This is a genomic window from Streptomyces sp. AA1529 (assembly GCF_000280905.1).
In the GTDB taxonomy this organism is placed as follows: Bacteria; Actinomycetota; Actinomycetes; order Streptomycetales; family Streptomycetaceae; genus Streptomyces.
Genome location: NZ_ALAP01000020.1, coordinates 1 through 55,226, shown reverse-complemented (window position 1 = coordinate 55,226; position 55,226 = coordinate 1). Strand labels below are relative to the sequence as shown.

At 73.5% G+C, this 55,226-nt stretch carries 54 protein-coding genes and 1 riboswitch (1 of these 55 running past the window's edge); of the genes, 26 read left to right on the top strand and 28 right to left on the bottom strand.

Features of this window, described 5'->3' with window-relative positions; translation table 11 throughout:
• Together A949_RS0106380 and A949_RS0106375 are read right to left on the bottom strand one after the other, a co-directional pair.
• On the bottom strand, nt 1-199 hold the 5' portion of the coding sequence (locus A949_RS0106380; protein WP_019355169.1) for a Uma2 family endonuclease. 392 nt of this gene lie to the left of the window's left edge; 199 of the gene's 591 nt are visible here — the first part of the coding sequence; it begins with the start codon at nt 197-199; its stop codon lies off the left edge, out of view.
• Nucleotides 200-272: 73 nt separating this feature from the next.
• Nucleotides 273-1,226 carry a hypothetical protein gene (locus A949_RS0106375; RefSeq protein WP_019355168.1) on the bottom strand — a complete coding sequence of 318 codons (954 nt, stop codon included), beginning with the start codon at nt 1,224-1,226 and terminating at the stop codon, nt 273-275.
• Between the two features lie 442 nt (nt 1,227-1,668).
• Between A949_RS0106375 and A949_RS0106370 the strand changes: the two genes are divergently transcribed.
• The gene (locus A949_RS0106370; RefSeq protein WP_019355167.1) at nt 1,669-2,079 is read left to right on the top strand and encodes a hypothetical protein; all 411 of its coding nucleotides are present in this window, start codon (nt 1,669-1,671) and stop codon (nt 2,077-2,079) included.
• 45 nt (nt 2,080-2,124) lie between these two features.
• On the opposite strand, the gene A949_RS0106365 is transcribed toward A949_RS0106370, so the two are convergent.
• Both A949_RS0106365 and A949_RS0106360 read right to left on the bottom strand, forming a co-directional pair.
• Entirely contained in the window at nt 2,125-2,730 is a 606-nt protein-coding gene (locus tag A949_RS0106365; protein ID WP_192817123.1) for a DUF1062 domain-containing protein, read from the bottom strand.
• Between the two features lie 248 nt (nt 2,731-2,978).
• Nucleotides 2,979-3,185, bottom strand: coding sequence for a hypothetical protein (locus A949_RS0106360; RefSeq protein WP_019355165.1), 207 nt, complete (start codon nt 3,183-3,185; stop codon nt 2,979-2,981).
• A 420-nt stretch (nt 3,186-3,605) separates the two neighbouring features.
• Here A949_RS0106360 and A949_RS38900 point away from each other — a divergent pair, with 420 nt between their 5' ends.
• Together A949_RS38900 and A949_RS38895 are read left to right on the top strand one after the other, a co-directional pair.
• On the top strand, nt 3,606-4,025 hold the full coding sequence (locus A949_RS38900; protein WP_026004390.1) for a hypothetical protein: 420 nt from the start codon (nt 3,606-3,608) through the stop codon (nt 4,023-4,025).
• Nucleotides 4,026-4,030: 5 nt separating this feature from the next.
• Nucleotides 4,031-4,603: a hypothetical protein gene (locus A949_RS38895; RefSeq protein WP_237735759.1), complete on the top strand. Its 573-nt coding sequence runs from the start codon at nt 4,031-4,033 to the stop codon at nt 4,601-4,603.
• A 7-nt stretch (nt 4,604-4,610) separates the two neighbouring features.
• On the opposite strand, the gene A949_RS0106345 is transcribed toward A949_RS38895, so the two are convergent.
• The 4 genes from A949_RS0106345 to mltG all read right to left on the bottom strand — a co-directional run bounded on the left by A949_RS0106345 (nt 4,611) and on the right by mltG (nt 9,473).
• A complete protein-coding gene (locus A949_RS0106345; RefSeq protein WP_026004388.1) occupies nt 4,611-5,126 on the bottom strand; it encodes a hypothetical protein in 516 nt (171 codons plus the stop codon).
• A 453-nt stretch (nt 5,127-5,579) separates the two neighbouring features.
• Nucleotides 5,580-5,777, bottom strand: a complete 198-nt coding sequence (locus A949_RS0106340) for a hypothetical protein (RefSeq protein ID WP_019355163.1) — start codon at nt 5,775-5,777, stop codon at nt 5,580-5,582.
• A 459-nt stretch (nt 5,778-6,236) separates the two neighbouring features.
• Nucleotides 6,237-8,420, bottom strand: coding sequence for a TerD family protein (locus tag A949_RS0106335; RefSeq protein ID WP_019355162.1), 2,184 nt, complete (start codon nt 8,418-8,420; stop codon nt 6,237-6,239).
• Between the two features lie 255 nt (nt 8,421-8,675).
• Nucleotides 8,676-9,473: an endolytic transglycosylase MltG gene (gene mltG / locus A949_RS0106330; protein WP_027761534.1), complete on the bottom strand. Its 798-nt coding sequence runs from the start codon at nt 9,471-9,473 to the stop codon at nt 8,676-8,678.
• Nucleotides 9,474-9,688: 215 nt separating this feature from the next.
• Here mltG and A949_RS0106325 point away from each other — a divergent pair, with 215 nt between their 5' ends.
• Entirely contained in the window at nt 9,689-10,351 is a 663-nt protein-coding gene (locus A949_RS0106325; RefSeq protein WP_019355160.1) for a pentapeptide repeat-containing protein, read from the top strand.
• Nucleotides 10,352-10,389: 38 nt separating this feature from the next.
• Here the strand turns inward: A949_RS0106325 and A949_RS0106320 are convergent, their stop codons facing one another.
• Together A949_RS0106320 and A949_RS0106315 are read right to left on the bottom strand one after the other, a co-directional pair.
• Complete coding sequence (locus A949_RS0106320; protein WP_019355159.1) at nt 10,390-10,890, bottom strand: hypothetical protein; 501 nt, start codon at nt 10,888-10,890, stop codon at nt 10,390-10,392.
• A 307-nt stretch (nt 10,891-11,197) separates the two neighbouring features.
• The gene (locus A949_RS0106315; RefSeq protein WP_019355158.1) at nt 11,198-11,773 is read right to left on the bottom strand and encodes a TerD family protein; all 576 of its coding nucleotides are present in this window, start codon (nt 11,771-11,773) and stop codon (nt 11,198-11,200) included.
• 276 nt (nt 11,774-12,049) lie between these two features.
• Here A949_RS0106315 and arfB point away from each other — a divergent pair, with 276 nt between their 5' ends.
• Nucleotides 12,050-12,490 (top strand): alternative ribosome rescue aminoacyl-tRNA hydrolase ArfB, encoded by a 441-nt coding sequence (gene arfB / locus A949_RS0106310; RefSeq protein ID WP_026004387.1) that lies wholly within the window; start codon nt 12,050-12,052, stop codon nt 12,488-12,490.
• A 29-nt stretch (nt 12,491-12,519) separates the two neighbouring features.
• Here arfB and A949_RS0106305 read toward each other — a convergent pair whose 3' ends face one another.
• Nucleotides 12,520-13,038 (bottom strand): flavin reductase family protein, encoded by a 519-nt coding sequence (locus tag A949_RS0106305; RefSeq protein WP_051019399.1) that lies wholly within the window; start codon nt 13,036-13,038, stop codon nt 12,520-12,522.
• A 396-nt stretch (nt 13,039-13,434) separates the two neighbouring features.
• On the opposite strand from A949_RS0106305, the gene cdgB reads away from it, so the two are divergent.
• Both cdgB and A949_RS0106295 read left to right on the top strand, forming a co-directional pair.
• Entirely contained in the window at nt 13,435-15,234 is a 1,800-nt protein-coding gene (cdgB, locus tag A949_RS0106300; protein WP_019355155.1) for a diguanylate cyclase CdgB, read from the top strand.
• Between the two features lie 128 nt (nt 15,235-15,362).
• Nucleotides 15,363-16,415 (top strand): hypothetical protein, encoded by a 1,053-nt coding sequence (locus A949_RS0106295; RefSeq protein ID WP_019355154.1) that lies wholly within the window; start codon nt 15,363-15,365, stop codon nt 16,413-16,415.
• Nucleotides 16,416-16,538: 123 nt separating this feature from the next.
• On the opposite strand, the gene A949_RS0106290 is transcribed toward A949_RS0106295, so the two are convergent.
• The 3 genes from A949_RS0106290 to A949_RS0106280 form a co-directional block, all read right to left on the bottom strand.
• Nucleotides 16,539-17,543 (bottom strand): 1-phosphofructokinase family hexose kinase, encoded by a 1,005-nt coding sequence (locus tag A949_RS0106290; protein WP_019355153.1) that lies wholly within the window; start codon nt 17,541-17,543, stop codon nt 16,539-16,541.
• Nucleotides 17,544-17,740: 197 nt separating this feature from the next.
• Nucleotides 17,741-18,922, bottom strand: a complete 1,182-nt coding sequence (nagA, locus tag A949_RS0106285) for an N-acetylglucosamine-6-phosphate deacetylase (protein ID WP_019355152.1) — start codon at nt 18,920-18,922, stop codon at nt 17,741-17,743.
• The gene (locus tag A949_RS0106280; protein WP_019355151.1) at nt 18,919-19,878 is read right to left on the bottom strand and encodes an ROK family protein; all 960 of its coding nucleotides are present in this window, start codon (nt 19,876-19,878) and stop codon (nt 18,919-18,921) included. Before A949_RS0106280 ends, nagA begins: the two co-directional genes overlap by 4 nt.
• Before the next feature lie 400 nt (nt 19,879-20,278).
• On the opposite strand from A949_RS0106280, the gene A949_RS0106275 reads away from it, so the two are divergent.
• The 3 genes from A949_RS0106275 (at nt 20,279) to otsB (ending at nt 23,036) form a co-directional block, all read left to right on the top strand.
• Nucleotides 20,279-21,541 carry an extracellular solute-binding protein gene (locus A949_RS0106275; protein ID WP_019355150.1) on the top strand — a complete coding sequence of 421 codons (1,263 nt, stop codon included), beginning with the start codon at nt 20,279-20,281 and terminating at the stop codon, nt 21,539-21,541.
• 118 nt (nt 21,542-21,659) lie between these two features.
• Nucleotides 21,660-22,037: a DUF3263 domain-containing protein gene (locus A949_RS0106270; RefSeq protein ID WP_019355149.1), complete on the top strand. Its 378-nt coding sequence runs from the start codon at nt 21,660-21,662 to the stop codon at nt 22,035-22,037.
• Nucleotides 22,038-22,157: 120 nt separating this feature from the next.
• Nucleotides 22,158-23,036: a trehalose-phosphatase gene (otsB, locus tag A949_RS0106265; RefSeq protein WP_019355148.1), complete on the top strand. Its 879-nt coding sequence runs from the start codon at nt 22,158-22,160 to the stop codon at nt 23,034-23,036.
• Nucleotides 23,037-23,112: 76 nt separating this feature from the next.
• Here otsB and A949_RS0106260 read toward each other — a convergent pair whose 3' ends face one another.
• Nucleotides 23,113-24,750, bottom strand: a complete 1,638-nt coding sequence (locus A949_RS0106260) for an alpha,alpha-trehalose-phosphate synthase (UDP-forming) (RefSeq protein ID WP_078565350.1) — start codon at nt 24,748-24,750, stop codon at nt 23,113-23,115.
• A gap of 81 nt (nt 24,751-24,831) precedes the next feature.
• Nucleotides 24,832-25,833 carry a glucosyl-3-phosphoglycerate synthase gene (locus tag A949_RS0106255; RefSeq protein ID WP_019355146.1) on the bottom strand — a complete coding sequence of 334 codons (1,002 nt, stop codon included), beginning with the start codon at nt 25,831-25,833 and terminating at the stop codon, nt 24,832-24,834.
• Nucleotides 25,834-26,166: 333 nt separating this feature from the next.
• A riboswitch (SAM riboswitch) is annotated at nt 26,167-26,316 on the top strand.
• A gap of 17 nt (nt 26,317-26,333) precedes the next feature.
• Between A949_RS0106255 and thrC the strand changes: the two genes are divergently transcribed.
• The 4 genes from thrC to groL all read left to right on the top strand — a co-directional run bounded on the left by thrC (nt 26,334) and on the right by groL (nt 31,036).
• Nucleotides 26,334-27,647: a threonine synthase gene (gene thrC / locus A949_RS0106250; protein ID WP_019355145.1), complete on the top strand. Its 1,314-nt coding sequence runs from the start codon at nt 26,334-26,336 to the stop codon at nt 27,645-27,647.
• A 192-nt stretch (nt 27,648-27,839) separates the two neighbouring features.
• Complete coding sequence (locus tag A949_RS0106245) at nt 27,840-28,115, top strand: MoaD/ThiS family protein (protein ID WP_019355144.1); 276 nt, start codon at nt 27,840-27,842, stop codon at nt 28,113-28,115.
• Nucleotides 28,116-28,645: 530 nt separating this feature from the next.
• Complete coding sequence (locus tag A949_RS0106240; protein ID WP_016472377.1) at nt 28,646-28,849, top strand: cold-shock protein; 204 nt, start codon at nt 28,646-28,648, stop codon at nt 28,847-28,849.
• Nucleotides 28,850-29,407: 558 nt separating this feature from the next.
• A complete protein-coding gene (gene groL / locus A949_RS0106235; RefSeq protein WP_019355143.1) occupies nt 29,408-31,036 on the top strand; it encodes a chaperonin GroEL in 1,629 nt (542 codons plus the stop codon).
• Between the two features lie 123 nt (nt 31,037-31,159).
• On the opposite strand, the gene A949_RS0106230 is transcribed toward groL, so the two are convergent.
• Genes A949_RS0106230 through A949_RS0106220 form a run of 3 tightly spaced genes read right to left on the bottom strand, consistent with a single transcriptional unit; the run spans nt 31,160 to nt 33,247 of the window.
• Nucleotides 31,160-31,501 (bottom strand): DUF427 domain-containing protein, encoded by a 342-nt coding sequence (locus A949_RS0106230; protein WP_019355142.1) that lies wholly within the window; start codon nt 31,499-31,501, stop codon nt 31,160-31,162.
• Entirely contained in the window at nt 31,498-32,211 is a 714-nt protein-coding gene (locus tag A949_RS0106225; RefSeq protein WP_019355141.1) for a GNAT family N-acetyltransferase, read from the bottom strand. The genes A949_RS0106230 and A949_RS0106225 overlap by 4 nt, the downstream gene beginning before the upstream one ends.
• A gap of 40 nt (nt 32,212-32,251) precedes the next feature.
• Nucleotides 32,252-33,247, bottom strand: coding sequence for a TetR/AcrR family transcriptional regulator C-terminal domain-containing protein (locus A949_RS0106220; protein ID WP_019355140.1), 996 nt, complete (start codon nt 33,245-33,247; stop codon nt 32,252-32,254).
• Nucleotides 33,248-33,450: 203 nt separating this feature from the next.
• Here A949_RS0106220 and A949_RS0106215 point away from each other — a divergent pair, with 203 nt between their 5' ends.
• The 5 genes from A949_RS0106215 to A949_RS0106195 all read left to right on the top strand — a co-directional run bounded on the left by A949_RS0106215 (nt 33,451) and on the right by A949_RS0106195 (nt 37,908).
• Entirely contained in the window at nt 33,451-34,605 is a 1,155-nt protein-coding gene (locus tag A949_RS0106215; RefSeq protein ID WP_019355139.1) for an FAD-dependent monooxygenase, read from the top strand.
• Between the two features lie 241 nt (nt 34,606-34,846).
• Nucleotides 34,847-35,440, top strand: a complete 594-nt coding sequence (locus tag A949_RS0106210; RefSeq protein ID WP_019355138.1) for a transglycosylase SLT domain-containing protein — start codon at nt 34,847-34,849, stop codon at nt 35,438-35,440.
• A 213-nt stretch (nt 35,441-35,653) separates the two neighbouring features.
• Nucleotides 35,654-36,118, top strand: coding sequence for a hypothetical protein (locus A949_RS0106205; RefSeq protein ID WP_019355137.1), 465 nt, complete (start codon nt 35,654-35,656; stop codon nt 36,116-36,118).
• A gap of 103 nt (nt 36,119-36,221) precedes the next feature.
• Entirely contained in the window at nt 36,222-36,869 is a 648-nt protein-coding gene (locus A949_RS0106200) for a sensor domain-containing protein (RefSeq protein WP_237735757.1), read from the top strand.
• Nucleotides 36,870-37,107: 238 nt separating this feature from the next.
• The gene (locus A949_RS0106195) at nt 37,108-37,908 is read left to right on the top strand and encodes a VOC family protein (RefSeq protein WP_019355135.1); all 801 of its coding nucleotides are present in this window, start codon (nt 37,108-37,110) and stop codon (nt 37,906-37,908) included.
• A gap of 120 nt (nt 37,909-38,028) precedes the next feature.
• Here A949_RS0106195 and A949_RS0106190 read toward each other — a convergent pair whose 3' ends face one another.
• The 3 genes from A949_RS0106190 to A949_RS0106180 all read right to left on the bottom strand — a co-directional run bounded on the left by A949_RS0106190 (nt 38,029) and on the right by A949_RS0106180 (nt 42,170).
• Complete coding sequence (locus A949_RS0106190) at nt 38,029-39,654, bottom strand: PTS transporter subunit EIIC (protein WP_019355134.1); 1,626 nt, start codon at nt 39,652-39,654, stop codon at nt 38,029-38,031.
• 109 nt (nt 39,655-39,763) lie between these two features.
• A complete protein-coding gene (gene murQ, locus A949_RS32675; RefSeq protein WP_019355133.1) occupies nt 39,764-40,939 on the bottom strand; it encodes an N-acetylmuramic acid 6-phosphate etherase in 1,176 nt (391 codons plus the stop codon).
• A gap of 217 nt (nt 40,940-41,156) precedes the next feature.
• Nucleotides 41,157-42,170, bottom strand: a complete 1,014-nt coding sequence (locus A949_RS0106180) for a MurR/RpiR family transcriptional regulator (RefSeq protein WP_019355132.1) — start codon at nt 42,168-42,170, stop codon at nt 41,157-41,159.
• Between the two features lie 92 nt (nt 42,171-42,262).
• Between A949_RS0106180 and A949_RS0106175 the strand changes: the two genes are divergently transcribed.
• Nucleotides 42,263-42,754 (top strand): hypothetical protein, encoded by a 492-nt coding sequence (locus tag A949_RS0106175; RefSeq protein ID WP_019355131.1) that lies wholly within the window; start codon nt 42,263-42,265, stop codon nt 42,752-42,754.
• 22 nt (nt 42,755-42,776) lie between these two features.
• Nucleotides 42,777-43,034 carry a DUF4031 domain-containing protein gene (locus A949_RS0106170; RefSeq protein ID WP_019355130.1) on the top strand — a complete coding sequence of 86 codons (258 nt, stop codon included), beginning with the start codon at nt 42,777-42,779 and terminating at the stop codon, nt 43,032-43,034.
• Nucleotides 43,035-43,089: 55 nt separating this feature from the next.
• Here A949_RS0106170 and A949_RS0106165 read toward each other — a convergent pair whose 3' ends face one another.
• The 3 genes from A949_RS0106165 to A949_RS32670 form a co-directional block, all read right to left on the bottom strand.
• Nucleotides 43,090-44,343 carry a Cmx/CmrA family chloramphenicol efflux MFS transporter gene (locus tag A949_RS0106165; protein WP_019355129.1) on the bottom strand — a complete coding sequence of 418 codons (1,254 nt, stop codon included), beginning with the start codon at nt 44,341-44,343 and terminating at the stop codon, nt 43,090-43,092.
• 139 nt (nt 44,344-44,482) lie between these two features.
• Nucleotides 44,483-44,761 (bottom strand): hypothetical protein, encoded by a 279-nt coding sequence (locus tag A949_RS0106160; protein ID WP_019355128.1) that lies wholly within the window; start codon nt 44,759-44,761, stop codon nt 44,483-44,485.
• Between the two features lie 56 nt (nt 44,762-44,817).
• Nucleotides 44,818-45,654, bottom strand: coding sequence for an HD domain-containing protein (locus A949_RS32670; RefSeq protein ID WP_019355127.1), 837 nt, complete (start codon nt 45,652-45,654; stop codon nt 44,818-44,820).
• Nucleotides 45,655-45,721: 67 nt separating this feature from the next.
• On the opposite strand from A949_RS32670, the gene A949_RS0106150 reads away from it, so the two are divergent.
• Nucleotides 45,722-46,426 (top strand): copper homeostasis protein CutC, encoded by a 705-nt coding sequence (locus A949_RS0106150; protein WP_037705942.1) that lies wholly within the window; start codon nt 45,722-45,724, stop codon nt 46,424-46,426.
• 130 nt (nt 46,427-46,556) lie between these two features.
• Here the strand turns inward: A949_RS0106150 and A949_RS32665 are convergent, their stop codons facing one another.
• Nucleotides 46,557-47,981: an MFS transporter gene (locus A949_RS32665; RefSeq protein WP_019355125.1), complete on the bottom strand. Its 1,425-nt coding sequence runs from the start codon at nt 47,979-47,981 to the stop codon at nt 46,557-46,559.
• 233 nt (nt 47,982-48,214) lie between these two features.
• Between A949_RS32665 and A949_RS0106140 the strand changes: the two genes are divergently transcribed.
• The 3 genes from A949_RS0106140 (at nt 48,215) to A949_RS32660 (ending at nt 51,924) form a co-directional block, all read left to right on the top strand.
• On the top strand, nt 48,215-48,595 hold the full coding sequence (locus A949_RS0106140; RefSeq protein WP_019355124.1) for an ArsR/SmtB family transcription factor: 381 nt from the start codon (nt 48,215-48,217) through the stop codon (nt 48,593-48,595).
• A gap of 242 nt (nt 48,596-48,837) precedes the next feature.
• A complete protein-coding gene (locus A949_RS0106135) occupies nt 48,838-50,889 on the top strand; it encodes a bifunctional rhamnulose-1-phosphate aldolase/short-chain dehydrogenase (protein ID WP_019355123.1) in 2,052 nt (683 codons plus the stop codon).
• Nucleotides 50,890-51,000: 111 nt separating this feature from the next.
• Nucleotides 51,001-51,924: an XRE family transcriptional regulator gene (locus A949_RS32660; RefSeq protein ID WP_158687557.1), complete on the top strand. Its 924-nt coding sequence runs from the start codon at nt 51,001-51,003 to the stop codon at nt 51,922-51,924.
• 59 nt (nt 51,925-51,983) lie between these two features.
• On the opposite strand, the gene A949_RS0106125 is transcribed toward A949_RS32660, so the two are convergent.
• Complete coding sequence (locus A949_RS0106125; RefSeq protein WP_019355121.1) at nt 51,984-53,180, bottom strand: erythromycin esterase family protein; 1,197 nt, start codon at nt 53,178-53,180, stop codon at nt 51,984-51,986.
• 69 nt (nt 53,181-53,249) lie between these two features.
• Between A949_RS0106125 and A949_RS0106120 the strand changes: the two genes are divergently transcribed.
• Nucleotides 53,250-54,047, top strand: a complete 798-nt coding sequence (locus tag A949_RS0106120; protein WP_019355120.1) for a TioE family transcriptional regulator — start codon at nt 53,250-53,252, stop codon at nt 54,045-54,047.
• 105 nt (nt 54,048-54,152) lie between these two features.
• On the opposite strand, the gene A949_RS0106115 is transcribed toward A949_RS0106120, so the two are convergent.
• Complete coding sequence (locus tag A949_RS0106115; RefSeq protein ID WP_019355119.1) at nt 54,153-55,172, bottom strand: serine/threonine dehydratase; 1,020 nt, start codon at nt 55,170-55,172, stop codon at nt 54,153-54,155.
• Nucleotides 55,173-55,226 lie beyond the last annotated feature (54 nt).

The following is a 55,226-nucleotide window of genomic DNA, read 5'->3' as shown; positions in this document are numbered from 1 at the left end:
GCATCACTTGCTCCAGCCGACGGCTGATGCGGGCTGCTGTCAGCTCGTGCGGCCCTCCTGGCGCCATCATGTCGTGGACGATGCCTTCCTTCGTGATCTCCAGCTTGCCGGGCACCCCGTCGCTCATGCGGCGCACGGTGTCGCGCATCGCCTGGTACTGGAAGGAGTCGTGATCAGTGTGGTGCGGGGTGATCGTCACGGCGTTCGCTCCTCTCTGCGGTAACCGGAGACCAGGCCCTTCACTTTAGCGGCGCCGCCCGTGGCGGGGCCCGCTATGACGCTCCGCTGCGGCAGTCCCGGCATCGGCCCGGGCGAGGGGCGCGGAAGGGGAGCTCGCATTCCGGGCACTCCTGGAACGGGTCCGGGCGGCGGTCCGGGGGCGGGGCCTCGGGCAGCGGCGCCGGGAGCTGGACGGTGAGGCGGTGGGAGATGAGGGCGGCCGGACGGCGGAGCGGCCCGGCGGGGAGGTGCGCCGTGAGGGTGCGGCGCACGGCCTCCGGTCCGGTGCCGCGCTCCAACCAGGCGCCGACGGCGGGGGTGAGGCGGGCCACGTCCCGCTCGGAGAGCAGCAGACGGTCGTCGTCCCGGCGGAGCCCGGCGAGAAGCGCGGCCGCGGTGCCTTGCCGTACGGGGTCGGGGGTGCGCGGCTCCGGGAGGGGTGGTTTCGGTGCCGGGAGAGGAGTGGTCGTGGGTGGCTGGGGTGGTGTGGGCGGTGGTGCTGGCGTCGCCTGGGGTGGTGTGGGGGGCGGCGGGGGCACGGTCCGGGCGGCGGCCGCGGGCCGGGGTTCCTCCGTTACGCGGGGTGCGGCGTGGGGGCGGCGCTGGGGCGCCCCTGGGTTGTCGTACGACACGGTGTGCGTGACGATCCGCCCGCCGGGTGCGCGCCGCGCGGTCCGCGTCAGATAGCCGTACGTCTCCAGCTCCCGCAGCGCGGCCGCGATACGGGCTTCGCCCTCGGGGAAGCGTGCGGTGAGCGACTTGATGTCGACGCGGGTGCCGTCCGGCACGGACTGGATGTGCACCGCGAGCCCGATCGCCAGGAGCGACAGTTCGCGGTGCTGGGCGAGATGGTTGCCGACGACGGTGAAGCGCTCGCGGTGCCGGTACTTGATGTGGACGACGCCGGGCCGGGCCGGGGCCGGTGCGGCCTTGGCGGCGGTGCAACGTCGATACGGGCGAGAGGGCGGGCGCGCGGGCGCAGCCGCGTTAAGCTGCTGAACAGCCATGGGGAAGGTCTCTTCTTCCTCGGTGGTCAGGCCCTCGATCGGGATTGCAGTCCCGGCCGGGGGCCGTTGTATGTGTGCGGTCGTCGTGCGGTCGTCGTGCGGTTGACGTGCGGATTCTCGTGCGGTCGCCGTTTCGACGTCGTACGGATGGAGCGGGTGCTCGACTGGAGCCTATTCCAGCGAACGGGCGGGAAAGCGAGCCGAGTTCACTTCCTTCACTCTCGTGGGTTACGGGAGGTTGGTGGGCTTGGCACGGTGCTTCGCTGGTTCTTTACGTCTGTGATGTCGCGGAGCACCGGGACGCGGCGAGCGGCGACCCGGTTGACGGCGGTCCGGTTGACGGCGATCCGGCGGACGGCTACCCGGAGGACGTGGGACCGGTGCGGGGGAACGGCCGATTCGTTCAAGAAGGAGGCGTGGGCGGAGCGCTACCGTCGTTCCCATGAGCAGCGAAGTCACCGCATCACGCCATGTGAGCGTCTATGTCGATCGGCCTCTCGGCGAGGTCTATGCCTATGCGTCGAACCCGGTGAATCTGCCCGTGTGGGCTCACGGGCTGGGGGATTCCATCGAGCAGGGGGACGAGGGGTGGGTCGCGGAGTCGTCGCCGATGGGGCGGGTGGTGGTCGCCTTCGCGCCGCGCAATGAGTTGGGCGTGCTGGATCACGATGTGACGTTGCCTTCGGGAGAGACCGTCTACAACCCGGTGCGCGTGATCGCCCATGGTGCCGGGAGCGAGGTGGTGTTCACGTTGCGTCGGCGGCCGGGGATGAGTGATGCCGACTTCGAGCGGGACGCGGACACCGTCGCCGCCGATCTCGCGCGGCTCAAGTCGATCGTGGAGTCGGGGTAGGTCCGGCCCGCCGCGGTGGGCCGGACCTACCCGGTGGGGTCCGGTTCAGCGTTTGAACGTGAAGGTGAAGTCGGCGGAGAGCTTGCCGCTCAGGCGGACTGTCGAGACGAGGTTCCCCTCGCCGAGCAGCCTCTTCACCTCGGCCCGTGAGAGGCCGAAGCCGTCAGCGATCAGGCGCACCGGGCGGACGGGTATCCGCGCCGCGAAGCGGACCGCGACTTCGAGCGTCTCGCCGTCCGGCAGGGCCGCCGCCTCGTCTGCCGGTGCCCTCTCTCCCGGCACGTCCCCGGTGTCCGGCGGCGTCGGCCCGGCGGGCTCCAGCCGCCAGGCGTCGTGCCAGTCGAGGGCGATGCGGTTGCGGCGCCGTACGGCCGGGTCCTGGAGCAGTTCGGCTGCCAGGCCGGGGTCGTTGCCGTGGAGGCGGTCCAGCAGTCCGGGGCGGATGGAACGGACGTTGGTCCGCTCCAGGACGGTGAGCTTGGTGGTCTCCCCGCAGCCGGTGCACAGGGCGAGGAGCCAGGCGTCGAGGAGCTTGTGGTTCGCGTTGACGCGGAATTTGCCGGTCGTCCGGAAGCGCTCAGCGGCGCAGACATGACAACGGCGGAGGATTTCGGGCAGGCAGGTGGGAACGACCACCCAGGTCGTTTGCACAGCAGTACACCGGTTTCAGTGAGAAGTCCGCAGCGGAAAGCAGCACGGCGCACAGGCGCGGCGTGCGACAGATCAGCACTCGGGAGGTCTCACTTGGTGTACAAGGGCGCGTCCTCGGTGAGGCGACAAAGGCGGTAGCACGGTAGCGGTACCCGGGGTCTCGCTCCATCGCTTTTCCGGGGGAGGCCGCCCGCCCGCACCTCGGATGTCGGGCAACCCCGGTTCGGCTTCCGCCTGTTGCTATCGCGTCACCGGCGGCCTTCGTGGCGCCGCATCAGTTGGTTGCCGCCGCGCCAGCCGACGACGGCCGCACCGGCTGCCAGGGGCCAGGACACCACGTCCGGAGCGCCGAACAGGGCGGACAGCAACGTCCCTACGACGCAGAACGCCGTGAGGGCGCCGCCTGCGCGGAGTGCCCAGTGAAGCCGCTCCCGCAGGAAGTTGCTCTCGTCCATGTCGCCCCCCGGCGGTGTGCATGCGGACCGTCGGCGGCGCCCGGCCCGGGTTCCCGGCCCCGGACGTTGCCGTTGTGTGCGACGCCGTACCCGTCGCGGGCGGGTTCATCCACGTTCGGCAGCGGCAGCTTCGCGCATGCGCGGAGTCCCCGCGTGCGAGGGGCGTCGCGGCGGCGCGTTGTCGCCCGTCGGGTGCGCGGGTTCCGTGCTGCGGGTGCCGGCCGGGTGTGCGGGGTCAGCCGGTGGTTCGGGGTGCGGTCGGCGGGGTGTGGGGGAGGAGCGCGTCGGCGAAGGCGCGGAGTCCCCGGGGGGTAGGTGTCGCGTGCGGCCAGTTCTGGCCACCGGTCGCCGATGGCGGCGAGGCGGGGTACCTGGGTGGCGTCGAGATCGCTGAAGGAGGCGCCGCGGGGGGTGGGGTGTGTGTCCTCGGCCGGCCGGTACGGCCGCAAGCGGGTCCTGCTGCTCGGGCTGTGCCTGTTCGGCCTCGCCTCGCTGGCCGGGGGTCTCGCCCAGGCGCCCGGTCATCTCGTCGCCGCCCGGGCCGCGCAGGGCGTCGGGGCCGCCGCGCTGGCGACGGCGGGCACGACGCTGCTGGTGTTCGGCATCGTCCGGACCGACCGGTACGCCTGGGGCTCACCGGTCACCCTGGCGACGCTGGCGGCGTTCCTCCACGTCGAGCGGACCACGGCGCGCGAACCGCTGGTCCGGCTGGGTCTGTTCGCCAACCGATCGGTCGTGGGTGCGAACGCCTACAACCTGCTGGTGGGTGCGGCGATGGCGGCGTCCTTCGACTTCGTCTCCCTCCACCTCCAGCGGGTCCTCGGGAAGGTCCGGCGCTGACCGGGGTGATGTTCCTGCCCTTCGCCCTCGCGGTGATCGCCGGGTCGGTGCTCGCCATCGCCCTCGGCTACCGCTTCGCGCCCCGCACCCTGCTGGTCGCCGGCGGGACGCTGACCGCGGCCGGGTTCGCCTGGTTCGGCCTGATCAGCGCCGACGGGGGCTTCGCCACCGATGTCCTGGGGCCGTCGGTCGTCGCCGGTGCCGGCTTCGGACTCTGCCTGGGGCCCGTCGTCTCCACCGCCACCGCGGGGGTGGCCGCGCATGAGGTCGGTACCGCGTCCGGCCTGCTCAACAGTTCCCGGCAGATCGGTGCCTCCCTCGGACTGGCCGTACTGGGCACCGCCGCCCAGCACCGCACCGGCGAGGCCGTCACCCCCGAGGCGCTCGATGCGGGGTACGCGCTCGGCCTGCGCCTCGGCGCGGTGCTGTTGGCCGCCGCGGTCGTCGTCGCGCTTCTCGTCCTGCGCCGGTCCGGCCCGCCCGCCTGCGCCGAGCCGGGTGAGCGGGCCGAGCCGGGTGAGCCGGCCGAGCCGGGTGAACCGGCCGACGACGGTGCTGCCGTGTCCGTGACGGACTGAGCGGACGTCAGTTGTACGTCCAGCGCCAGGAGCCCGAGCGGGAGGCGCACTTGATGGTCCGGCCGCTCGCGGTGGAGGTGGTGGCGCCGTGGTCGCTGTTGCGGCAGAACTGGCCCGCCGAGTAGCAGTTCCCCGCGCTGGAGACGATCGAGCAGGTGCCCGAGCTGTCCTGGCCGCCGGTGTCACCGCTGCTGCCGCCGCTTCCGGCGTCGCCGTCGTCGGCCGCCTTCGCAGCTGCGCTCCTGGTGACGGTCACCGTGGGGCGGGGTTTGGCCTTGGCCTTGACGGTCTCGGTGACCGTGGGCGCGGGCTCGGGCGTCGCCGTCCGGGTCGCGGTGACGGTCGTCGCGGGCTTCGCCTCGTCACCGGCCGGCTGCTGCCCGTCCTCGCCGGTGGCGCCGATGCCCACGCCCACGACGAAGAGGGCCACGCCTCCGACCCATACGAGCACCCGCTTGCGGAGCGGACGGGTGTCGGGCGGGCGGGGAGCCGGAGGTATGGGAGCGGTGTACGGATTGGTCATCTCGTCCCCCACGTGTGTTTCGGGTGGAGTGACCGTAGTGCTCTGCGGTGCACTCTGTGGAGAACTTGAGTGAGAGGTGGCCATTCTGTGACCAGCGCTCCGGCTGGGAGCGGGTCGGCGCGGAGATTTTCGTGCTCGAAGTGGGCGTGCGGGACGTCCTGGGCTTGTGGGGCGTGTGGGAGCCGTGTGGCGCGTGGGATCGGGCGTCCGAGGCCCGTTGTCAGACCTCGGGCCATGGGTGTTTCGGCGCCAGGGGGAGGAGCGTGACGGCTCCTCCCCCTGTGCGGCTGGGCTGCGGGTGCGTTGCGTGTGTGGTGCCCGGCAGCGCCGGAGTGAGGTGCCCGCGGTCTGATGTGGCTCCCCGGCCGGCCCGGATACCGGCCGCAATGGGCCGGCCCGAGGGACGCGTGGTGCGGAGTGGCGTCCCCCGAGGGCGGGATCAGGGGGAGCGGGTCAGGCCGCGGTGATCAGGTGGAGGGTCAGTGCCGGGGGGATCTCCCAGCCGACCGGTGCGTCGTTGCCGCTGCCGGCGCCCCTCTCCTCTTCCTCTTCCTTCTTCTGCAAGGTGTTCAGCAGTTGGGTCGTGGCGGCGAGAAAGGCGCCGAGACCGCCGAAGAACGTGCCGAGGGCTTCCATGAGATCGAGATACATCGCGCTCGCCTTACCGCACACGGGCCGGGCGTGCACTCTGCGATTCACAACGAAAGGAAGACTGCTCCTCGCGCGGAGAAGCTGGAGGATCCGGCCTCTCCAGCAGCTTCTCGCCGGTCACGGTGTACGCCGATCCGCGAGGGGTCTGCGGCGTTCCAGCATGTCTCTCGGTAGGGCACGGAAATCCTCCTCTCGTTCCTCTCCGCAACGTGTATGACGGGCCCTCACCATAGCGGTCCCGTCCCCGTGCGGTACAGGATGTATCTGACCCGGCGCTGTCATTCGGCCACTGCCCGTGCCTCCCGGGGGACAGGCGCGGCACCTCCACCGGAGAGCCGTACGGCGTGCGGGCGGCGGATGCGCGCGGCTTCGGGCGAGGGGCGTGCGGCCGGGTCGGCCGACCGCCTGCGACGGCCTGAATCCATCGGTCCCCGCTGCCCTGCGGGGACCGACAGGGGGTCAGGGCTGGTCGAGATGCACCACCACACTCGTGTAGAAGCGGTGCACCGCGTTGTCGACACTGCGGATGAAACCGGATTCGGCGTTGCCCCGGCTGTTCCCCATGCTCTTGAACAACGACAGCCGGAAACCGGTGATCCGGGTGTCGCCCTTGGGGAGCATGTCCGCCGGCTCCGGCCGCAGCCGCTCCAGCGTCCCCCGCGGGCCGCCCGCCCCGCCTTCCAGCAGCGTTTCCACGTGGAGGTCCGCCGGGGCCTCGGCCAGCCGGCGGAGCAGCCGCTTCGCCCTGCTGAGCGGGTAGCCCTGCTCGGGGGCCGGGATCTCGATGGAGGTGCGCAGCTTCCCCGTGCGCAGATCCGCGTTGAGCGCCAGGATTCCGGGCGCCCCGTCGATCCGGAACTCCGCCTGGAGCAGCCCCTCGCGGCAGAGCCGGTCGGCCAGGCGGTTGCGGCGTGCGGCGGGGTCGGCGCCCCGCTTGGCCCGGTGGACGGGCAGCACCTTCTGCCCGAGTTCGCCGCCGAGGCTGAGGCACAGTTGGCGGACGAGCCGCTCCCAGCTCTCGACCACGTCCAGCGCGCGCGGATCACCCTCGCACAGCGTTTCGTCGTTGATCCCGTTGCGTACGGGCACCCAGGCCGCGCCCATGTTCTGGAAGCCGTGGCAGCCGGAGTTCTCGTGCTGCAGGTAGTGCAGCAACTCCTGGAGCAGCCAGGCGTGCGCCCTGTCCCCGACGCCCTCGTGCCGGATCAGGAGCTGCGCCTGGTAGGTGACTTCGGCCCACGACAGGTGCCGGAGGGCCACGCGGTGCTTGCGTCGTCCGTCGATCTTGACGTCGACGAGCGGGCTGCCTTCCAGCGCGACGTCGTTGGACACCGTGATCACTGCCTCGTAGCCGCGGCGTGCGGCGATGTCCATGTACGCCTGCACCTGGTCGGGCTTGAGGGCGCTTCCGTTGGTCTTGGTCTCGACGAGGGCGGTCCACAGCTTGCCGGCCCGCTCGACGCGGATCACCCCGTCCGGGCGGCGCGGTGTCTCGCCGTGCGGGAGGACCACCTCGGTGTAGGTCTCCATGCGCCCGGCGGGCGCCCCGAACGCGGCCGTGAGTCTCCTGCCGAACTCCGGCACCTGGGCCATCACCGCCAGCAGCACCGAGGTGGCCCGCACCTCGCGGTCCCGGTCGCTCTTGAGCGTCGGGACCGGTACCAGCCGGGACGGCCGCCAGGACTCGTTCTCCGCCAGTGCCTTCCGGTCCGCCCGGGGCAGGGTGACCTTCTTCTTCGCGGTGCGGGGGCGGGGCGCCCGCGGGGGCGGGACGGTGCCGTCGGGCGCGCGCGGAGCCGATACCGGGCCGGGCGTCGTCCCCGGAGCCGGAGCCGGAGCCGGAGCGGGGGGCGAGCCGGGCGTCGTTCCCGGGTCCGGACCGGCGGCCTGCGCGACTCCGTCCCCGGTTCCGGTCTCCTTCCCGGTGCCGGTCCCGGTGCCGGGACCGTTCCTGGCTGCGTTCGCGCTGTTGTGCGGGTCCGGAGCGGTCTGCCCGGCCCGGGCTGTCCTGGCGGTGTCCCGCTCGTCCCGGGACGCCTCCTCGCCGTCCTCGGCTTGAGCGCCGTCCGCGTGGTCAGCGCCGTCCGCGCCATCGGCGTCGTCCTCGATGTCGACGCCGAAGTCCGTCGCCAGTCCGGCCAGTCCGCTGGCGTAGCCCTGGCCGACGGCCCGGAACTTCCACTCCCCGCCGCGCCGGTACAGCTCGCCGAAGATGATCGCGCTGACCGTGTCGGCGTCCTCGACGGCGAAGCGGAGGAGGCGCTCGCCGGTCCCGTCGGCGAGTGTGACCTCGACGTCCGCCAACTCCCCGAAGTCCCGGCCGCCGTAGCGGCTCGCGGCGACGACGATGCGGTCGACCTCCGGCGGGACGGCGGTCAGATCGAAGCCGATGCGGTCCTCGTCGCCGTTCTCCGTCGGTGTCTTGCCCAGAAGCTGCACACTGCCGTCGGCCGCGGCGGGGTTGTTGTAGAAGTAGAAGTCGCCGTCTCCGCGCACCTTGCCGTTCGCGTCCAGCAGCAGGACGGACACGTCCGCGTCGCCGTCCCCGGTCGGGCTGACCCAGCTCAGGCCGACGAGCACCGAGCCGACATGGGGGCTCAGCGAGCTGAGCCCTACGTTCATCCCCTTGGCCATCTCGTGCACAAAAGCCCCCCATCTCCCGTGCGGGGCACACAGTTCTCCCGCACGGCCCACCTGTCGCACTCGCGATGTGACCTACGACACACCGGGAAAATCGTAGTACTCATGTCCGGTGCCTGCGGGGTTCGGCGGGAAATCGGACCCGGCCACTCTCGTAGCCGGGTCCGTTCCGGATCCCGGTCCCGGTCGCGGGCGGGGTCCCGATCTGGGGACTGGTGCTGGTGCCGGGGCCGGTGCCGGTGCCGGGTGGCGTCCGGCTCAGGCGCCGCCGGCCTGTTCGGTGTTGAACTCCTCCACCCACTTCTCGTGCTGCGCGTAGTCGTCCGTGAAGCGGGTGTCGCCCGGTTTCACGGTGACGAAGTAGAGCCAGTCGCCGGAGGCGGGGTGCTGGGCCGCTTCGAGGGCTTCGGGGCCCGGGTTGTTGATGGGGGAGGGGGGCAGGCCCTTGTGGCGGTAGGTGTTGTAGGGAGAGTCGAGACGCGTGTCGGCGTGGCTGGTGTTGAGGGTGGAGCGGCCGAGGGCGTAGTTGATGGTCGAGTCCATCTGCAGCGGCATGTCGCGCTTGAGGCGGTTGGCTATGACGCGGGCGACCTTCGCCATGTCCTCGGGGGTGTCGGCCTCCGCCTGGACCAGGCTGGCGACGACGAGGGTGTCGTAGTCGTCCACGTCCACGCCCGCGGCCGCGTGCCGTTCCTTCGCAGTCTCCGCCATGAAGGTGACCAGCGCGGTCGGTGTCGTCTTGGCGCGCACCGGATAGGTGGCGGGGTAGAGGTACCCCTCGGGGTTGTGCTTCGCCGCGGCGGGGAGGGGGAGTTCGCCCGCGCGGGCGGCGCGCTCGGCGGCCTTCCGCGTCGTGCCCTCGGGTACGGAGAGCGCCTTGTCGGCCGCCGTGTACACCTGGGTGGCGCGCCACCCTTCCGGGACGACGAAGGGTTTCGACGCCCGGTCCTGTTGGTACTGCCGGATCAGCACCACGGCGGCCGCGGTCACGGCCAGGGCGCACAGCAGGGCCACCGCGATGAGCCATCGCTTCCGGTTCCCGGTCCTGGTGGTCATGGGAAGAACGCTAGGCCAGCAGGCCGGGTGGTGGGGCCCGGATACCGGTTATGGGACCAGGACCACTTTCCGCGCGGCTCGCGCGCAGCCGGCCCGGGCGGTGCGGGTGCGCCGCCGAGCGCGCCGACCGCGCGGACCCGCCGACCGCGCCGTGCCGCCGCCGGCGGCCCGCCGTCGGTGCTGCCGTTGTCAGTGGTCGGCCGCACCATGAAGGGATGGCGACATCGGCAGTACGGGCGGCGCGGCGCCCCCAGATCTCCCTTCCCGAGCTGCGGCCCTTCCAGGGGCGGGGGCTGGAGCCGGACGGGGACTACGACGGGGTGCGGTTCGCGGAACTGGACCTGAGCGGGGCCGAGGGCGGCGGCGCGACCTTCCTGGACGTGGGGATGTACCGGTGCGTGCTGGACGAGGCCCGGCTGGGACGGCTCCGGGTGATCGACTCGGTGCTGGAGGGAGTCCGCGGTGTCGGTACGGAGCTGGCGGGCGCCGAGTTCCGTGACGTGGAGCTGCGGGATGCGCGGCTGGGCGGTGTCCGGCTGCACGGGGCGCGGTTGAACCGGGTGCTGGTGTCCGGTGGGAAGATCGACTTCCTGAACCTCCGGCAGGCGTCGCTCACCGACGTGACGTTCGAGGGCTGCGTGCTGGACGAGCCGGACTTCGCGGGTGCCGCGCTGGAGCGGGTGACCTTCCGCGACTGCACGGTGCGCCGGGCAGAGCTGCGCGAGGTGCGGCTCAAGGACGTGGATCTGCGGGGAGCGACCGAACTGGACATCGCCTCGGGTGTGGAGCGGCTGGCCGGCGCCACCATCACCCCGGGGCAGCTGATGGAGCTGGCCCCCGCGTTCGCGGCGCGGATCGGAGTGCGGGTGGAGCCCTGAGGCCGCGGCGGCGAGGGCCCCGGCGCACGGGCACGGAGTCAGGACACCCGGGGGAAGCGTGAGGTCAGGACGTGTACGGCCGGGTTGGCGGCCAGGTCCTCGTGCAGGTCCGTGAGGTCCGCGACGAGGTCGTGCAGGAAGTCGCGGGCCTCCCGGCGCAGGGCGCTGTGCGAGAAGGAGAGCGGTTCCTCCCCGTCCGGCGACCAGTCCGCGGTGATCTCCACCCAGCCGAACCGGCGGGTGAAGCACAGCAGTTCCGCGGACTCGGTGAAGTCCAGGGTGGCGCGGTGCGGTCCCGGGGAGCGGCTTCCCAGCGGGTCGCGGTCCAGCTCCTCGGCGATGTCGCAGAGCGCCCAGGCGAAGTCGAGCACCGGCACCCACCCCCAGGCTGTGGACAGCTCGCGGTCGGAGTCGGTGTCGGCGAGGTAGATGTCGCCGCAGAACAGATCGTGCCGCAGGGTCCGCACGTCGGCGGTGCGGTAGTCCGTCTGGGGCGGGTCGGGGAAGCGGCGGGAGAGGGCATAGCCGATGTCGAGCACGGCGCGATGGTGTCACGCCCGCCGGATTCCCGCCGCCGCGCGGTTCCGGGCCGGGTGGTTCCGGGCCGCGCGGTTCCGGCCTGGCGGTTCCGGCGCCGGGACGTTTCCGGTCGTGCGCCGGGCGGCTCCTGCCCGGCCCGGGGCGTGCGGGCGTGCGGTGGCGCTCCCGTGCCCGGGAGCGCCACCGCCGGTGCCCGGCCGGTGTCCGGTCGGTCCCCGCCGTACGGGCCCGGGCTCCGGAGGGCCCGGGACCGGGCGGATGCCCGGTGCGCCGGGGTGCGGCGTGCCGGGCGGCGGGCCGCGGGTCTCAGACGTTGACGCCGAAGTCCTGGGCGATGCCGACGAGGCCGGAGGCGTAGCCCTGGCCGACCGCGCGGAACTTCCACTCCGCGCCGTTGCGGTACAGCTCGCCGAAGACCATGGCGGTCTCGGTGGCGGCGTCCTCGCTCAGGTCGTAGCGGGCGATCTCGGTGCCGCCGGTCTGGTTGACGATGCGGATGAAGGCGTTCCGCACCTGGCCGAAGTTCTGGCTGCGGCTCTCCGCGTCGTAGATCGAGACCGGGAAGACGATCTTGTCGATCTCGGCGGGCAGCGCGGCCAGGTTGACGTTGATCTGCTCGTCGTCGCCCTCGCCCTCACCGGTGACGTTGTCACCGGTGTGCACGATCGACTGGTCCGGCGTCGCCTTGTTGTTGAAGAAGATGAAGTGCTGGTCGGAGTAGACCTTGCCCTCGGCGGTCACCGCGATGGCGCTCGCGTCGAGGTCGAAGTCCGTACCGGTGGTGGTGCGCACGTCCCAGCCGAGGCCGACCGTGACGGCGGTCAGGCCCGGTGCCTCCTTGGTGAGCGAGACGTTGCCGCCCTTGGACAGGCTTACAGCCATGGGGTGCCCTTCTGTCGTGTCTGGCTCTGGTGGTGACTCCGAGGGAATCACCGGCGCCGGAACGGAACCTCACCGGGGTCCGCGGCCGTACGCCTCACACCCTGCACAACGCTGCCGGAGGACGCACGGGTTCCAGCTTTCCCGGGCCACTTTGCGTTCTTTACCTTCGCGGTGCCGCCCGCGCGGTCCGGGCGCGTCGTCCGGAGCGGTATCGCGGACCGGGTCCGGTGCGGGTGTCCGGAAAAGCGGATGACGGCCGCGCCCGGAGGCCGGACCATGGAGAGCATGTCCGGTCCCCACTTCATCCGCGGCGACGTCGCCCTGCCCGAGGCCGAGCTGACGTGGCGCTTCACCCGCTCGTCGGGGCCGGGCGGCCAGCATGTGAACACCAGCGACAGCCAGGCGGAGCTGCGCTTCGACCTGGCGCGCACCCAGGCGCTGCCCGAGGTGTGGAAGCGCCGTGCGCTGGAGCGGCTCGCGAACCGGCTGGTGGACGGTGCGGTGCTGGTCGTGCGGGCCAGTGAGCACCGTTCGCAGTGGCGCAACCGGGAGACGGCGGCCGTGCGGATGACGGCGCTGCTCGCGGAGGCCACGGCGCCCCCTCCGCCGCCGCGGCGCAAGAAGAAGACGCCCCGCGGGATCAACGAGCGCAGGCTGCGCCAGAAGAAGCAGCACAGCGATCTGAAGCGGGGCCGGGCGGGCCGCGGCTGGGACTGACGGCGGCCTCGGAGCCGCGGGCCCGCGGATCAGCGCAGGGACCGGTAGCGCCCGCTGTGGTAGAGCAGCGGCCCGCTCTCCCCGTGGGTGAGCCGTGTGGCCAGGACGCGCCCGATGACCAGGGTGTGGTCGCCCGCGGTGACCCGCTGCTCGGTGCGGCACTCGACGGCCGCCAGTGCGCCGTCGACCAGGGGTGCGCCGCTGACGGGGCCGCGGGTGTGGGGGAGCTCCTGGAAGAGGAGCCGGTCGCTGAGCCGCGCCTTCATTGCGAAGCGACCGGCGGTCTGGTGCTGGGCCTCGGTGAGCAGGGAGACGGCCCAGTGGTTCTGGCGGGAGAGCAGCTCGTCCATCCGGGAGTCCTCGCGCACGCTGACCAGCACCAGGGGCGGGTCGAGCGAGACGGACAGGAACGCGGTGGCGGTCATGCCGACGTCCTCACCGCGCACGCCCTCCTCGGGGTCGTGTGCGGTGACGAGCACCACCCCGGACGCGAGCCGGGCCATCGCCGCGCGGAACTCCTCGTCGCTCACCCCATCAGCATGGGGCATGGTGGGGCCGGGGGACACGGGGGTCGTTTGCTGCTGCACTGCGTGGGACACGTCGGCTACGCTAACGGGCGCTCTCCCGACCCCGCATCGGACTCGGGGACCAGGCGGGTACTAGGACCGGCCGAGGCCGTCCGGAGTATGCGGGGAATGTGCACGAGATGTACGCGACGTATACCGCTGTCCTGCGGGGGTACACGTTGCGCAATCAACTAATCGCTGACTGTTGTGACTTGAGTCACAGAGGGCATTAATTGTTGACCCTGTGTACCGAGTGAACAGCTCGCTGTGATTCAGTGGCGGTGGCAGCCGAAAGACAGCCGAAGCACTGAGCCAGTGAGGCCCGGAAGCGACGCCACGAGCACCTGGAGTTGACGAGCAAGGCTCAGGGGGAGGGCTATGGAAACCGAGTCGGAGCCCTACGTCCGCCTCGCCAGCCTGCGGCAGCTCCACCACGTCGTGGCGCAGCTCAACACGGCCCGCAGCCTCGCCGACACCCTGCAGACCGTCGCCAACGGGGTGGTCGAGGGCCTCGGCTTCGAGATAGCCGCCGTCCACCTGGTGCGGGCCGAGGGCGAACTGGTCGTGGCCGCCGTCGCCGGGAGCGCCGCGGCCGAGGCGATGATGGCGGGCCGCTCCGGGTCGCGCACCGCCTGGGAGCGGCGGCTGTCGCTGGGCCGGCAGTGGGGGGCGCTGCACTTCGTCCCGTACACCGAGGGCTGGGTCCTGGACGACGACGAGGTGCCGGAGTGGCACGCGCCGTCACCGGTGCGGGACACCCCGGACGCCTGGCACCCCATGGACCGGCTCTTCGCTCCGCTGTACGCCTCCGACGGCGAGCTGCTGGGGGTGCTGTCCGTCGACCGCCCGCGCAACGGCAGGCGCCCCGGTGCGTGGGGCTGCGAGGCGCTGCAGATGTACGCCTCCCAGGCCGCCATCGCCATCAGCAACGCGCGGCTGCGGTCCAACATGCAGCGCGCGCTGGTGCGGCTGGAGCGCGAGCAGCAGGCGTTGCGGGCCAGCGAGGAGAGCTTCCGGCAGGCGTTCGAGTACGCGCCCAGCGGGATGGCGGTCGCCGAGATGGGCGGGGACCAGCACGGGCGGCTGCTGCGGATCAACGACGCGCTGTGCCGGCTGCTGGGCCGCCCGGCGGCCGCGATGCGCCGGTACTCCTTCTCCGACCTGGTGCACCCCGAGGACATCCACACCCTGCTGCGCACCTCGGCCGAGGGCGGCCGGGCCGAGCTGCGGCTGGCCCGCCCGGACGGCAGCCACGTCTGGGTCTCGCTGCGCAACTCCGTGGTCGCCGACACCGCCGACGGGCCGCGCTACCTGCTCACCCACGTCGAGGACATCGAGGAGCGCAAGCGGCACGAGCTCCAGCTCGCGCACCGCGCCAGCCACGACCAGCTCACCGGGCTGCCGAACAGCGCCGAGCTGCGGGCGCGGCTGGGCAGCAGGCTGTGTGCGCGGCCGGACCGGCCGGCGGTCCAGTCCAGCTTCCTGCCCGGCGCCGGCCCCTCCGGGTACGCGGAGGGCGGGCCCGGCCGGCTGTACGGGCAGGGGGGTGGTTTCTGGGACCTGGAAGGTCTGGGAGGAATACCCGGCGCCGGGACGGAACCCGGTACCGGCCCGCACTCCGCGGGCAGTCGGCAGGCCCCCGCTCCGTACGCGACCGCCGTGGCACCCGGCGGTCCGCCGGGCTCCCCGGGCGCCGGCGGATTCGGCGGGTCCGCCGCGGACGGGGGAGCGGATCCGTACCATGTGCACGCGGTGCCGCCGAAGGGCGACGGGCCCGGTGAGAAGGGGCTCGCCGTCCTCTTCTGCGATCTGGACGGTTTCAAGTCCATCAACGACCGCTACGGCCACCACTGCGGGGACGGTGTGCTCATCGCCGTGGCCCGCCGCCTGGAGGCGGGGGTCCGGGACGACGACACGGTCGCCCGGCTGGGCGGCGACGAGTTCGTGGTGCTGGCCGACGGGCTGGGCCCGGCCGAGGCGCAGGACCTCGCGGTGCGGCTGCGGAACGCGATCATCCCGCCGATCCAGATTGACGGCCGGACGGTACGGGTAGGCGCCAGCTTCGGCATCGGCTGGGCAGGCTGCGGAATGACGGCCGAAGAAGTTCTGCAATCCGCTGACCAGCGCATGTATGTGGAGAAGCGGTCCCGGTCCAAGGGACAGCGCCGGGCGGGCTAGCGCAGCCCGGGACATCCGGTCGGCGATCGGTCGGCAATTCGGTCGGCGACCGACCGGCAACAGGGCCAAGAGGTTCACCCAGGAGAGGTAGGCTCGCCCGGATACCTGACGCAGTAGGGAGTGAGGGGATGACCGCCGAGAACAACGGCACGGGCGCTGCGCCGGAGGGGGGCGACGACGACCCGTTCGCGTATCTGTACCGGCAGGAGGGCGGCGCCCAGCAGCCCGCGTCCGGACAGCAGCCCGGCGTTCCCCGTCGCTCCTACAACCAGGTCCGTGCCGTCGGCGAGCGGCAGTACGGCTACGGCTATCCGCAGCAGGCGCAGCAGCCGCAGCAGCAGGGCTCCGGTTACGGCTACCCGCAGCAGGGCTCTGGCTACGGCTACCCGCAGCAGCAGTCCGGCTACGGCTATCCCCAGCAGCCCGGCTACGGCGCACAGCAGCCGGCGCCCCCGCAGCACCAGCCCAGCCCGCACTACGCCGCGCCCGAGACGATGCCCGGCGGACGGGCCGCAGCGCGGCAGCAGGGCGGCCCCGGCCGCGGCGGGCGCAACCGGACCGGTCTGCTGGTCGGGGCGATAGCGGTGGTGGCGGCCGTGGTGATCGGCATCGGCGCCGCCATCGTCTTCAACGACGACGGTGACGCGGACGAGCCGCAGGCCCGGGACACCGGCAGCGCGCAGCAGGACGACCAGGGCCAGGGCCAGGACGAGGGCGACAAGGAGAGGAAGGACCAGGAGCCCGCGTCGAAGAAGCTGCCGAAGGAGGACGCGGCCAGTCTCCGGCTGGGCGGCGGCGCCACGGCGGCCACCGACGTCTCGGGTGCGAAGGGCCAGGGCGGCGCGTACGTCGGCGGGATGAACCAGCCCGGGTCCTCGGCGACCTGGGCGCTGAAGGACATCCCCGAGGGCGGCAAGTACACCCTGCACGTCCGCTACGGCGTGCCCGGCAAGGACGCGGACGCCACCCTCACCGTCAACGGCAAGCCGGAGAGCCGGCCGCTGCGGATGAAGAACTTCTCCGGCGCCAAGGAAGGCGACTGGGAGCACGGCTGGCAGAACACCTGGTCGAACATCCAGCTCCAGAAGGGCCAGAACTCGGTCAAGATCTCCTGCGAGGACGGCAACAAGTGCGAGGTCAACCTCGACCAGGTCTGGCTGACCAAGGGCTGGAAGGGCTGACGCACCGGGTGCGGGCCGGCGGCTGACGCTCCCGGGCCGCACCGTCGGCCGCCGCCAGGCGCGTACCGCTCCGGCGCCGCACGCGGGCGGGACGGCCGGGCGTCCGCGGGGGCGGGCCGTCCGTCAGGGGGTCTCCGCGCCGCGGACCCGGACCGAGGGCAGCATCCGGGCGTAGGTCTGCTCGTCGAACTCGCCCGCCACCGGAGCGCGCACCGTCGCCGCCGACAGGGCGACCGCCCGGGCCAGCCGCTCCGGCCAGGGCAGGTCCTCGGCCAGCCCGGAGAGCAGACCGGCGACCGCCGAGTCCCCGGCGCCGGTCGGGTTGCCCGCCAGCCGTTCCGGGACGGCGGCGCTCCAGGCGCCGTCCCGGGTGACCAGCAGCATCCCGTCGGCCCCCAGCGAGGCCGCGACCGCGCGGGCGCCGCGGCGCTGGGCGGCGCGCGCGGCGCGCAGCGGTTCGGCGGTGCCGGTGATCCCGGCGAGTTCGTCCGCGTTGGGTTTGACGAGGTCGGGGCGGGCGGCCAGGCCGCGGCGCAGCGGTTCCCCGCTGGTGTCCAGCAGGACCGGGATCCGGGCCGTGCGCGCCTCGCGCACGAGGGTCGCGTAGGCGCCGACGGGGACGCCCGGGGGCAGGCTGCCGCACAGGGCCACGGCCTCGACGCCCTGTTCCAGCAGGCGGCGGTAGGCGGCCAGGAAGCCCTCCCACTCCTCCGGCGAGATGTGCGGTCCGGGCTCGTTGAGCTGGGTGGTGTCGCCGGAGCTCTCGTCGACGACGCCGACGGTGCGCCGGGTGGCCCCGGCGACCTCGACCAGCGCGTCGGTGACGGCGGCGCTTCCCCCGGCGCTTCCCCCGCCGCTTCCGGCGGCTGCGGGGCCGTGGTCGCCTCCGCCGCTTCCGGGGTCGCCGTCCGCGGCGAGCAGGGTCCGCAGCGTGCGGCCCGTCTCACCGCCGACGAAGCCGGTGACGGTCGTCCGGAAGCCGAGCGCCCCGAGCACCCGGGCGACGTTCAGCCCCTTGCCGCCGGGGCGCTCGGTCACCTGCCGCACCCGGTGCGAGGCGTGCGGCACGAGGTGGGGCACTCGGTAGGTGAGGTCGAGCGCGGCATTGAGCGTGACGGTCAGGATCATCCGCGCGCACCACCCTCACCCGTCCTACGACGATTCATGACATACAACCCAGGGCAGACGACACTTCCGCCGGGCGCGGCACGCGCGGGCCCTGCGCGGCCCGCGGCCTGCCGCGACCGCGCGAGCGATCATGCCTCACCCAGCCTATGGGCGGGAGATGCCCCCGGGAACCCGCGCGGGGTGACGCGCGGTTCGGCTCAACGGGGCGGGCGGACGATCCAGGTGCCCTGGCGCATGACTCCGGTGAGGGTGAACTCCTCGTCCAGCACCACCAGGTCGGCCAGCTTCCCGGGCTCCAGCGAGCCCGTCCGGTCGGCGACCCCCAGCAGCCGCGCCGGGTTGGCCGACAGCGCCTGGACGGCGTCGGCGACCGGCAGCCGGTCGACGGTGACCGCGCGCTTGAACGCCTGATCGAGCGTCAGGGTGGAACCGGCGATGGAGTCGCCCTCCACCAGCCGGGCCACGCCGTCGCGCACCACGACCTCCAGACCGCCGAGCGGGTAGCGTCCGTCGCCCATGCCCGCCGCGCCCATCGCGTCGGTGATGAAGGCGACCCGGCCCGGACCCGCGGCCTCGAACGCCAGCCCCAGCACGGCGGGGTGCAGATGGGTGCCGTCGTTGATCAGTTCGACCGTGACGCGGTCGTCCTCCAGCAGCGCGGCGATCGGCCCCGGCTGCCGGTGGCCCAGCGGAGGCATGGCGTTGAACAGGTGGGTGGCGACGGTGGCGCCGGCGTCGACGGCTTCCCGGGTGCCCTCGTAGTCGCCGTCGGTGTGGCCGATCGCGGCGATCACGCCGCTGTCGGCGAGCAGCCGCACCGAGTCCAGTCCGCCGGGGCGTTCGGGGGCGAGCGTCATCATCACGGCCCGGCCGCGTGCCGCGTCCAGGAGCTTGCGCACGTCGCCGGGGTCGGGGTCGCGCAGCAGGGACTCGTCGTGCGCGCCGCGCCGGTTGCAGGAGATGAAGGGGCCCTCGAAGTGGACGCCGGCCAGGTCGCCCTGTTCGGCGAGTTCGCTCAGCGAGGCCGCCTGCCGGCACAGGTCGTCCAGGTCCCCGGTGACCGTGGAGGCCGCCATGGTGGTGGTGCCGTGCGCGCGGTGGGTCCGGATGGCGGTCAGCGACTCCTCCTGGCTGCCCGCCGAGAAGGAGGCGCCGCCGCCGCCGTGCACATGGAGGTCGACGAAGCCGGGCACGATCCAGTGCCCGCCCAGGTCGAGGGTCTCCGCGGCCGGTGCGGGCGTGCCCGGCGCGTCCGCACCGGCGGGCCCTCCGGGACCGATGCCGGCGAGGGTGCGGCCCTCGACCACCACGCTGCCGTTCTCGCGTACCCCTTCGGGTACCACCACCCGGGCACCGGTCAGCACCGTTCGCTTGCTCATCGGCTCGCAACCTCCGCGGAGAGTAGGTCCCAGGCGAGGAGACCCGCGCCCAGGCAGCCCGCGGCGTCTCCGAGGGCCGCGGGCACAATGGTCGGGAGTGGCTGGAATGTGACCTTCTCGCGCACCGCCTCCCGGAGCGGAACGAAGAGGGTGTCGCCCGCCTCGGCGAGGCCGCCGCCGATGATCAGTGTGCGGGGGTCGAGCAGCGTGAGTCCCGTGACCAGGCCGGTGGCCAGCGCATCGACGGCGTCGGCCCACACCTGTCGGGCGCGCGGGTCGCCCGCGGCCACGGCCGCGGCGGCGTCGGCGGCCGTCGCCTCCGGGTCGCCGCAGGCCGCCGCCCAGGCCGCGCCGACCGCGGACGCCGAGGCGAGGCGTTCCAGGCAGCCGCGCTGGCCGCAGCCGCAGGGCGGGCCGTCGGGCCGTACGACGATGTGGCCGATCTCGCCCGCACTGCCGTGTGCCCCGGGTTCGACCCGGTCCCCGATGCCGATGGCGCCCGCGATGCCGGTTCCCAGCGGGACGAAGAGGTAGCGGTCCACCCCGTCCCCGGCGCCGATGCGGCCCTCCGCGAGCCCGCCGGTGCGCACGTCGTGGCCGAGTGCGACCGGCAGCGGCGGCAGCCGGGTGTCCCGTCCCCGGCCGAGCCGTTCGCTCAGCAGCGCGCGCATCGGCACGTCGCGCCAGCCGAGGTTCGCGGAGAAGACGGCGATGCCGTGCTCCTCGTCGATGGTGCCGGGGACGGCGACGCCGGCGGCGGAGGGTTCGGTGCCGTACTGCCGTACGCCCTCGGCGCGCAGTTCGGCGGCGAAGTCGAGGATCCCCGCCACCACCGCTTCGGGGCCGCGGTCCCGGCCGGTGGCCCGACGCGCCTCGTGCAGCAGTTCGTTGCCGGTGCCGATGAGGGCGGCCTTCATCCCGGTGCCGCCGACGTCGAGAGCGATGACGTACTGCACGGGGGGCGCTTCCCGGGTCTGCGTCCGGGAGGCGTCGGCTGCCGCGGACGCACGGGGGGCCTTGTCACGGGTACTCACGCAGGACAGTGTCCCGTGTGAGGAGTGTAAAGGTCTAGTCCACTCCGGGGGCTTCTTCCCGTTGCCGGGCGTTCCGTGCGGCACGGCGAGCGGTTCGTCCGCATCCGGACTTCTTTCGTGATCCGAATGGAAGCCAACCTGATTCCGTACTGGTATCCGGTTTCGGTGGACGCTCGGGCCTTCATGGAGGGAGACTCCGGGCGGACGGGCCGGGGCTGGTGGTGCCAGGGGGAGCTGAGGCACGCACGGGGCTCGCAGTATGTTCTGAGGGTTCGCAGGGCTGAGGGGTATGGAGAAGATGGAACGGCGTCGATTCCTGGGTATGGCCGCGACAGGTGTGGCCGGGGCGGCCGGTATGACCGCACTGTCCGGCTGCGGCGGCGGCCCCGGATCGGGCGAGGTGACGCTGAAGCTCGTCGCCGCCGACTACGGCAACCCCGGCGCCGAGAACAGCTCCAAGATCTACTGGCAGAAGCTCGCCGAGGCCTTCACCAAGAAGAACCCCGACATCAAAGTCGATGTCACCGTGCACAGTTGGAACGACATCGGCAAGAAGCTCACCGAAATGGTCGACAAGGGCGACCCGCCGGACATCGCCCAGGTCGACTCGTACGCCGACTGGGCCGACGAGGGAAAGCTCTACAAGGTCAGCGAACTGCTCCCGATCCCCGCGCAGGCCGAGTTCCTCGTCTCCCTCGCCGAGGCCGGTGAGGTGCGCCGCGTCCAGTACGGACTGCCGTTCGTCGCCAGCACCCGGGTGCTCTTCTACAACAAGGACCTCTTCGAGAAGGCCGGACTCGACCCCGACAAGCCGCCGGAGAGCTGGCAGGAGCTCAAGTCGGCGGCCCGCGCCCTGAAGTCCGCCGGGGTGCGGATCCCCTACGGGCTGCCGCTCGGCCCCGAGGAGGCGCAGGGCGAGTCCCTGATGTGGATGCTCGGCAACGGCGGCGCCTACGTCGACAGCGTGGGCAACTACACCATCAACTCCCCCGAGAACATCGAGACGTTCCAGTGGCTGCGCGACAACCTCGTCACGCCCGGCTACACCGAACCCAGCCCCCAGCGCACCGACCGGCAGAAGCTGTTCGACGCGTTCACCGAAGGCGACGTCGGCATCCTCAACGGGCACCCCACCCTGATGCAGCAGGCCGACAAGAAGGACATCTCCTACGGCACCGGCAAGCTGCCCGGCAGCAAGGGCCCCGCCGAGGGCACCCTCGGCGTCGCCGACTGGATGATGGCGTTCAAGAAGCACGGCCACCGCGAGGCATGCGGCAAGTTCCTCGCCTTCGTCTTCGAGACGAAGAACCACTACTCCTTCGTCTCCCAGTACGGACTGCTGCCCGTCACCACCAGCGCCTCCGAGAAGATGCGCAAGGACAAGGAGCAGAAGAAGCTCTGGCCCTTCCTCGACCAGCTCGCCGGCGCCGAGTTCTACCCGGTGGGCAAGGTCTCCTGGGCGAGTACCAACGCGACCATCAAGAAGTCCATCGGCCAGGCCGCCGTCAAGGGCGGCGACCCGAAGGCCGTGCTCACCGAACTCCAGCGCAAGGCGGAAGCCGAGGAGGAGGCGAAGCCCTCCTGACGCCGGGCGTGGCTGCGGGCGCCCGGGCGCCGCTCGCTCGGCGCCGGGCGGCCCCTGCCGGCGCCGGGCGCCCCTCCCGCGCGGCCGCGGCGGCTGCTCCGGCACGTACGGTGGAAGCGTGAGCGGTACGGAGGACGAGCGGGACAGCGGCGGCGCGGACGGCGGGACGGACGAACCCGGTACGGCGGACCGGCCTGCCGGCGCTGCCGCGGACGCGGCTGCGGACGCCGTCGGGGAGGCTCCCGGCGGCGCGGCGGACCCGGCAGCGGGCGACCTCTCCGCGGAGGACCGCGCGGTGCTCGCCTTCGCGGCCCGCGGCCGGCCCTCCTCCGGCGAGAAGGAGCGCGCCGTGCGGGAGCAGTTGGGGATGTCGCCCGTGCGCTACTACCAGTACCTCAACGCGCTGCTCGACGACCCCCGCGCGGCCCGGCACGCTCCGGTGACGGTCAACCGCCTGCGGCGCCTCCGGCAGGCCGCCCGGGACCGCACCCACTAGACCCGGCCCCGGACCCCGGCGGACCCCTGGTCCCGGGGCCCGCGCCTCCCGGCGGACCGGCATCCCGGCATCCCGGCGGACCGGCGGGTCCGGCACCCGCCCGCTCGCTAGGGTGCGAACATGTCGCTTCCGCCGCTCTCCGCGCATCCCCCGCTGCCCGAACCCGAGACGGAGGCGGGGCGCGCCGGGCTCGCCGCCGTCCGCGCCGACCCCGCGCGCACCGCGCTCGCGCTCGACTTCGACGGCACCCTCGCGCCCATCGTCGGCGATCCGCGGGACGCCCGGGCGCACCCCGAGGCGGTCCCCGTGCTGGCGCGGCTCGCCCCGCGACTGGCCGGCGTCGCCGTGATCACCGGCCGCCCGGCGGCGGAAGCCGTACGGTACGGCGGCCTGGAAGGCGCCGCCGGACTGGAGGGGCTCACCGTCCTGGGCGGCTACGGGGCCGAACGGTGGGACGCGGCGGACCCGGTCGTCCGCGCCCCCGAACCACCCGCCGGAGTGGCCGCGGTACGGGCCGAACTCCCCGGGCTGCTGCGGGCGTCCGAAGCACCGGAGGGCACCTGGACGGAGGACAAGGGCCGGGCACTCGCCGTGCACACCCGGCGCGCCGCCTCGCCCGACGCGGCTCTCGACCGGCTGCGGGAGCCGCTGTACGCGCTGGCCGAACGGCACGGACTCGTGGTGGAGCCGGGCCGCATGGTGCTCGAACTCCGGCCGCCGGGAGCCGACAAGGGTGCGGCACTCACCGGCTTCGTCCGCGAGCGCTCCGCCACCGCCGTCGTCTACGCCGGTGACGACCGCGGCGACCTGCCCGCCTACGCCGCTGTCACGGCCCTGCGCGCCGAGGGCGTACCGGGACTGCTGCTCTACAGCGCGCCCGAGGCGGCGGCCGAGGCGGTTCCCGAACTCCGCGACGGAGCGGACGTCCGGGTCCCGGGCCCGGCCGGACTGGTGGCCTGGCTGCGGGCGTTGGCGGACGGAATCCAGCCGCCGCACTGACCCGCGGACGCCGCCCGGCCGGCACCGTCCGGCCGGCACCGCGCGGGCCCGGGTGAGCCGGCCGCGCGGGGCTGGGTCAGCCGGGCAGTGCCTCCAACTGGTCGAGGAACCAGCGGGCCGGCGGCCGGGAGGTGGCCGTCGCGGCCAGTCGGCGGGTCCGCTCCGCGCGGTCGGCCGGGTCCGCCCCCAGCGCGGTGCGCAGGGCGGCCGCCGTCTCCCGCACGTCGAACGGGTTCACGGACAGCACGTCGGACGCCAGCTCCGCATGGGCGCCCGCCTCCCGGGAGAGCACCAGCGAGCAGCCCGCGTCCGAGACCACGGGGACCTCCTTGGCCACCAGGTTCATGCCGTCCCGTACCGGGTTCACCAGCGCGACGTCCGCCATCCGGTAGGCCGCCAGCGACCTCGCGAAGTCGTCCTTCACATGCAGCACCACCGGCGTCCAGCCGCCGGTGCCGAACTCCCGGTTGATCTCCTCGGCGACCCGGCCCACCTCGGCCGTGTAGTCCCGGTAGACGGCGAGGTCCTGCCGCGACGGGTAGGCGAACGCCAGGTGGACGACGCGCTCGCGCCACTCGGGGTGGTCGGCCAGCAGCCGCCGGTAGGCGTACAGGCCCCGGACGATGTTCTTGGACAGCTCGGTGCGGTCCACCCGGACCAGGACCCGGCGCGGGCTCCCCTCGGGGTCCGTGCCCACCTGGTCGCGCAACTGCGCCAGCCGGTCCGCGACGTCGCTCCGGTGCGCCCGCTCGCGCAGGAAGTCGCCGTCCGCACCCAGCGGATGCACCCCGATACGCGTCGTACGGCCCTCGAAGGTCACCGTCAGCGAGAAGTCCTCCGGCGCGGAGTCATCCGCCGAGGTGCCCGGCGGCGCGGAGTCCCGGCCCGGGGCGTCCGCCCCCGGGAAGCCGCCGCCCGCCACCGTGGCACCCAGCACCCGCGCACAGCACTCGGCGAACAGCCGGGCCCAGCGCGCGGTCAGGAACGCGGTGCGGTCGGCGCCGAGCATGCCGCGCAGCACCTGCGCGGCGACGTCGTCCGGGAGCAGCCGGAAGTAGTCGGCGGGCGCCCACGGCGTGTGCGAGAAGTGGCCGATCCGCAGGTCGGGGCGGCGTGCGCGGAGCATGCCGGGCACCAGCGCGAGGTGGTAGTCCTGCACCAGGACGGCGGCACCGTCGTCGGCCTCCTGCGCCAGCGCGTCCGCGAAAGCGGCGTTGTACGCCTCGTACCCGGCCCACTGGCCGCTGAAGTCCTCGTCGAAGACCGGCTCCAGCGGTGTGTGGTACAGCATGTGATGGGTGAACCACAGTACGGAGTTGGCGATGCCGTGGTAGGCCGCCTCGAAGGTGCCGGCCGGGATGTCCAGCATCCGCACCGGCTGCCCCCCGGTGTCCCCGGTGTCCAGCCGTCCCCGCGCCGACCGGGCAGCCTCGCGGTCCCCGTCGCCGAGCGCGGCGCACACCCACAGCGCGTCCGCCTCCGGGCCGATGGCCGACAGCCCGGAGACCAGCCCGCCGCCGCCGCGCCTGGCGGAGAGCGTGCCGTCCTCGGCGCGCGTGTAGGACACCGGGCCGCGGTTGGACGCCACCAGCACCCGGGCCGGGCCTCCCCCCGCCTCCCGCACTCCGGGCGCTTCCCCCGCTCCCTGGGGTGCTGCTCCCTGCGGTGCTGCTCCCTGCGGTGCTGCTCCGGGCGGTGTTCCTCCAGCGACCATGCCGCTGAGCCTAGCCACCCCCGAAACCGCTCAAACGTGCCCGTCGGCCCCCGAACACGGACAGGGGTACCTCCGGGCCGCTCAGGCCGCCATCCGCTGCCCGTACTCGGGCACGGTGCACATCGGCGGGCGCTCCTCCACATCCACCAGGTGGCCGCGGGGGACGAAGCACCCCGACGCGTCCCGCTCGAACTGGGTCAGCGCCGTGCCGCCCGACAGCGCCTCGGTCCCGCCGCGCGCGCCGTCCACCGTCGCCGGGCCCCGCGCGATGCGGCGCTCGGCCGCCGCGTGGATGGCGGTCGCCATCCGGCCGAGCGCCTGCCCGTCCTGGTTGCGGTGCCGCCGGACCCCCACGTCGACCTGGGCCAGTGCGTCCAGCCCCACCAGCTCCAGCGTGTCGACCAGCAGCGCCAGCTCCACCCCGTAGCCCACCGGGAACGGCAGCCGCTCCAGCAGCGAACGGCGGGCCGCGTACTCGCCGCCGAGCGGCTGGACGAGACCGGCCAGCCGGGGCCAGTGCAGATTCAGCAGCGGACGCGCCACCAGCTCGGTCACCCGCCCGCCACCCGCCGGGCTGTCCCGCAGCGGGCGGTCGTACATCGCCTTGACCAGGTGCACGTCCGGTTCGGTCAGCAGCGGCCCGACGATGCCGGTGACGAAGTCCGGCGAGAACTCGCGCAGATCGGCGTCGACGAAGCAGACGATGTCGCCGCTGGTCGCCAGCAGGGAACGCCACAGCACCTCGCCCTTGCCGGGGCGGGGCGGCAGCCTGGGCAGCACCTCGTCCCGGTGGACCACCTCGGCCCCGGCGGCCGCGGCGACCTCGGCGGTCCGGTCGGTGGAGCCGGAGTTCATCACGATCAGTTCGTCCACCAGCGCGGTCCCGGTGCCGGGGTGCGGTGTGGCCAGCTCGCGGCGGATCACCGAGACGATGTCGCCGACGGTGGCCTCCTCGTCGAGCGCGGGCAGCACCACGCTGACGGTGGTGCCGGTGCGGCGCTTGACCGCCAGCAGGTCCTCCAGCGGCCGGTCCGCGACGCGCCAGGAACGGCGCCGCAGCCAGCGGCCCACTTCGTCGAGCACGTGCGCGCCTTCCTGTGGTCGGTCCGGTCGGTCGGATCCGTGGTCGGTCCGGTCGGCTCCGGGTCGGGCTGGTCGGGTGGTCGGGTGGTCGGGCGGTCGGCCGGCCGGTCCGGTCGGGCGGGTCCGGGCGGGTGCCGAGGAGCGCCCGGAGGTGCCGTTGCCGCCCCGGACCGGGGACGACGAGCGGTGGAAGATCCATCTCGCGGTTCGGACGTCCCCCTCAAGCGTGACCGCCGTCGGTTACAGTCTTGAACAGCGCAGGTGACCTCCGCATCTCGGGGGCGCCGCGACACAAACGCCCGGGCGGCTCTCGGCCGCCCGTAGCCATAGTGCAGCTCATCCAGAGGGGCAGAGGGAACGGCCCGTTGAAGCCCCGGCAACCATCCCGCGATCCGCGCGTACGCGGACTCAAAGGCGAGACCGCCTCGTGGGGACGGTGCCAATTCCGGCCCGTGACGAGATACGCCACGGGGAAGATGAGGAGAAAGGGCCTCGCCTCCATGGCTGTGCAGACAGTTGCAGCGAACAGCACCACCTCCACCGGCACCGCCGGAAGCCCCCCTTACGACCTCGGCGCCGCAGTGGCCCTCTCCTGCCGGGAGTGCGGCACCCGCACCGAGCTGGGCCCCAGCTTCGTGTGCCTGGAGTGTTTCGGCCCGCTGGAAGTGGCCTACGAGCTGCCCTCCGGCGATCCGGAGGAGCTGCGGCGGCGCATCGCCGCCGGGCCCGCCTCGATGTGGCGCTACGCGCCGCTGCTGCCGGTGCCGGCCGACGTCGCCGGGAAGCCGAACCTGAACCCCGGTCTCACCCAGCTGGTGAAGGCCGACCGGCTCGCCGCCGAACTGGGCGTGACCGGCGGCCTCTACGTCAAGGACGACTCCGGGAACCCGACCCACTCCTTCAAGGACCGCCCGGTCGCCATCGCCCTGGAGGCGGCGCGCGCCTTCGGGTTCAGCACCCTCTCCTGCTCCTCCACCGGCAACCTGGCCGGCGCGGTGGGTGCCGCCGCCGCCCGGGCCGGACTGCGCTCGTGCGTGTTCATCCCGGACGGGCTGGAGCAGTCCAAGGTGGTGATGGCCGCGATCTACGGGGGCGAACTCGTCGCGATCGACGGCACCTACGACGACGTGAACCGCTTCTGCTCCGAGCTCATCGGCGACCCGCTGGGCGAGGGGTGGGGCTTCACCAACGTCAACCTGCGGCCGTTCTACGCCGAGGGATCGAAGTCGCTGGCGTACGAGATCTGCGAGCAGCTCGGCTGGCGGCTGCCCGACCAGCTCGTCATCCCCGTCGCCTCCGGCTGCCAGCTCGTGAAGATCGACAAGGGGCTGCGGGAGCTGATCCGGCTCGGGCTCGTCGAGGACAAGCCGTACCGCATCTACGCCGCGCAGGCCGAGGGCTGCTCGCCGGTGTCCCGTGCGTACAAGGACGGCACCGGTGCCGTCCGGCCGGTCAAGCAGCCGGACACCATCGCCAAGTCCCTGGCCATCGGGGACCCGGCGGACGGGCCGTACGTGGTCGACATCTGCACGCGCACGGGCGGCGCCGTCGACGACGTGGACGACGCCGAGATCGTGGAGTCGATCGCGCTGCTCGCCCGGACCGAAGGGGTGTTCGCGGAGACGGCCGGCGGCGTCACGCTGGGCGTGACCCGCAAGCTGATCGAGTCCGGTGCCATCGACCCGACGCTCACGACGGTCGTCCTGAACACCGGCGACGGACTCAAGACCCTCGATGCCGTGGCCGCCACGGCGCGGCCCACCGCCGTGATCCGCCCCAACCTGGCCGCCTTCCGCGAGGCCGGTCTGGCCTGACGGCCCGACCGGGGGTCTTCCGGGGCACCGTGCCCCGGAAGCCACCGCGGTGTCTCGGAGGGCCGCGGGCCCCGCAGGCCCGCAGCGCCTCGAACGGCTGAAATCCGCCCCCCGGTGTTTGCCCGGTGTTCCGCATCGGGAGTGCCGAGCGGGCCCCTGGGACGCGTCCCCCGATACGTGAGGAAGATCGACATGAGCGTCAACGTCCGGATCCCCACCATCCTCCGCACCTACACGGGCGGCCAGGCCGAGGTCAGCGCCGAGGGCGGGACTCTCGCCGAGGTGCTGGCGGACCTGGAGAAGAACCACACGGGCATCTCCGCCCGCGTCCTGGACGACGCCGGGAAGCTGCGCCGCTTCGTCAACGTCTACGTCAACGACGACGACGTCCGCTTCGAACAGGGTCTGCAGACCCCCACCCCGGACGGCACCGGTGTCTCCATCATCCCGGCGGTCGCCGGCGGCTGACCGGTCGCCCGCGCGCCCGGTTCGGACCGGTCGGTACCCGGCCGGACCACCGCCGGTCCGCGCGGTCCCGGGCCACCGCTCGCCGGCAGGGCTCACCTCGTGGAATCGCCCCCTCCGAAGAGAAACGGAGGGGGCGATTCCGTGTTCCGGGAGGCGGTAGAGTGACGGGAGTTCCCCCCACCCGGCACCCGCCGACCGCCGCGCAAGTCCGCGGCGGGCACGGCCGAGGACGGGACAGCGCCGCGACGACAACGGGACAAGTTACGGTCGAAAACCGGACGGTAATTGTCGCGAAGACTCCAAATGTCTGGCCCGACTTGCCCTGCTTCAGGCCCAGTTGAGGCTTATTTCCGATCAGCCGTGCCCAGAATTCTCGTCCGATTGACCTGTTGCACAGGGCGTCCGTGCAGATACATTCAGCGGCGGTCGACGCGTTCCGGCGCACGCCCCCGCTTGCTCATGGGGGTGAGGTCTGACCCGGGTTCGCGAAGTGCGGGCTCGCGCAAGGGCCAGTAATAGGGGAGTTAGGAATGGCTCAGGGCACCGTCAAGTGGTTCAACGCGGAGAAGGGGTACGGCTTCATCGCGGTCGACGGTGGTGCGGACGTGTTCGTCCACTACAGCGCGATCCAGATGGACGGTTACCGCACTCTCGACGAAGGGCAGCGGGTCGAGTTCGAGATTTCGCAGGGTCAGAAGGGGCCGCAGGCGGACATGGTCCGCGTGACCGGCTGAGTGTCGCCGGACTGCGCAGAGCTGCAGACACAGCGGAGAAGGGGTCGCGCCCGAGGTGCGGCCCCTTCTCCGCTGTCTGCTGCCCGCTGTCCGCGCCTGCTGCCCGCTGCCGCTGCCCGCTGTCCCTCGTGTCCGCCGTCCGCCGTCCGCCGTCCGCCGGGACTCGTCCCCCCCCCGGGTTCTGGGTCCCGGGTCCCGGGTCTGCACCAGGGTTCCGCTTCCCGGGTCCGGAGTGGCTCCGCCGCCCGCCCGGCACGCCCACGCGGTCGCTTGCGCCCTCCCTCCCCCGGCCTCCGGCCGGGGGCACCCCCACCGACCACCGCCCCGCACGGAGACGCCTCCGGCGTCGCTTGCACTCTCCATGCCCGAGTGCTAATCATTGGGTTAGCACTCTGCGAGTGAGAGTGACAAAGAAGGACCGGGTCGGTGAGGCCGCAGCCGGGTGGGGAAGGAACCACCGGGTCTCAGGCCGTCCGTCGCGGGCGCCACGCGGTCCGGAGAAATCCAACCCTCCTCTTGCGCTCGACGCATGGGGGAAGCCAGGGAGGACCAACCCACATGGCCAAGATCATCGCCTTTGACGAGGAGGCGCGGCGCGGTCTTGAGCGTGGCATGAACCAGCTTGCCGACGCCGTCAAGGTCACGCTCGGCCCCAAGGGCCGCAACGTCGTTCTGGAGAAGAAGTGGGGCGCCCCCACGATCACCAACGACGGTGTCTCCATCGCCAAGGAGATCGAGCTCGAGGACTCCTACGAGAAGATCGGCGCCGAGCTGGTCAAGGAGGTCGCCAAGAAGACGGACGACGTCGCCGGTGACGGCACGACGACCGCCACCGTGCTCGCCCAGGCGCTGGTCCGCGAGGGTCTGCGCAACGTCGCCGCGGGTGCCAACCCGATGGCCCTCAAGCGCGGTATCGAGCAGGCCACCGAGGCTGTCTCCGCCGCTCTGCTGGAGCAGGCGAAGGACGTGGAGACCAAGGAGCAGATCGCCTCCACCGCCTCCATCTCCGCGGCCGACACCCAGATCGGTGAGCTGATCGCCGAGGCCATGGACAAGGTCGGCAAGGAAGGCGTCATCACCGTCGAGGAGTCGCAGACCTTCGGGCTCGAGCTTGAGCTCACCGAGGGCATGCGCTTCGACAAGGGCTACATCTCCGCCTACTTCGCCACCGACATGGAGCGCATGGAGGCGGAGCTCGAGGACCCCTACATCCTCATCGTCAACTCCAAGATCAGCAACGTGAAGGACCTCCTTCCGCTGCTGGAGAAGGTCATGCAGTCGGGCAAGCCGCTGCTGATCATCGCGGAGGACGTCGAGGGCGAGGCCCTGTCCACGCTGGTCGTCAACAAGATCCGCGGCACCTTCAAGTCCGTCGCCGTCAAGGCTCCGGGCTTCGGCGACCGCCGCAAGGCGATGCTCAACGACATCGCCATCCTCACCGGCGGTCAGGTCATCTCCGAGGAGGTCGGCCTCAAGCTGGAGAACGCGGGCCTCGACCTGTTGGGCCGGGCGCGCAAGGTCCAGATCACCAAGGACGAGACCACCATCGTCGACGGTGCGGGCGACAGCGACCAGGTCGCCGGCCGGGTCAACCAGATCCGCGCCGAGATCGAGAACAGCGACTCGGACTACGACCGCGAGAAGCTCCAGGAGCGGCTGGCGAAGCTGGCCGGCGGCGTGGCCGTCATCAAGGCCGGTGCCGCCACCGAGGTCGAGCTCAAGGAGCGCAAGCACCGCATCGAGGACGCCGTTCGCAACGCGAAGGCGGCCGTCGAGGAGGGCATCGTCGCCGGCGGTGGCGTCGCCCTGCTGCAGGCTTCCTCGGTCTTCGAGAAGCTGGACCTGGCGGGCGACGAGGCCACCGGTGCCGCCGCCGTCAAGCTGGCGCTGGAAGCCCCGCTCAAGCAGATCGCGGTCAACGCCGGCCTCGAGGGCGGCGTCATCGTGGAGAAGGTGCGCAACCTGACCCCGGGCCACGGTCTGAACGCGGCGACCGGCGAGTACGTCGACATGATCGCCGAGGGCATCCTCGACCCGGCCAAGGTGACGCGCTCCGCGCTGCAGAACGCCGCCTCCATCGCGGCGCTCTTCCTCACCACCGAGGCCGTCATCGCCGACAAGCCGGAGAAGGCCGCCGCCGGCGCCGACGCGGCTGCCGCCGGTGGCATGGGCGGCATGGACTTCTGAGTCCGAGCCGCACACAGGCACCACCACCGCCCGCCGAGGGCGGCGGAAGGGCGGGCATCCCACGGGGTGCCCGCCCTTCCGGCTGTCCGGGCTCCGGTTCTCAGCCCGCATCGGCCGGCGCCGTCAGCTCACCTGGACGTCCGGGAAGCAGAGGTGCTTCTCGACGGCCGCCACCTGGTCGTCGGGTTCGGGGTAGGACCAGGCGACGTCCTGGGCCGTACCGTCGGCCAGCGACCAGTACGCCGCGGTGCCCTTGAAGGGGCAGCGGGTGCGGGTGTCGGACGGCGCGAGCAGATCGGTGCGGACGTCCTCGGGCGGCAGGTAGTACCGCACCGGATAGCCGGTCTCGCGCAGCAGCAGCGGCCGGCTGCTCTCCGCCAGCACCCGGCCGTCGCGGGTGACGACGCGCACGCGTTCGGAACCCTCCTCGACGGTGATCGTGTGTCCCTTGCCCGGTGTGGTCATGACGCGGTCCTCTCCCTCGGGGGTTCGTCCGGTCCTGCTGCGTCCGCGTCCGGCGCGCCCGGCGCGCGGACTCCGAAGAGTGCCAGAGCGGCGGCTCCGAGTCCCGCGGTCTCCACCGGTACCGCGCGGTGCGCCTCCCAGCCGGCCCGGTCCAGCCGGAGCCGTTCGAGAGTGCGGGCCCGGCCCTGCACGGACTCGGTCAGCAGACCGTCCGGCCGGTAGCCCAGCTTCTCCGAAACCCGCCGCGAGCGCGGATTGTCCGTCATCGCGGCCGAGAGGCTGCTGCGCGCTCCGAGCCCGTCGAACGCCAGATGCAGCGCCGCTGCGCGCATCTCGGTGCCGAAACCCCGGCCCTGGTGCGCCACGCCCAGCCAGGAGCCGGTGTGCGTCTCCCGTACGACGGCGAAGTCGGTGCCGCTCAGATCCTGCCGTCCGATCACCCGGCCGCCGTGCAGGACGGCGAGGCTCAGCGTCCACTCTGCCGGCCGCCAGCCCGCGATGGTGCCCAGAACGTGCTGGAAGCAGCCGCGGGCGCGGTCGGCGGGAGGCGCGGCGGTCCACGGGACGCTGAAGGGCATCTCGGAGTCCTCGTGCACACCCCCGGAGGCGAGCCGCGCCAGCTCGGCGAGGGTCCGGTCGTCCGGAAGGCGCAGCTCCAGGCGCGGAGTTGCCAGCCGGAGCCCGTACAGCGGCCAGATGTCGGCTTCCATGGACCAAGGGTGCCGAAGCCCGGGAGCGGGCGCGAACGGATTACCGCCCCTCGACGAGCCGGGACACGCCGTCGAGCATGGCGGCGAGCCCGGTCTCGAAGAGCCCGTCCAGACGCAGGTCGTAGCCGTCGTCCCCGAGCGAGTCGAGGAGGCGCGTGAACGTCGGATAGGCCCCGGAGGCCGTCAGTGACGCGAGGGTGGCCGCCTGCTGCGCCATCCAGGCGTCCTCCGTCAGACCGGTGCTGCTCTCGGCGGCGGTCTCCCGCTCGCGCTGGAGGGCCAGCCCCAGGACATGGCTGTAGAGCAGGGCGTTCAGATCGAGCGCGGTCGCCGGGGCGAGTCCGCAGCCGTCCAGGGTGCCGAGCATCCATTCCGAGTACGTCAGCAGGTTGGGCAGCAGCAGCGGACGGGTGAGCGGGCCGATCTGCGCCAGCCAGGGGTGGTCCCGGTGCACGCGCCACAGGGCCCGGGCGCCCAGCTCCAGCCGGGCCCGCCAGCCCTCGGGCGCCGGCCCGGCCGCGGGGTGCGGGGGCAGCCGCAGTTCGCCGAAGACGGTGTCCGCCATCAGCAGGACCAGCTCGTCCTTGCTGTGCACATAGCGGTAGGCCGCCATCGTCGCCGCGCCCAGCCGGGCCGCGACGCTCCGCATGTTCAGTGCGGCGAGCCCCTCGGCGTCGGCGATGCCGACCGCCACGCCGACGACCCGTTCCTGGGACAGCTCCCGGTCGGCACGCGGCCGGCCACCCGCCGCGCCGCCGGCCGCGGCTGCCGGATCCGCGGAGGGTGCGGAGTAGTCGGCCGACGGGGGGCGGCGGCTCCGCGGGGCGACCACCGTGCCCACCCGCGGCCGGGCCCGCACGAGTCCTTCCTGGCGCAGTGCGGTCAGCGCCCTGGTCGCGGTGGCCAGGGCGACGTTCCACTCGCGGGCGAGCTGCCGGGTCGAGGGCACCCGGTCGCCGGGGGCGAACTCCCCCTCGGCGATGCGGCGCCGCAGATCGGCCGCGATCCGCGCGTACGGCGGTGTGAGCTGCGCCACGACTGCTCCTCCCGGTTTCCTGTACTAGGACAGAGGTTAGCAGGGCCGGGGGCCGGGCCGGTGTCTTCTGTACTAGCTCAGGGGAGGAGGAACTGCTTTGGCCGAGCTGCGTGTACGCCATACATTCAGTGCCGTGCGCAGAGCGCGCGCCGCAGTAGTGCGTACGTTGTACGGCACCTGCGTCCAGCAGTGCGGGAGTCGCCATGCGGAACGTTCTGATCTCCGGTGCCGGAGTCGCCGGACTCGCCCTCGCCCACTGGCTCCGCCGGGCGGGATTCGCGCCCACGGTCGTCGAGCGCGCTCCCTCGGTGCGGCCCGGCGGACACGCCGTCGACGTGCGCGGAGTCGCGCTCGACGTCCTCGACCGGATGGGCCTCCTCGTCGACGCGCGCCGGGCCCGCACCCGGATGCGCGGCATGTCGATGCACGACGGCGACGGCAACGAACTGTGGCGCTCCACCGAGATGACCTACAGCAGCGGCCGGCTCGACAGTGACGACATCGAACTCCTGCGGGAGGACCTGACCGCACTCCTCCACCGGCGGGTCCGCGCGGACCCGGACGAGGAAGGCGGTACCGAGTTCCTGTTCGGCGACTCTGTCGCCGCCCTCGACCAGTCGGACCCGGCAGGTGGCGTCCATGTCACCTTCGCGAGCGGTCTGACCCGCACCTTCTCCCTCGTCGTGGGGGCGGACGGGTTGCGCTCCGGAGTGCGCCGACTCGCCTTCGGCCCCGAGTCCGACCGGTACCTCCACCACCTCGGCGCACACGTCGCCGTCTTCAGCACGGACAACTTCCTCGGGCTCGACAACTGGCAGGTGTGGGTCCGCGACGAGCGGGCGAGCTACTGCCTCTACCCCGTCCGCGGGAACACCGAGTTGCGCGCCACGCTCGGCTTCATGTCGCCGCCGCTCGACTACGACCACCGCGACCCCGAGCGGCAGAAGGCGCTGCTGGCCGCGAACACGGCCGCTCTCGGCGGGGACACCGGCATCCTGCTGGACGCGATGCACACGGCTCCCGACTTCTATTTCGCGCCTATGGCGCAGGTCCGCATGGACCGCTGGACGCGGGGCCGCGTCGCGCTGGTCGGCGACGCCGGGTACTGTCCCTCGCCGCTCTCCGGCCAGGGCACCAGTCTCGCCCTGGTCGGCGCCTACGTCCTCGCCCGCGAGCTGGGCGCGTCCCCCGCGCCGGTCGCCGACGCGCTGCTCCGGTACGAGGAGCGCATGCGCCCCTTCGTCGCCCTCAACCAGGCCCTCGCCACCGAGAACCCTGGCCAGGGCCCCTCCGAGGAGTCCCTCACCGTCGCGAAGAACGCCCTGACTCTCGGTGACGCGGACGGGTGGGTGGTGTGAGGCCGCCCATAGGGTCCACGTCACGTACGAACCGGCATCGTATGTCCGGTATGCCGGGTTCGGGGTGGGGGTGGGGATGGCGTGCCGGGGCGGGTGCGGGGGACGAGGCGGGGTCGTAGGTCACATGGTTGCCGGGGTGGGGGGTGCCTCCCGCACGGTGGGCCCCACGCCGCAGCCAGACCACCGGCAGCCCCGTGCCGGGTGCGGCGCCACGTCCCCCCGCGAAAGGTTCCGCTCCCCCATGCGCACCACCCTCACCGCTCTGAGTACCGTCCGCCCCACCCGCCGGCTGGCCGTCGGCGGCCTGACCGCCCTGGGCGCGGCCGGTATCGCGGCCACCGCCCTGACCGGCACCGCCCACGCCGCCACCCCCGACACCGCCGGCCCGGCCGGCCACCGGGCCGCCGCCACCGCCCAGCACCTGACCACCCAGGCCGACCACGCCAAGCAGAGTGCGGACAAGGCCGCCAAGGCCGCCAAGGACAGCGGCAAGAGCGGCGCGAAGGCCAAGTACGCCGACAACCTGGACGGCTGGATCCGCGAGGCACGCGCCGTCATGGCCAAGCACGACATCCCCGGCAGCTACGACGGCATCAAACGCAACATCATCCGCGAGTCCGCAGGCGACCCCAACGCTGTCAACGACTGGGACATCAACGCCCAGAAGGGCATCCCCTCCAAGGGACTCCTCCAGGTCATCCAGCCCACCTTCGACCAGTACCACGTCAAGGGCACCCCCGACGACCTCACCGACCCCGTCGCCAACATCGCCGCCGCCTGCAACTACGCCGCCGACCGCTACGGCAGCATGGACAACGTCGACTCCGCCTACTGACACACACAAACCAACACCACCGCCACACCCCGGCGACGCGCCACGGAGCGGGCGGGCGGGAGGAACACACCTCCCACCCGCCCGCTCCCTCGTGCGTCAGCTCGTCTGTTCTGTGGAGTATTCGGCTCATCAGGTGGGGATGCCTGAATTGCCCGCCACTGCACCGTTGTTGCGGGTGGACGACATCGCTCTCACGAGAAGAGGCCGCACACGATGAGCGCAACATTCCGCCTCCGTCCCGCCGTTGCCGGTGCCCTGGCCGCCGGCCTGATCGGTGCGGCGGCCGCGACCGCGGCCGCGACCGGCCCCGGGATCGGGAACGGGGGAAACGAGAACGGAGCCGGGCCCGGAACCGGGAGTGCGACGGCGAGCACGGCGCCGATCACGCCCGGCCCGTCGGCAGCGGCCAGGACCAACACCGTGACGGCCGACCGGGAACAGGTGCGGCAGTGGGAGCAGTTCCGGCTGCACGGCAAGGTGACCGGAATCAAGGCGGGGACCGCCGTGCGCCTCCAGCAGATGCAGCACGGCGCGTGGAGGACACTGCCGGCCACGTCGGTCGTCAACCGGTCGCTGGACTATTCGATGCGCGTCAAGCTCGGTATCAGGGGAGTGAACCGGATCCGGACGGTGGTCGCCGGCCAGCCCTCCGCCCCGGTGACGGTGACCGTCCGCTGAGCGAAGCGCTCGGCGCAGCCCGGTCCGGGGTGTAGCCAGCACCACCCCGGATCCGGGCCCCAGCGGTATGGGATCGGCTCCGCCGCCCGGCGACAGTGGATGCATGGCGACGATGACGCAGGTGCAGCAGGGTCCGGACTCCTTCCCCCGGCGGCGGGGACGCTTCGGCCGGGAGGTGGGCTATCTGCTCTCCGGGCTGCCGTTGGGCATCGCCGCCTTCGTGCTGATGGTGACCGGGTTCGCGCTCGGCGTCTCGACGCTCGTCCTGGTCGTCGGTCTGCCGGTGCTGGCCGGGACGCTGTCCATGGCCCGCTTTCTGGCCCGGGTGGAGGCGGAGCAGATCGCCGCCGTCACCGGCCGTCCGCTGCCCGCCCGCCCGGTGGGCGCGGCGGAGGGCGCCGGGGCCGGGGGCAGTCGGTGGAAGGGGGTGGCGGACCCGCAGGCGTGGCGGGACCTGGTGCACGCGGTGCTGGCCTTCCCGGTGCGGGTGGCGACCTTCTCGGTCACGCTGACCTGGTTGGTGGGCGGGGTCGGCGGGCTCACCTACGGACTGTGGTCCTGGTCGATCCCGCGCGGTGACGAGGACGGGGTGATGGATCTGGTCTTCGGACTGGACGGACGCGGTCCCGACATCGCCTTCAATACAGCACTCGGTGTGTTCTTCCTGCTCACAGCGGTTCCGATGGTGCGGGGTCTGGCGGTGGCGCAGGCGGGCCTCGGCCGGGTGCTGCTCCGTCGCGAGCAGCGCTGACCTGGCGGCCGGAGCGGCGGGTGGCGCCGTCTGGCGGGCCGGAGCGGAGCGGGGGTGCGGAACGTCCCGAGGGGCGGGTCGGCCGGAGTGCTGCCATCCTGAGGCGGTGGGTGGCTGCGCGGAGCGGGTGCGTCCCGTACCGGCGGCCGCACGGTCCGCGGCGGGTGGCGGCTGCGCGCCCGGCCGCCGGTGGCAGCGCCCCGGATCCAGCACCCGCCTCGTGCTTCGGAGGTTCCGCATGCTGACGACCGACTTCGTTCCCGGCACTCCCGACTGGCTGGACCTCGGCGCGCCCGATGTGGACGCCGCCGTCGCCTTCTACACCAGCGTCTTCGACTGGCAGTTCCGGTCTGCGGGTCCGGAGGCCGGGGGATACGGCTTCTTCCAGCGCGGCGGGCGGACCGCCGCCGCCGTCGGCCCGCTGATGGAGGACGGCGGCAGCGCCGCGTGGACGACGTACTTCCACACCCGGGACGCGGACGCGGTGCGGGCCCGCGTGGAGGAGGCGGGCGGCGCCGTGCGGGTCGCGCCGATGGACGTGTTCACGGCGGGCCGGCTGGCGCAGTTCACGGACCCCACCGGCGCCGACTTCGCCGTGTGGGAGCCGAAGGACACGGGTGGTCTGGAAGTGCTCATGGAGCCGGAGACGCTGTGCTGGACGGAGCTGTACACGACGGACGCGGCGGCGGCGAAGCGCTTCTACACGGCGGTGTTCTCGTGGACCTACGAGGACATGTCGATGGGTGACGACCTGGTCTACTCGGTGGTCTCGGCGCCCGGTGGCGGTACGGAGGGCGACACCGGGCAGGGCGGGATCATGCAGCTCCCGCAGGAGAACCTGAGCGCCGGGTCGACCTCGGAGTGGCACCCCTACTTCGCCACGGAGGACTGCGATGCGACGTGCGCGCGGGCGACCGGTGCCGGTGCGAAGGTGCTGATCCCGCCGACGGACGTACCCGGCGTGGGCCGCCTCGCGATGCTCAGGGACCCGGCCGGTGCGCCGTTCGCCCTGATCAAGGGAGATCCGGACATGAGGTGACGCTCCGCGCGTCGCGCGGCGGCGTTGCCGCGGAGGACGTGCCGGGTTGTCCGCCGCCGGGCGGGAGGGGGTCGGCACCGGGCCCCCTCCGCCCGGCGGCGGAAACGGTTCGGGCTCCCGTCAGACGAGCGAGCCGCCGCCTCCCGCGGGTGCGGGGGCCGGACCCGGGTCCGGGCCGGGGTCCGGGCCGGGGTCCGGGGCGCCGGACGGCGGGGGTTCGGGCGAGTGCCCGCCCTCGGCGGCGGGTGCCTCGGCCTCCGCGGGCGCGTTCAGTTCGGTCAGCATCTGCTTGCTGAACCCGAAGAAGTAGGTGGCCACGAAGCCGACGAGATAGCCGGCGGCCAGCCCGAGCGCGTAGATCAGGGCGATGCCGCCCAGGCTGTGGTTGCCCTTGAGGAGGGGGAAGAGGGCCCAGCCGGAGGGGCCGATCGCGGTGGAGCCGACCGAGGTGCCCAACTGGTAGAAGAGGCCCACCACCCCGCCGCCGAAGGCCCCGCCCACGCACGCCGTGATGAAGGGGCGGCCCAGGGGCAGGGAGACCCCGTAGATCAGCGGTTCCCCCACGCCCAGGAACCCGGCGGGGAGGGCGGAGCGGATGGTGCTGCGGATCGAGGTGTTGCGGTGCAGCCGCAGGTAGATGGCGATCGCGGCGCCGACCTGCCCGGCGCCCGCCATCGCGAGGATGGGCAGCAGCACGGTGTAGCCGCTCTGCTCGATCAGCGTCGTGTGGATGGGGATGAGCGCCTGGTGCAGTCCCAGCATCACCAGCGGCAGGAACAGTCCGCCCAGCACGAATCCGGCCACGGCCCCGCCGTGCTGGAGCAGCCAGTCGGCCAGATGTCCGATCCCGGTGGCGATCTCGCCGCACACGTACATCAGTCCGAACAGCGTGACCAGCCCCGCGACCAGCACCGTCACCGTCGGCGTGACCAGCACGTCGACGGCGGACGGCACGAAGCGGCGGCACGCCTTCTCCACGTACACCGCCAGCAGTGCCGCGAACAGCGCGCCCAGCACACCGCCCTGGCCCGGGGCCAGCTGCTGGCCGAACGCCGATACCTCCGCCACCCCGGGGAAGACGATGACGGCCGCGGCGGCACCGCCCAGCACCGGCGTCCCGCCGAACTCCCGCGCGGTGTTCAGTCCGACGAACACGGCGATCAGCGACATGAAGCCGCTGGCGATCGCCGCCAGTGCGGGGGTGAGTGACGGGAGCCAGCCCGCGTTGGTGAACAGCCCGTTGAGTCCGGCGACGATGCCGCAGCCGATCAGCGCCGGGATGAGCGGGACGAAGATGTTGGCGATACGGCGCAGCATCAGCTTCACCGGTGTCGCGTTCTTCTCCTTGCGCGCGGCGCGGAGCGCGGCGCCCTCGGCCGCCAGGTCGGCGGCCGTCGTGCCGGCGGTCGTCGTGCCGGCGGCGCCCGCCGAAGCGGGTTCCCGGGCCGTCGCCCGGTCCGGTGCCGCCTGCACGAGTGCCTCGAACTCCGGCGTGATCCGGGCGACTTTGCCCGGGCCGAGCACGATCTGGTACGTGTCGTCCTCCACCACGCCCAGCACGCCCGGGAGCGCCCTGAGGGGCCCGTCCTGGACGAGGGAGCGGTCGGCCAGGCCGAGCCGCATCCGGGTCATGCAGTGGCTGACGGAGGTGACGTTCGCGGCGCCTCCCACCAGGGGGAGGATCGCCTCGGCGAGCTGTCTGCCGGGATTGTCCTCAGGGGAGCTGCGGGTGCTGTGTGTGCTCATGGTGCGGTCGCTCTTCTTCGAGTGGTGCCATGGTCGTTCGGTCGGGTGGTTCTCTGCGCGTCGGTCGGTGTGGTGCGGGCGGTTCGGGGCGGCGCCCTGGGGTGTGCCGCTACCCCGCGTTCGAGCCGGGGCCGGGGTCCTCCGGGGCGGCGCCGGCGGGGGTTCCGGTGCCGGTTCCGGTGCTGGTGCCGTTGCCGGTCCGGGGTTCGGCCTCGGTCCGGTCCCCGGCGCCGTGTCCACCGGCGGCGGACCGGAGTGCGGCGCGCAGATGCCCGTGCGCGGCGTGGAGCAGCCGTTCCGCCGCCGGGGCCGGGACGCCGCCGAGGATGGTGAGGATCGCCGCCTTGACCTCGCCGTCGGTGGCCGTCAGCGCCGCCTCGATCTCCTCGTCCGGCGCTCCCGTGGCCAGCTCGACGATGCGCCGCGAGCGTGCGCGCAGCTTCTCGTTCGAGGCGCGCAGGTCCACCATCAGGTTTCCGTAGGTCTTGCCGAGCCGGATCATCGTGAGGGTGGAGAGCATGTTGAGCACGAGCTTCTGCGCCGTACCGGCCTTGAGCCGGGTGGAACCGGTCAGCAGCTCGGGTCCGACGACGACCTCGATGCCGTGCTCGGCGGCGGCGCCGAGCGCCGAGTCCGCGTTGCAGGCCAGCCCGACGGTGAGCGCTCCGCGGGAGCGCGCGTATTCGACGGCGCCGACCGCGAAGGGGGTGCGGCCGGAGGCGGAGATCCCGACGACGGTGTCGTCCGCCGTCACCTTCAGCGCCGCCAGCTCGTCCGCCGCCGCCTCGGCGCTGTCCTCGGCGCCCTCGACCGAGTTCACCAGCGCGCCGGGGCCACCCGCGATCAGACCGGTGACCTGCCCCGGGGCCGTGTTGAAGGTCGGCGGGCACTCGCTGGCGTCCAGCACCCCCATGCGCCCGGCCGTACCGGCGCCCGCGTAGAGGAGGCGGCCCCCGCGCGCCATCCGCTCGGCGATGCCGTCGATCGCCTCGGCGATCACGGGGAGCTGCGCGGCGACGGCGGTGGGGACGGTGCTGTCCTCGGCGTTCATGAGCTTGGCGATCTCCAGCGTGGGCAGCTGGTCGATCTCCGCCAGTTCGCTGCGGAACGCCTCGGTGGTGAGGGTGCCCAACTGCCGGCGCAGCTCGTCGTGGTGCGAGCGGCCGGTCCCGGCGCCCGCCGGACCGGCGGACTCCGGTGCGGGGGGCTGTGGTCCGGGGGACTGCGGACCGGCGGGGTGCGGGTCGGTCCCGGTCGCGGCGGTCTGTGACTGCGAGGTGGTCATCGGGGAGCGGCTTTCTGTGGCTCGGGGCGGCGGGCCCGGGCGGTCGCGGAGCGGTGGGTGCGGCCGGTGGGCCCGCCGGCCGGCGGTCGGCGGGTGCCGTCGGCAGCGGGCTGCCGACGGTGCGGGGCCGGTGGCGCGCCGCCGGGGACGGGACTGCGCGGCGAACGTGCCCCGGGCCCGCGGACCGGTCGGCCGGGTCGGGCCGACCGGGGGAGGGTCAGCGGGTGCGCTGCCGGGGGGAGTGGCGGTGCGCCAGCGCTTCGTAGGAGGCGGAGAGCGCGGGCGCCGCCGTCTCGTACGTACGCTGCGCGACCCCTATGAACAGGCAGTCCACGACGAGGAGCTGGCTCGTCCTGCTGGACATCGCCGCCGGGCGCAGCTCGCTCTCGCGCGCCGTCGAGGTGGTCAGTACGTGGTCGGCGTACTGGGCCACCTCGCCGTCCGGCCGGCCGGTGATCGCGATGGTCGTCGCCCCCTGGTCGAAGGCGACCCGCAGCGGCTCGATGACGTCCACCGTCCGCCCCGAATGGGTGATGGCCAGTGCGACGTCGCCCGCCCGCATCTGCACGGCGTTGGTGACGGCCAGATGGGGGTCCACATGGCTGTGCGCCACCAGCCCGATGCGCAGCAGTTTCTGCGCCAGGTCCTGGCTGACCAGCCCCGAGGCGCCGACGCCGTACACGTCGACACGCCGGGCCGCCGCCATCGCCGCGACCGCCGCGTCGACCTGTGCGACGTCCAGCGCCGCCGCCGTGTCGGCGAGGGTCTGCTGTTCGTCGAGCGCCAGCTTGGCGACGACGTCGGCGATCGGATCGTCGACGGCGATGTCCGCCGTGACGGCGGGGGCGGCGCCGGACTCCTGCTGCGCCGCGAGTCCCGCGAGGGCGAGGCGCAGGTCGCGGTAGCCGGGATAGCCCAGCAGCCGGGAGGTGCGGACGACGGTGGCCTCGCTGGTGCCGGTGCGCTCGGCCAGCCCGGTGACGGTGAGCTGGGCGCACCCCGCCGGGTCGTGGGCGACCGCCTCGGCGACCCGCTGCATGGAGCGCGTCATCGAGGGCGCCATCGTGCGGACCTTGGCCGCGAGGGCCGAGGGCCCCGGGCGGTTGGCCGGTCGGGAGGGGGCGCCGCCGTCGGCGTCGCCCGCTGACCGGGGGGCCGGGGGCTGGGTGCCCGGCCGGGCCGCCCGGCGCCCCGGGCGGAAGGCGAAATTTTCCTTCAGGTCGCTGCTCACAGACGGAAGATATTTTCATATCGGCACCCCGTCAATGGTCGACGCGGCACGAACGTGTGATCCTTCCGCGCGCGCAGTGGTGCAATGGAGGTATGGAACCGAAGGAACCCGCAGCCGACTCGGGACCCCCGGAAGAGGGAGCGCACGGTGGCGCTTCCCCCGATCCGGCCCGCGACCGGGAGCGCCGCGACGCGCCCCGCGAGGAGCCTCCGCCGGGCGCCCGCCGCCAGGACCCGCTGGAGCGGTCGCTGCACGCGGCCCGCGCGCTGATCCTCGCCGACCTGGAGGCGAGCGACGTCGCGCACGCCGACATCGTCTCGCTGGTCGAGGAGGCGGTCTCGCACCGTCGCTGGTGGGTGGGCGAGTGGCCGGAAGGTGCGGCGTTCGTGGACGGCCTGGTGGCCCAGGACGTGCAGGACGCGCTGCTCGAACGGTACGGGCGCTGGCCCGTCTGCCCGGTGTGCGTCGGCTCCGACCCGCACGCGCTCGACGTCGAACCCGAACTGGGCGAGGAACCGCACTGGGTGTGCGCCGCCACGTCCACGGTGGTGGCCCGGGTGGGCTCGCTGGGCAGCAAACCGTGAGCGCGGGCGCGGGGCCCTGCCGGTGACCGTCTACATCGACCCGCCGATCTGGCCGGGCCACGGCCGGATGTGGTCGCACGTGGTCAGCGATCTCTCGTACGAGGAACTGCACGCGTTCGCGGCGGGCCTCGGATGCCCGCCGCGCGCCTTCGACCGCGACCACTACGACGTGCCCTCGACGCTGTACGAGAGCGCCGTGGACGCCGGCGCCGTCCCGGTCGGCTCCAAGGAACTGCTCCAGCGGCTCACGGCCGCCGGCCTCCGGCGCCGCAAGCGCTGACCCGCGGGGCCGGTGCCGCGGGCGGCGGCCAGGTCGGTGCGGACCCGTCGGGCGGCTATGCCCGCACCTGCTCCTGCGCCTGCTCCACCCGCGGATACGACGCGGCGACCACCCGGGAGCGGGCGTGCACCCGCGCGGAGACGGCCGTCGCGAGCACCGCGACCGCCGCCATGCCCGCACCGACCCAGGCCACGGCCGGATATCCCCAGCCCGCCGAGATGGCCAGGCCGCCCAGCCAGGGCCCGAGCGTGTTGCCGATGTTGAACGAGGCCGTCGTCGTGGCCCCGGCCAGCGTGGGCGCCGCGTCGGCGGCGTTGAACATCCGGGCGTTCAGCGCGGGCGCCGTCGTGAACGCGGTGACGCCGAGCAGCAGGGCCAGCCCGACCACGGCCCAGCGGTACTCGGCCAGCAGCGCCAGCAGCGCGAGCACGGCGGTCGACGCGGCGATGCCGCCGTACATCGTGCCGAACAGGTGCGCGTCCGCGATCCGGCCGCCGATGATCGTGCCGATCAACCCGCCGAGCCCGAACAGCGCGAGCACGCTGGGCACCCAGCTCTCCGGCAGTCCGGCGACGTCGGTGAGGAGCGGCGCCAGATAGGAGAAGACGGCGAAGACGGCGCCCGCGTTCAGTGCGATGGTCAGCAGCGCCAGCCAGACCTGCTTGTCCCGGTAGATCCGCAGCTCCCGCCGGAGATCGGGGGCTTCCGCGCCGGTCGGCACCGGGGTGCGGGGCACCAGCGCGAGCACCCCGACCAGTCCGACGGCCGACAGCGCGGCGACCGCCCAGAACGCGGAGCGCCAGCCCGCCTGCTGGCCGAGGAACGATCCGGCCGGTACGCCCGCGATGTTGGCGACGCTCAGCCCGCCCACCATGATCGCCATGGCCCGGGCCCGGGCGTTCTCCGGCACCAGCGAGACCGCGACCGCGGCGCCGACCGCCCAGAACCCGGCGCAGGCCAGCGCGCTGACCACCCGGGAGGCGAACAGCACCTCGTAGCTCGGCGCGAGCGCGCCCGCGACCTGCCCCAGCATGAAGGCGGCCAGCAGTGCGACCAGCGTCGTGCGGCGCGGCAGCTTCAGCGTCGCCGCCGCCAGCACCGGCGCGCCCACGACCATGCCCACCGCGAACGCCGACACCAGCAGCCCGGCCTGGGGGATCGACACGTCCAGGTCCCGGGCGAGGGGTTGCAGGATGCCGGAGAGCATGAACTCGGAGGTCCCGAGCGCGAAGACGGACAGGCCCAGCACATGGACGGCCGGCGGGACACGGGCGGCGGAGGGACGGCCCCCTGCGAGTTCGTCAGGCATGACACCTTCAACCCCGCCTCCCGGCCCGCGCATTCCGGAGCGGGGAGGCGGGGCCGGTCCCGGGGCCGGAGCCGGGCTCGCGAGCGGCCGCGGACCGCTCCTGCCTCGGGGCCGGTCCGGGGCGCGGGTGGCGGCGGATTCAGCGCCACTGCGGCGGGATGTTCGCCATCTGCCGCAGCAGATCCCAGCCGGCGGCCCGCTGCCTGCGTTCCTCCAGCCCGTCGCGCCAGGGAGCGCCGTTGGCCACCCAGTAGCCGCGGTAGACGCGTACTCCGGTGACACTGCTGTCACTGATGTCGGACTCGTTGCCGCAGCAGGGGCAGATGTCTTCCGTGGGCCAGCCGCCCTCCCAGACGACCGGGCCGTCGAATCCGCAGACCCGGCAGACCGTCTCCGTCTCCTCTTCCTCCTCTTCCAAGAGCGCGCTCCTCCTCGTAGCGGCGTGGACGTCGAGGATGTCGGGACTTCCCCGTATCACGCCTCCAGCAGGCCCAGTTCCGTCGTCAGATTGTGCCGGGCCGCGGGCTCCCAGTGGTCGCGTGCGTAGCCGGTACGGAAGAGGTGGGGCAGGCCGAGGAGTTGGCGCAGGACGGCGGAGCGGCCCTCGCGAAAGGCGGCGTCGGGGACGAAGGCGTACTCCTGGCGGATCTCGGCGGCGTAGTGCGCGTACTGCTCGGGGGTGCCGGCCAGGACGGCGAGGTCCGCGTCGCAGAGCAGTGCACCGTCGAGGTCGTCGTCGGCGGGGTCGTGGGTGACCGTGAGGCGGACGAGGCGGGCGACCTCGGCGGTGCGGGCCGCCGGTACCCCGGCCTCGGGCAGCGCGCGTTCGGCCAGGCGGGCGCTGCGCTCCTCGTTCTCGCTGCGGTCGGGCCGGTAGACGGCGTCGTGGAACCACGCGGCCAGCCGTACGGCGGCGAGGTCGGGGCCCGCGCCGGCGCCGGTTCCGGGACCGGCCTCCCGCTCCGGGGGAAGCCGCGCGGCGAGCTCGTCGAGGCGGTCCAGCACCGCGCGCAGGTGCGCCGTGCCGTGGTACCGGCGGTGGGGTTCGGCCCAGCGGCCGAGCAGGTCCTCGCCGTAGGGCGCCGGGTCGGGGCCGTCGGCACCCTCGCGGGCGTCGATCAGCAGCGCGTTCCAGCGGTCGAGCAGCTCCGGGTGGGCCGTCGCCGGGGCGGGGAGCGCCGTCTCCGGGGTCGGACGTGCCGGGTTCGGGCGTGCGGTGTCCGCGGGCTCCCGGGCGGTTCCGCCGGCCGGTCGTCGCGCCGTTCCGTCGCCCGGTCGGCCGGATGCGGGTGGGGGCTCTGTCGTCGACATCGGGCAATTGTGGTCCCGGGGGAGTGCCGTCTTCCAGCGCCTTCCGCCGTATGGCACTCTGTTGCGCATGTCTAGACCAATTCTCGAGGTGGTCGCGCTCAGCGCGGAAGACGCTGCCGCAGCGGAGGTCGGGGGAGCGGACCGCCTGGAGGTGGTCACCGACATGGCCGCCGACGGTCTCACCCCGTCCCTGGAGACCTGCACCGCCGTCCGGGACGCCGTCAGTATCCCGCTCCGGGTGATGTTGCGGCTCGCCGACGGCTTCAGCGCCGGGGGCGACGCCGGGATCGAGGAACTGTGCGCACGCGCAGCGGCGCTGCGCGCGGCGGGCGCGGAGGAGTTCGTCCTCGGCTTCCTCGACGAGGCGGGGCAGGCGGACCTGCGTGCTGTCGAGGCCGTCACGGCCGCCGTACCCGGGTGCCGGTGGACCTTCCACCGCGCCCTCGACCGGGCCGCCGACCGCGACGCCCTGCGCAAGCAGCTCGCCGACGCGCCCGGCCTGGACACCTACCTCACCGCCGGCTCCCCGGACGGGGTGACCGACGGTTTCCGGACCCTCCGTGCCGAAGCGGCCCGCACCACCGCGGAGGAGCCGGGCTACGGGCCCCGGCTGCTGGTCGGAGGCGGGCTCTCGCTCGACCACGTCGCCGGACTGCGCCGGGCCGGCATCGACGCCTTCCACATCGGCAGCGCCGCCCGCCCCCGCGGCTGGGCCGGCCCGGTCGACCCCGCCGCCGTCCGCACCTGGCGCCAGGCCCTCGACCAGGACTGACGGCACCGGGGCTGCGCGGCGGCAGGCCGCCGCCGGGGGCCGGCCCGCTCGGAGCCGGGCGGGCGGCGGCGCTGCGCCGGGGTCACCGGCCGGCGCCGGGCCCGCGTCCGGCTGCTCGGGCAGTGGCGGGCTACTCGGGCTGCTCGGAGCCGGCCCGGACGGCGTCGGCCGTCGCCGCGCCCGCCGCGCCCCTGGCGGCCGGCGCCGCCGTGTGCACCGTCCCGGCCGGCCGGCGGCGCCTGGCCCGTACGAGGCCGTCCTGCCTGTCCCGGGTGCCCCGCACAGCCGGCGCGCCGTCCTGTGTGCCGGGGGCGGCGCGGACAGTGCGTCCGCCCGAGCTGCCCGCGCCGGTGGCCCCGCTGCGGAGCACGGCGGTCGCGCCCGTCAGGACCAGCGCGGCGACGGTGGCGCCGAACACGGCGGAGGCGGTGTCGAGGGAGGTGGCGTCGCTGAGCGCCCCGGCGGCCACCGGCAGCGCCCCGGCCAGCAGGTAGCCGCCCGCGGTGAGGGCGGCGTTCGCCTCGGCCAGGCGTGCGGCCGGGACGTCGGAGCTGAGCATGGTCAGGGCCCCGAGCTGGGTCAGGCCCTGGCCGAGCCCGGCGAGGACGGCGGAGGCGACGAGCGCGGGGACCGACGTGGTGCGGACGGCGAGGACGAGCACGGCCATGCTCGCCGTGGTCAGTGCGGCGCCGGTGAGCAGGTCCGTGCGCACCCGCAGCCTGCGTGCGGCGAACTGGATACCCGTGGCGGCGGCGAACAGCACGAAGATAGTCGCACCGGAGAGGATCCGGCTGCGGGTGTGCAGCAGGTCGGCGAGCAGCGTGGGGCCGAGGGAGAGCACGAACCCGGTTGCCGCGATCGCGGGGGCGAAGACGCCCAGGCCCAGCAGGAGCTGGCCGCGGTTGGCCCGCGGCGCGGAGGGGACGCGGACCAGCCGGCGGGCGGTGCCGGGTGCGGCCGGTGCGGCCCGCGGCGGCAGCGGCATCCGGACCACCACGGCGAACGCGGCCAGCAGCAGGCCGATCTGGACCAGGAAGACGGTGACCGAGGGGCCGGGGACCAGCTCGGACAGCAGCCCGGCCAGCAGCGGACCGACGGCGGCCCCGCCGACCATGGAGGACGAGGCGATCAGTCCGGCCGTGCGCTTCTGGGTGCGGTCCGCGAGGTCGGAGACGGCCGCCATCCCGGCGGAGAGGAACGCGCCGACCGCGATACCGCTCAGCAGCCGCGCCACCAGGAGCACGGGCACCGAGTGCGCCGAGGCGAACAGCGCCGAGGCCAGCAGGCCGAGCAGCAGGCCGGGGAGCAGCACCGGCTTGCGGCCGTAGCGGTCGGAGAGGGTGCCCGCGACGGTGAGGGTGCCCAGCAGTCCGGCGATGTAGGCGGCGTAGACCGCCGTCAGGGCGGCTGCGGAGAAGCCGATCCGGTCCTGCCACAGGACGTAGAGCGGCGCGGGTTCGTTGGAGAGGGCGAGGACGGCGACGACGGGCCAGGCGGCCAGCCACATCCAGCCCCGTCGGGGGCCGGTGGCGGTCGGCGGAGCGGAAGCGGACATGCGGGAGCTCCTGGGCAGGGGAGGGCAGGGGAGGGCAGGACACAGAAAGTACGAGTCGATTCGTACAAGAAGTACGAGAGAATTCGTACCAGTGGCGAGTAGTACGATGCAAGTCGTACTACGTGCGGCGGTGCGGTCGCCGCCCCGGTCGCCCGCCACTGCGTGGCCACCGCGAGTGGACCGACGTGCGTCGACCGCCACCCGCCACCCGTCACCCGAAGAAGGAGGACCCCGTGCGTGACGCGGCCCTCGGCCGGGAGTTCCGTATCCCGCCGCCCCCGCCCGGTGCCGAGGTTCCGGAGCCGCTGCCCGAGCCCGCCCGGGACGAGATCCGGCTGGAGGCGGTGATGGCGGCGCTCAGCGACCCGCTCCGGATCGGCGTGGTCCGCAAACTGCTGCTGGAGGCGGTCGACTTCGACCACACCTGCACCTGGTTCGGGTTGGAGCGTCCCAAGTCCTCGCTGACCCACCACTTCCGCACCCTGCGCGAGGCGGGCCTCGTCCGGCAGCGCCAGTACGGGCCCTCCCGGCGCAACCAGGTGCGCATCGCGGACCTGGAGGCGCGGTTCCCCGGCCTGCTCGCCCTGATCGCCGACTGGACCCCGGCCGCGTAGCGGCTCGCCCCGTTGACAGTCCTCAACGGCCCCCTCTAGCTTGCCTTTTGAATCGTTTCACGCATCGTTGCGCGCAGCGTTCCAGGCTGCCGATCCGCTCCGTCGTCCCGCGCCTGCCCCGCCACAGACCACACCCGTCTCCCGCTTCCGCCCGTCCCGCACTTCGGTACCCGCCCCGCTCCGCCCCGCCCCGGCCCGCCGGGCTCCGCACCGCGGCCGACCGCACCCACCGAAGGAAGCGCATGCCCACCACGCCCCAGCACCCCGCCGTGGCCGCCCTGCTGCGGCGCGCCCGCACACTCGGCGCCGATCCGCGCAACACCAACCACGCCGGCGGCAACGCCTCGGCCAAGGGCAGCGCGACGGATCCCGTCACCGGGCAGCCCGTCGAACTGCTGTGGGTCAAGGGGTCGGGAGGAGACCTCGGCACGCTCACCGAGGAGGGGCTGGCCGTGCTGCGGCTGGACCGGCTGCGCGCGCTTCGAGCCACCTACCCCGGTGCGGAGCGCGAGGACGAGATGGTCCCGGCGTTCGACTACTGCCTGCACGGCGGAGGCGGTGCGGCGCCGTCCATCGACACGGCCATGCACGGCCTGCTGGACGCCGCACACGTCGACCACCTGCACCCCGACTCCGGGATCGCCCTCGCCTGCGCCGCCGACGGCGAACGGCTGACCCGGGAGTGCTTCGGCGACCGCGTCGCCTGGCTCCCCTGGCGGCGCCCCGGCTTCCAGCTCGGCCTGGAGATCGCCGCCGTCCGGGAGACCGACCCGCGCGCGGTCGGCGTCGTGCTCGGCGGGCACGGGATCACCGCATGGGGCGGGACGGCCGAGGAGTGCGAGCGCAACTCGCTGTGGATGATTCGCACGGCCGAGGAGTTCCTGGCCGGACGCGGCGGCGCGGAACCGTTCGGCCCCACCCTCGGCGCGGGCTACGAGCCGCTCCCGGCGCCCGAACGCCGCGCGCGGGCCGCCGCCCTGGCACCCGTGCTGCGCGGGCTGGTGTCCACCGACTCCCGGCAGGTCGGCCACTTCACCGACACCGCACCCGTGCTGGACTTCCTCTCCCACGCCGCACACCCGCGGCTCGCCGCGCTGGGCACCTCCTGCCCGGACCACTTCCTGCGCACCAAGATCCGCCCACTCCTCCTCGACCTGCCGGCCACCGCACCGCCGGACGAGACGATCGAGCGGCTGCGCGCATTGCACGCCGCCTACCGCGAGGAGTACGCCGCCTACTACGCTCGGTACGCCACCGCCGACTCGCCTCCGATGCGCGGTGCCGACCCCGCGATCGTCCTCGTACCCGGCGTCGGAATGTTCTCCTTCGGCCGGGACAAGCAGACCGCGCGAGTCGCCGGCGAGTTCTATCTGAACGCCGTCACGGTGATGCGCGGCGCGGAAGCCGTCTCCTCGTACACGCCGATCGAGGAGTCGGAGAAGTTCCGGATCGAGTACTGGGCGCTGGAGGAGGCCAAGCTGCGGCGGCTGCCGCAGCCGCCGCCGCTGGCGGGCCGGGTCGCGCTGGTGACCGGAGCCGCCTCCGGGATCGGCAGGGCCACGGCGCGCAGACTGTCCGCCGAGGGCGCCTGCGTGGTCGTCGCGGACCGCGACGGGCCCGAAGCGGACGCCTTCGCAGCCGAACTGGGCGGCAGCGACAAGGCGCTCGCCGTCACCGTCGACGTGACCGCCGAGGAGCAGATCGAGACCGCGTTCCGGGCCGCCGCGCTCGCGTTCGGCGGCGTCGATCTCGTGGTCAACAACGCGGGGATCTCGCTCTCGAAGCCCCTGCTGGAGACCACCGCCGCCGACTGGGACCGCCAGCACGACATCATGGCCCGCGGCTCCTTCCTCGTCTCCCGCGAAGCCGCCCGGCAGCTGCGCGCGCAGGGGCTGGAGGGCGACATCGTCTACATCGCCTCGAAGAACGCGGTCTTCGCGGGGCCGAACAACGTCGCCTACGCCGCCACCAAGGCCGACCAGTCCCACCAGGTGCGGCTGCTCGCCGCCGAACTGGGCGAGCACGGCATCCGGGTCAACGGCGTCAACCCCGACGGCGTCGTCCGCGGCTCCGGGATCTTCGCCGGCGGCTGGGGAGCGCGCCGCGCCGCCGTGTACGGAGTGCCGGAGGAAGAGCTCGGCGCCTTCTACGCCCGCCGCACCCTGCTCAAGCGGGAGGTCCTGCCCGAGCATGTCGCCGCCGCCGTCTTCGCCCTCACCGGCGGCGACCTGACGCATACGACCGGCCTGCACATCCCGGTGGACGCGGGGGTCGCGGCGGCGTTCCTGCGCTGAGGCGCCCCCTTCCGCGCCGTGGCGCGCGGCTGCGTTCCCGGTTGCGTTCCCGGGAGCGTTCCCGGGAGCGCGCGGCGGTCCGGTGCCGCGGGCGCTGCGTACCCTGACCGGGTGGGCGACCGGCGAACAGGCAGCGCGGTGGCCGCGGCCCGTCCGCTGCTCCGCCACGAGGACCGGCACGGCGGCGACGCGGTCGCGGCCGCCGTCCACCACCTGTGGACGGCCGAACGGACGCGCCTGGGCCCGGCGTCCGACAGCGGGCGCACGGCCGAGGTCGCGGAACTCGCCCAGATCGCGGGCTGGCTCCTCTTCGACGCGGGCCGGCGCGGCGCCGCCCGCCGCGCCTTCGCCGACTCGCGCACGCTGGCCGTCCGCGCCGGGGACGCCCCGCGGGAGTGGTTCGCGCTGGACATGCTGGCCATGCACGCCGTCGACGGCCACCGCCCCGATCAGGCCCTGGCCGTCACCGAAGAACTCCTGACCCGTCCCCGGGTGCCGCCGAGAGTGGCACTGCTGGCGCGGGTACGGCAGGCCCGCGCCCTGGCGCAGACCGGTGAGCGGGCCCGGGCCCTGACGGCGATGCACCGGGCGCGGGGCGCGCTCCAGGACTCCGTCGCCCTGCGCGACCCCGCCTGGACCTGGTGGGTGGACGGAACCGAAGTCCTCGGCCACCGAGCCGAGATGCTGCTGGAGCTGGGCGCGCCGCGGGCCGCGCTCCCGCTGTTCCACGCGCTCGACCAGCGGATCCGCTCCACCGCGCCCGGGGGCCGGATCGCCCTCCACCACACGGTGGCCGGGCTGACCGCCCACCTCCGCGCGGGCGCCTGGCCGGACGCCGCCCCGCTCCTGGCCCGCACCGCCCACCTGCTGACCGACGTCGCCTCCACCCGCAGCACCACCCGCCTCCGCGGCACCCTGCACGCCCTCCACCGGCAGGCCCCCACCTGGCTGCATCACCAGGCGCGCGACACCCTGCACGCGGCCGGCCTCCCGCCCGCCCGCGCCGCACCCCCACCCGCGCCGTCCGGCGCCTGACGCCAACCGGACCGACTCCGGGCCGGTCCTCCGCCGCCGGTGTCTCCCGCGGCCTCCGGCTACTCGGCGTCCCTGACGAACACCACTCCGTCCATCTCGCCCAACTGGGCCGGGGCGAGCGGGGCGTAGCCGAACCAGGGGGAGACGCGGGGGGCGGGGCGGGGTTCGCCGAGGGCGGTGGCCAGCGTGGCGGGGTCGACGACGCAGGGGGCCTGCGGGAGTGCGTAGAGGAGCCCTTCGAGGGTGTCCGGCGGCGGGGTGTCGACGCCCTGGTGCCGGATCGTGCCGAGGGCGGTGGCCAGGACGGCGTACTCCGCGCCGAGGCGGACCTGCGCGAGTGCGCCGGCGCTCCACCACTCCACCTGCCCCTGCCACATCCGCATCGTGCTCTTCGCCCGCTGGAGGTGGGAGTTGTGCGCGTGGACCAGCACCGGGCCGCGTTCGGCGAGGGCGAGGAGGTTCTCGGCCATCATCGCGTCCCGCAGCGCCACCAGCCGCGTCATCCGGTTCGGCGAGGTGTCGGCCATCGAGGAGTGGTAGCGCAGGAGACCGGTGGCGCTCCGCGCGTACAGCCGGGCCCGGTCCCAGTCGTCCCGCGAGGTCGCCGCGATCAGCTGGGGGGTCTGTTCGTCCAGCAGCGCCACCAGGTCGTCGGCGAGCAGCCGCAACTCCCCGGCCTCGGCGCTCCGCCCGAAGGAGCGGGCCGGGTCCAGCATCGCGTCGGGGTGGGTCCAGCGGTCGTCGGCGCCGAGCAGGGTGTCGAGTGCCTCCGCGGTGCAGGGGAGCAGGTCCGCGTCGCCGTGGGCGGCGAGGTAGCCGTGCAGTGCGGTGAGGGCCTGCCGGGGGCTCTCGGGGCCGGTGATCTCCAGCGGGCCGTCGATTCCGGCGAAGCGGACCTGTTCGGACGCGGGGCGACCGTCGTTGTGGGCGCGTATCCAGCGTACGAGTGCGCGGTTGGCGGCGGAGGCGCCGCGGTCGTGGCTGAAGCCGTGCTCCATGACGGCGTCGAGGGTGCCGGTGCCCGCGGTGCCGTGGTCGTCCACGGCCAGGCCGCGCAGGCAGTCGCTCTCCAGCGCGATCGTCCGGTAGCCCTCCTGCTCGACGAGTTGCCGGAAGAGCGTGTTGCGCACCTCCAGCAGGGAGTCCTCGCCGTGGGTGGGCTCGCCCAGGGCGAGGACCCGGGGCCGGTTCGGGAGCAGCTCCAGGACGGCGGCCGCTTCGACAGCGCGGGCGGCGTCCTTGATCTCAGTAGCCATACCGTCAACGGTATCGTTGAACCTTCGGTGGAAACTTTTTCGCGAGAGTGCCGCGATAGCCTGAACCCCATGGGGCGAAACCTTCAAAGTGCGGAACGGCTCAGGCCGGTCGATCTGGCCCGCGGGCACGGTCTGTCCACGCAGGCGGTCAGGAACTACGAGGCGGACGGCATCCTGCCGCCCGCCGACCGCACCGAGCACGGCTACCGCACCTACACCCCGCTGCACGCGCGGGCCCTGCGCACCTTCCTCGCCCTGCTGCCCGGCCACGGCCACCGGACGGCGGCCTCGATCATGCGTGCCGTCAACGAGGACGACGTGGAGGAGGCGCTCCGCCTCGTCGACGAGACCCACACCCGACTCCTCGACGACCGGCGGACCCTCCAGGCCGTGGAGAGCGCCCTGCACGACCTGCGGTCCGCCGGGGCGGGCCCTGCCGGGTCGGGCCGCTCCGGGTCGGGCCGCTCCGCCGGGCCGGCCGAAGCGAGCGGAGCGCCCGGGGCCGCGGGCGCCGGGGGCAGGTTCATCGGGCCGCTGGCGGAAGAGCTCGGCGTCCGGCCCGCGACGCTGCGCAAATGGGAGGCCGCGGGCCTGGTCAGCCCGCGCCGCGATCCGCACACCGGGTACCGGGTCTTTGACGAGGCCGCGGTCCGGGACGCCCGGCTCACCCACCAACTCCGGCGGGGCGGCTACCTGCTGGAGCGGATCGCTCCGCTGATCACCCAGGTGCGGGCGGCCGGCGGGCCGGAGCCGCTGGAGGGCGCGCTGCGCGACTGGCACGGCCGACTGGCCACCCGGGCCCGGGCGCTGCTGTCCGGAGCCGCCGAACTGGACTCCTACCTCGGCACACGCGAACACCGCGGGTGAGGTGGCGCCGGAACGGGTGAGCCGCCGCACCGCATCCCCCTCCGCGGCACCGGAGCCGGATGCGGTGCCGCCCGGTGGGCCGGGCAGCGGCGGGTCACCCGACGGTCAGCGGGCCGTCTCGGCCGGGTCGGCGTTGGCGCCGCACAGTACGACGACGACCCGCTCGCCGGGGGACGGCACATAGGGGGCACTCTGCCCGTCGGCCCCGTCCGGCGCGGCGACGGCGCCCCGGACCGCGGACACCGCGGTGGCCGCCCCGTTCTCCACTGCCAGCCGGTACCGCTCCCACAGTTCCCGGCGGGCCGAGACCACGGCCTCGTCGCCCACCAGCACCGACCGCACATTGCGGGTGCCCGCGGCGGCCAGCGCCATCGAGGAGGCCCGGCGGGCGCCCAGCGAGTCGGCGGCGACGGAGTCCACCGGCACGTCGACGACGCGCCCCGCCTCCAGCGCGGCGTTCAGCGCCCGGCACCGCTCGGGTTCCACGGCCACCACCCGGATCCCGTGGTGCTGCGCGGCCGCGGCGACCCCGGCGAACAGGCCGCCGCCGCCCACCGACACCACCACCGTGTCCACGAGGGGTACGTGTGCGCGGATCTCCTCCACCAGCGTCCCGGCACCCGCCGCGATGAGCGGATGGTCGTACGCGTGCGACGCCAGCGCCCCGGTGTCCGCGGCGAACGCCTCGCAGGCCGTCGCGGCGTCGGCGTACTCCGTGCCGACCAGCCGCACGTCCGCCCCGTACGCGCGCAGCCGCTCGACCTTCACCTGCGGCGCGGTCTCCGGCAGGAAGACCGTGGCGGGCACGTCCAGCCCGCGCGCGGCCCACGCGCACGCGAGCCCCGCGTTGCCGCCGGAGGCCAGGGTGACGCCCGCCGCGGGGAGTTCCTCCCGCTCCCGGTGCGCGAGCAGGAAGTTGAGCGCGCCCCGCGCCTTGAAGCTGCCGGTGTGCTGCATGAACTCCAGAGCGAAGAACAGCTCGAAGTCCGGGGCGCCGGACGCGCCCCCGGTTCCCGCAGCGCCGACGCCCGCCCCGATGTCCGCACGGGCGACCGCGACGGGGCGTACGCCGGTGGCAACCCGGTCGGCTGCGGTCTTGACATCTCCGTAAGAAAGATGGTGCACGGCGCGACTCCTGGACGTGCTCGGACGTGCTCGGACGTGAAGGGACAAACAACT

Coding starts and splice junctions, on each gene's coding strand:
- A949_RS0106375 (WP_019355168.1), bottom strand. CDS start 1,226: ATGGCTGTTCAGCAGCTTAACGCGGCTGCGCCCGCGCGCCCGCCCTCT.
- A949_RS0106370 (WP_019355167.1), top strand. CDS start 1,669: ATGAGCAGCGAAGTCACCGCATCACGCCATGTGAGCGTCTATGTCGAT.
- A949_RS0106360 (WP_019355165.1), bottom strand. CDS start 3,185: ATGGACGAGAGCAACTTCCTGCGGGAGCGGCTTCACTGGGCACTCCGC.
- A949_RS0106345 (WP_026004388.1), bottom strand. CDS start 5,126: ATGACCAATCCGTACACCGCTCCCATACCTCCGGCTCCCCGCCCGCCC.
- A949_RS0106340 (WP_019355163.1), bottom strand. CDS start 5,777: ATGTATCTCGATCTCATGGAAGCCCTCGGCACGTTCTTCGGCGGTCTC.
- mltG (WP_027761534.1), bottom strand. CDS start 9,473: ATGACCACCAGGACCGGGAACCGGAAGCGATGGCTCATCGCGGTGGCC.
- A949_RS0106325 (WP_019355160.1), top strand. CDS start 9,689: ATGGCGACATCGGCAGTACGGGCGGCGCGGCGCCCCCAGATCTCCCTT.
- A949_RS0106315 (WP_019355158.1), bottom strand. CDS start 11,773: ATGGCTGTAAGCCTGTCCAAGGGCGGCAACGTCTCGCTCACCAAGGAG.
- arfB (WP_026004387.1), top strand. CDS start 12,050: ATGGAGAGCATGTCCGGTCCCCACTTCATCCGCGGCGACGTCGCCCTG.
- A949_RS0106305 (WP_051019399.1), bottom strand. CDS start 13,038: ATGCCCCATGCTGATGGGGTGAGCGACGAGGAGTTCCGCGCGGCGATG.
- cdgB (WP_019355155.1), top strand. CDS start 13,435: ATGGAAACCGAGTCGGAGCCCTACGTCCGCCTCGCCAGCCTGCGGCAG.
- A949_RS0106295 (WP_019355154.1), top strand. CDS start 15,363: ATGACCGCCGAGAACAACGGCACGGGCGCTGCGCCGGAGGGGGGCGAC.
- A949_RS0106290 (WP_019355153.1), bottom strand. CDS start 17,543: ATGATCCTGACCGTCACGCTCAATGCCGCGCTCGACCTCACCTACCGA.
- nagA (WP_019355152.1), bottom strand. CDS start 18,922: ATGAGCAAGCGAACGGTGCTGACCGGTGCCCGGGTGGTGGTACCCGAA.
- A949_RS0106275 (WP_019355150.1), top strand. CDS start 20,279: ATGGCCGCGACAGGTGTGGCCGGGGCGGCCGGTATGACCGCACTGTCC.
- otsB (WP_019355148.1), top strand. CDS start 22,158: ATGTCGCTTCCGCCGCTCTCCGCGCATCCCCCGCTGCCCGAACCCGAG.
- A949_RS0106260 (WP_078565350.1), bottom strand. CDS start 24,750: ATGGTCGCTGGAGGAACACCGCCCGGAGCAGCACCGCAGGGAGCAGCA.
- thrC (WP_019355145.1), top strand. CDS start 26,334: ATGGCTGTGCAGACAGTTGCAGCGAACAGCACCACCTCCACCGGCACC.
- A949_RS0106245 (WP_019355144.1), top strand. CDS start 27,840: ATGAGCGTCAACGTCCGGATCCCCACCATCCTCCGCACCTACACGGGC.
- A949_RS0106240 (WP_016472377.1), top strand. CDS start 28,646: ATGGCTCAGGGCACCGTCAAGTGGTTCAACGCGGAGAAGGGGTACGGC.
- groL (WP_019355143.1), top strand. CDS start 29,408: ATGGCCAAGATCATCGCCTTTGACGAGGAGGCGCGGCGCGGTCTTGAG.
- A949_RS0106230 (WP_019355142.1), bottom strand. CDS start 31,501: ATGACCACACCGGGCAAGGGACACACGATCACCGTCGAGGAGGGTTCC.
- A949_RS0106225 (WP_019355141.1), bottom strand. CDS start 32,211: ATGGAAGCCGACATCTGGCCGCTGTACGGGCTCCGGCTGGCAACTCCG.
- A949_RS0106215 (WP_019355139.1), top strand. CDS start 33,451: ATGCGGAACGTTCTGATCTCCGGTGCCGGAGTCGCCGGACTCGCCCTC.
- A949_RS0106210 (WP_019355138.1), top strand. CDS start 34,847: ATGCGCACCACCCTCACCGCTCTGAGTACCGTCCGCCCCACCCGCCGG.
- A949_RS0106205 (WP_019355137.1), top strand. CDS start 35,654: ATGAGCGCAACATTCCGCCTCCGTCCCGCCGTTGCCGGTGCCCTGGCC.
- A949_RS0106200 (WP_237735757.1), top strand. CDS start 36,222: ATGGCGACGATGACGCAGGTGCAGCAGGGTCCGGACTCCTTCCCCCGG.
- A949_RS0106195 (WP_019355135.1), top strand. CDS start 37,108: ATGCTGACGACCGACTTCGTTCCCGGCACTCCCGACTGGCTGGACCTC.
- A949_RS0106190 (WP_019355134.1), bottom strand. CDS start 39,654: ATGAGCACACACAGCACCCGCAGCTCCCCTGAGGACAATCCCGGCAGA.
- murQ (WP_019355133.1), bottom strand. CDS start 40,939: ATGACCACCTCGCAGTCACAGACCGCCGCGACCGGGACCGACCCGCAC.
- A949_RS0106175 (WP_019355131.1), top strand. CDS start 42,263: ATGGAACCGAAGGAACCCGCAGCCGACTCGGGACCCCCGGAAGAGGGA.
- A949_RS0106165 (WP_019355129.1), bottom strand. CDS start 44,343: ATGCCTGACGAACTCGCAGGGGGCCGTCCCTCCGCCGCCCGTGTCCCG.
- A949_RS32670 (WP_019355127.1), bottom strand. CDS start 45,654: ATGTCGACGACAGAGCCCCCACCCGCATCCGGCCGACCGGGCGACGGA.
- A949_RS0106150 (WP_037705942.1), top strand. CDS start 45,722: ATGTCTAGACCAATTCTCGAGGTGGTCGCGCTCAGCGCGGAAGACGCT.
- A949_RS32665 (WP_019355125.1), bottom strand. CDS start 47,981: ATGTCCGCTTCCGCTCCGCCGACCGCCACCGGCCCCCGACGGGGCTGG.
- A949_RS0106135 (WP_019355123.1), top strand. CDS start 48,838: ATGCCCACCACGCCCCAGCACCCCGCCGTGGCCGCCCTGCTGCGGCGC.
- A949_RS0106125 (WP_019355121.1), bottom strand. CDS start 53,180: ATGGCTACTGAGATCAAGGACGCCGCCCGCGCTGTCGAAGCGGCCGCC.
- A949_RS0106120 (WP_019355120.1), top strand. CDS start 53,250: ATGGGGCGAAACCTTCAAAGTGCGGAACGGCTCAGGCCGGTCGATCTG.